Annotated in this window: 55 protein-coding genes (1 of these 55 only partly in view); 47 read left to right on the top strand and 8 right to left on the bottom strand. The window is 73.2% G+C overall.

Annotated elements, in window-relative coordinates; all coding sequences use genetic code 11:
* The 21 genes from rsmH to J4G33_RS15690 form a co-directional block, all read left to right on the top strand.
* On the top strand, positions 1–1,011 hold the 3' portion of the coding sequence (gene rsmH, locus J4G33_RS15790) for a 16S rRNA (cytosine(1402)-N(4))-methyltransferase RsmH (protein ID WP_208056951.1). 15 nt of this gene lie to the left of the window's left edge; the window shows 1,011 of its 1,026 coding nt (coding positions 16–1,026); its start codon lies beyond the left edge, outside the window; the stop codon is at positions 1,009–1,011.
* A complete protein-coding gene (ftsL, locus tag J4G33_RS15785; protein ID WP_208056950.1) occupies positions 1,008–1,487 on the top strand; it encodes a cell division protein FtsL in 480 nt (159 codons plus the stop codon). Before rsmH ends, ftsL begins: the two co-directional genes overlap by 4 nt.
* A gap of 98 nt (positions 1,488–1,585) precedes the next feature.
* Complete coding sequence (locus J4G33_RS15780) at positions 1,586–3,358, top strand: peptidoglycan D,D-transpeptidase FtsI family protein (RefSeq protein ID WP_307793959.1); 1,773 nt, start codon at positions 1,586–1,588, stop codon at positions 3,356–3,358.
* A gap of 38 nt (positions 3,359–3,396) precedes the next feature.
* Positions 3,397–4,995, top strand: a complete 1,599-nt coding sequence (locus J4G33_RS15775; RefSeq protein ID WP_208056949.1) for a UDP-N-acetylmuramoyl-L-alanyl-D-glutamate--2,6-diaminopimelate ligase — start codon at positions 3,397–3,399, stop codon at positions 4,993–4,995.
* On the top strand, positions 4,992–6,407 hold the full coding sequence (locus J4G33_RS15770; RefSeq protein WP_208056948.1) for a UDP-N-acetylmuramoyl-tripeptide--D-alanyl-D-alanine ligase: 1,416 nt from the start codon (positions 4,992–4,994) through the stop codon (positions 6,405–6,407). The genes J4G33_RS15775 and J4G33_RS15770 overlap by 4 nt, the downstream gene beginning before the upstream one ends.
* Entirely contained in the window at positions 6,404–7,486 is a 1,083-nt protein-coding gene (gene mraY / locus J4G33_RS15765) for a phospho-N-acetylmuramoyl-pentapeptide-transferase (RefSeq protein WP_208056947.1), read from the top strand. The genes J4G33_RS15770 and mraY overlap by 4 nt, the downstream gene beginning before the upstream one ends.
* Positions 7,486–8,931, top strand: a complete 1,446-nt coding sequence (murD, locus tag J4G33_RS15760; RefSeq protein WP_208056946.1) for a UDP-N-acetylmuramoyl-L-alanine--D-glutamate ligase — start codon at positions 7,486–7,488, stop codon at positions 8,929–8,931. Before mraY ends, murD begins: the two co-directional genes overlap by 1 nt.
* Before the next feature lie 8 nt (positions 8,932–8,939).
* Positions 8,940–10,178: a putative lipid II flippase FtsW gene (ftsW, locus tag J4G33_RS15755; protein WP_208056945.1), complete on the top strand. Its 1,239-nt coding sequence runs from the start codon at positions 8,940–8,942 to the stop codon at positions 10,176–10,178.
* On the top strand, positions 10,171–11,322 hold the full coding sequence (gene murG, locus J4G33_RS15750; protein WP_307793958.1) for an undecaprenyldiphospho-muramoylpentapeptide beta-N-acetylglucosaminyltransferase: 1,152 nt from the start codon (positions 10,171–10,173) through the stop codon (positions 11,320–11,322). The genes ftsW and murG overlap by 8 nt, the downstream gene beginning before the upstream one ends.
* Entirely contained in the window at positions 11,319–12,779 is a 1,461-nt protein-coding gene (murC, locus tag J4G33_RS15745; RefSeq protein ID WP_307793957.1) for a UDP-N-acetylmuramate--L-alanine ligase, read from the top strand. Before murG ends, murC begins: the two co-directional genes overlap by 4 nt.
* A gap of 191 nt (positions 12,780–12,970) precedes the next feature.
* On the top strand, positions 12,971–13,774 hold the full coding sequence (locus tag J4G33_RS17345; protein WP_307793956.1) for a cell division protein FtsQ/DivIB: 804 nt from the start codon (positions 12,971–12,973) through the stop codon (positions 13,772–13,774).
* A gap of 138 nt (positions 13,775–13,912) precedes the next feature.
* Positions 13,913–15,226 carry a cell division protein FtsZ gene (ftsZ, locus tag J4G33_RS15735; RefSeq protein WP_208056943.1) on the top strand — a complete coding sequence of 438 codons (1,314 nt, stop codon included), beginning with the start codon at positions 13,913–13,915 and terminating at the stop codon, positions 15,224–15,226.
* A 14-nt stretch (positions 15,227–15,240) separates the two neighbouring features.
* Positions 15,241–16,011, top strand: a complete 771-nt coding sequence (locus J4G33_RS15730; protein ID WP_307793955.1) for a purine nucleoside phosphorylase YfiH/LACC1 family protein — start codon at positions 15,241–15,243, stop codon at positions 16,009–16,011.
* Between the two features lie 112 nt (positions 16,012–16,123).
* A complete protein-coding gene (locus J4G33_RS15725) occupies positions 16,124–16,591 on the top strand; it encodes a cell division protein SepF (protein ID WP_208056942.1) in 468 nt (155 codons plus the stop codon).
* 1 nt (position 16,592) lies between these two features.
* Positions 16,593–16,880, top strand: coding sequence for a YggT family protein (locus J4G33_RS15720; RefSeq protein WP_307793954.1), 288 nt, complete (start codon positions 16,593–16,595; stop codon positions 16,878–16,880).
* A 147-nt stretch (positions 16,881–17,027) separates the two neighbouring features.
* The gene (locus J4G33_RS15715) at positions 17,028–17,714 is read left to right on the top strand and encodes a DivIVA domain-containing protein (protein WP_208056941.1); all 687 of its coding nucleotides are present in this window, start codon (positions 17,028–17,030) and stop codon (positions 17,712–17,714) included.
* A 177-nt stretch (positions 17,715–17,891) separates the two neighbouring features.
* On the top strand, positions 17,892–18,308 hold the full coding sequence (locus J4G33_RS15710) for a TraR/DksA family transcriptional regulator (RefSeq protein WP_208057011.1): 417 nt from the start codon (positions 17,892–17,894) through the stop codon (positions 18,306–18,308).
* Positions 18,309–18,310: 2 nt separating this feature from the next.
* Positions 18,311–18,889, top strand: coding sequence for a signal peptidase II (lspA, locus tag J4G33_RS15705; protein WP_307793953.1), 579 nt, complete (start codon positions 18,311–18,313; stop codon positions 18,887–18,889).
* Complete coding sequence (locus tag J4G33_RS15700) at positions 18,886–19,818, top strand: RluA family pseudouridine synthase (protein ID WP_208056939.1); 933 nt, start codon at positions 18,886–18,888, stop codon at positions 19,816–19,818. The genes lspA and J4G33_RS15700 overlap by 4 nt, the downstream gene beginning before the upstream one ends.
* A gap of 51 nt (positions 19,819–19,869) precedes the next feature.
* A complete protein-coding gene (dnaE, locus tag J4G33_RS15695; RefSeq protein ID WP_208056938.1) occupies positions 19,870–23,421 on the top strand; it encodes a DNA polymerase III subunit alpha in 3,552 nt (1,183 codons plus the stop codon).
* A gap of 26 nt (positions 23,422–23,447) precedes the next feature.
* On the top strand, positions 23,448–23,855 hold the full coding sequence (locus J4G33_RS15690) for a pyridoxamine 5'-phosphate oxidase family protein (protein WP_208056937.1): 408 nt from the start codon (positions 23,448–23,450) through the stop codon (positions 23,853–23,855).
* Here the strand turns inward: J4G33_RS15690 and J4G33_RS15685 are convergent.
* On the bottom strand, positions 23,840–24,097 hold the full coding sequence (locus J4G33_RS15685; protein ID WP_208056936.1) for an RNA-binding S4 domain-containing protein: 258 nt from the start codon (positions 24,095–24,097) through the stop codon (positions 23,840–23,842). The genes J4G33_RS15690 and J4G33_RS15685 overlap by 16 nt on opposite strands.
* Positions 24,098–24,144: 47 nt before the next feature.
* Here J4G33_RS15685 and hisD point away from each other — a divergent pair, with 47 nt between their 5' ends.
* Entirely contained in the window at positions 24,145–25,473 is a 1,329-nt protein-coding gene (gene hisD, locus J4G33_RS15680) for a histidinol dehydrogenase (protein WP_208056935.1), read from the top strand.
* A 41-nt stretch (positions 25,474–25,514) separates the two neighbouring features.
* On the opposite strand, the gene J4G33_RS15675 is transcribed toward hisD, so the two are convergent.
* Positions 25,515–27,731 carry a RecQ family ATP-dependent DNA helicase gene (locus J4G33_RS15675; RefSeq protein WP_208056934.1) on the bottom strand — a complete coding sequence of 739 codons (2,217 nt, stop codon included), beginning with the start codon at positions 27,729–27,731 and terminating at the stop codon, positions 25,515–25,517.
* A gap of 115 nt (positions 27,732–27,846) precedes the next feature.
* Here J4G33_RS15675 and J4G33_RS15670 point away from each other — a divergent pair, with 115 nt between their 5' ends.
* From J4G33_RS15670 to J4G33_RS15640, 7 genes are read left to right on the top strand one after another with little or no spacing between them, the layout of a single operon-like run.
* A complete protein-coding gene (locus J4G33_RS15670) occupies positions 27,847–28,479 on the top strand; it encodes a hypothetical protein (protein WP_208056933.1) in 633 nt (210 codons plus the stop codon).
* Positions 28,480–28,489: 10 nt separating this feature from the next.
* On the top strand, positions 28,490–29,590 hold the full coding sequence (locus J4G33_RS15665; protein WP_208056932.1) for a histidinol-phosphate transaminase: 1,101 nt from the start codon (positions 28,490–28,492) through the stop codon (positions 29,588–29,590).
* Positions 29,587–30,195 (top strand): imidazoleglycerol-phosphate dehydratase HisB, encoded by a 609-nt coding sequence (gene hisB / locus J4G33_RS15660; RefSeq protein WP_208056931.1) that lies wholly within the window; start codon positions 29,587–29,589, stop codon positions 30,193–30,195. Before J4G33_RS15665 ends, hisB begins: the two co-directional genes overlap by 4 nt.
* On the top strand, positions 30,192–30,635 hold the full coding sequence (locus J4G33_RS15655; RefSeq protein ID WP_208056930.1) for a hypothetical protein: 444 nt from the start codon (positions 30,192–30,194) through the stop codon (positions 30,633–30,635). Before hisB ends, J4G33_RS15655 begins: the two co-directional genes overlap by 4 nt.
* Before the next feature lie 24 nt (positions 30,636–30,659).
* On the top strand, positions 30,660–31,301 hold the full coding sequence (hisH, locus tag J4G33_RS15650; RefSeq protein ID WP_208056929.1) for an imidazole glycerol phosphate synthase subunit HisH: 642 nt from the start codon (positions 30,660–30,662) through the stop codon (positions 31,299–31,301).
* Between the two features lie 8 nt (positions 31,302–31,309).
* A complete protein-coding gene (priA, locus tag J4G33_RS15645; RefSeq protein ID WP_208056928.1) occupies positions 31,310–32,038 on the top strand; it encodes a bifunctional 1-(5-phosphoribosyl)-5-((5-phosphoribosylamino)methylideneamino)imidazole-4-carboxamide isomerase/phosphoribosylanthranilate isomerase PriA in 729 nt (242 codons plus the stop codon).
* The gene (locus tag J4G33_RS15640) at positions 32,035–32,757 is read left to right on the top strand and encodes an SseB family protein (protein ID WP_208056927.1); all 723 of its coding nucleotides are present in this window, start codon (positions 32,035–32,037) and stop codon (positions 32,755–32,757) included. Before priA ends, J4G33_RS15640 begins: the two co-directional genes overlap by 4 nt.
* A 44-nt stretch (positions 32,758–32,801) precedes the next feature.
* On the opposite strand, the gene J4G33_RS15635 is transcribed toward J4G33_RS15640, so the two are convergent.
* From J4G33_RS15635 to J4G33_RS15615, 5 genes are all read right to left on the bottom strand, one after another.
* On the bottom strand, positions 32,802–33,239 hold the full coding sequence (locus J4G33_RS15635) for a spore germination protein GerW family protein (protein ID WP_208056926.1): 438 nt from the start codon (positions 33,237–33,239) through the stop codon (positions 32,802–32,804).
* 55 nt (positions 33,240–33,294) lie between these two features.
* A complete protein-coding gene (locus J4G33_RS15630) occupies positions 33,295–34,065 on the bottom strand; it encodes a S1C family serine protease (protein ID WP_208056925.1) in 771 nt (256 codons plus the stop codon).
* Complete coding sequence (locus J4G33_RS17340; protein WP_243759237.1) at positions 34,062–35,039, bottom strand: hypothetical protein; 978 nt, start codon at positions 35,037–35,039, stop codon at positions 34,062–34,064. Before J4G33_RS17340 ends, J4G33_RS15630 begins: the two co-directional genes overlap by 4 nt.
* Positions 35,040–35,091: 52 nt before the next feature.
* Positions 35,092–35,472 carry a DUF1844 domain-containing protein gene (locus J4G33_RS15620; protein WP_208056924.1) on the bottom strand — a complete coding sequence of 127 codons (381 nt, stop codon included), beginning with the start codon at positions 35,470–35,472 and terminating at the stop codon, positions 35,092–35,094.
* 63 nt (positions 35,473–35,535) lie between these two features.
* On the bottom strand, positions 35,536–37,038 hold the full coding sequence (locus J4G33_RS15615) for a catalase (RefSeq protein WP_208056923.1): 1,503 nt from the start codon (positions 37,036–37,038) through the stop codon (positions 35,536–35,538).
* Between the two features lie 379 nt (positions 37,039–37,417).
* Here J4G33_RS15615 and infC point away from each other — a divergent pair, with 379 nt between their 5' ends.
* From infC to pheT, 7 genes are all read left to right on the top strand, one after another.
* Complete coding sequence (infC, locus tag J4G33_RS15610; RefSeq protein ID WP_208057009.1) at positions 37,418–38,026, top strand: translation initiation factor IF-3; 609 nt, start codon at positions 37,418–37,420, stop codon at positions 38,024–38,026.
* Between the two features lie 75 nt (positions 38,027–38,101).
* Positions 38,102–38,296 carry a 50S ribosomal protein L35 gene (rpmI, locus tag J4G33_RS15605; RefSeq protein ID WP_208056922.1) on the top strand — a complete coding sequence of 65 codons (195 nt, stop codon included), beginning with the start codon at positions 38,102–38,104 and terminating at the stop codon, positions 38,294–38,296.
* 64 nt (positions 38,297–38,360) lie between these two features.
* On the top strand, positions 38,361–38,747 hold the full coding sequence (gene rplT, locus J4G33_RS15600; protein WP_208056921.1) for a 50S ribosomal protein L20: 387 nt from the start codon (positions 38,361–38,363) through the stop codon (positions 38,745–38,747).
* Positions 38,748–38,778: 31 nt separating this feature from the next.
* Complete coding sequence (locus tag J4G33_RS15595; RefSeq protein WP_307793952.1) at positions 38,779–39,678, top strand: TrmH family RNA methyltransferase; 900 nt, start codon at positions 38,779–38,781, stop codon at positions 39,676–39,678.
* Between the two features lie 23 nt (positions 39,679–39,701).
* Complete coding sequence (gene thpR / locus J4G33_RS15590; protein WP_208056920.1) at positions 39,702–40,349, top strand: RNA 2',3'-cyclic phosphodiesterase; 648 nt, start codon at positions 39,702–39,704, stop codon at positions 40,347–40,349.
* A gap of 245 nt (positions 40,350–40,594) precedes the next feature.
* On the top strand, positions 40,595–41,659 hold the full coding sequence (gene pheS / locus J4G33_RS15585) for a phenylalanine--tRNA ligase subunit alpha (RefSeq protein ID WP_208056919.1): 1,065 nt from the start codon (positions 40,595–40,597) through the stop codon (positions 41,657–41,659).
* The gene (gene pheT / locus J4G33_RS15580) at positions 41,659–44,244 is read left to right on the top strand and encodes a phenylalanine--tRNA ligase subunit beta (protein ID WP_208056918.1); all 2,586 of its coding nucleotides are present in this window, start codon (positions 41,659–41,661) and stop codon (positions 44,242–44,244) included. Before pheS ends, pheT begins: the two co-directional genes overlap by 1 nt.
* 117 nt (positions 44,245–44,361) lie before the next feature.
* On the opposite strand, the gene J4G33_RS15575 is transcribed toward pheT, so the two are convergent.
* Positions 44,362–45,342: a quinone oxidoreductase family protein gene (locus tag J4G33_RS15575; RefSeq protein ID WP_208056917.1), complete on the bottom strand. Its 981-nt coding sequence runs from the start codon at positions 45,340–45,342 to the stop codon at positions 44,362–44,364.
* Positions 45,343–45,426: 84 nt separating this feature from the next.
* Between J4G33_RS15575 and argC the strand changes: the two genes are divergently transcribed.
* The 11 genes from argC (at position 45,427) to tyrS (ending at position 56,549) form a co-directional block, all read left to right on the top strand.
* Positions 45,427–46,479, top strand: a complete 1,053-nt coding sequence (argC, locus tag J4G33_RS15570) for an N-acetyl-gamma-glutamyl-phosphate reductase (protein ID WP_208056916.1) — start codon at positions 45,427–45,429, stop codon at positions 46,477–46,479.
* Positions 46,476–47,639, top strand: a complete 1,164-nt coding sequence (argJ, locus tag J4G33_RS15565) for a bifunctional glutamate N-acetyltransferase/amino-acid acetyltransferase ArgJ (RefSeq protein WP_208056915.1) — start codon at positions 46,476–46,478, stop codon at positions 47,637–47,639. Before argC ends, argJ begins: the two co-directional genes overlap by 4 nt.
* Complete coding sequence (gene argB, locus J4G33_RS15560) at positions 47,636–48,604, top strand: acetylglutamate kinase (RefSeq protein WP_208056914.1); 969 nt, start codon at positions 47,636–47,638, stop codon at positions 48,602–48,604. The genes argJ and argB overlap by 4 nt, the downstream gene beginning before the upstream one ends.
* Complete coding sequence (locus tag J4G33_RS15555; RefSeq protein WP_307793951.1) at positions 48,601–49,851, top strand: acetylornithine transaminase; 1,251 nt, start codon at positions 48,601–48,603, stop codon at positions 49,849–49,851. The genes argB and J4G33_RS15555 overlap by 4 nt, the downstream gene beginning before the upstream one ends.
* The gene (argF, locus tag J4G33_RS15550; RefSeq protein ID WP_208056913.1) at positions 49,851–50,783 is read left to right on the top strand and encodes an ornithine carbamoyltransferase; all 933 of its coding nucleotides are present in this window, start codon (positions 49,851–49,853) and stop codon (positions 50,781–50,783) included. Before J4G33_RS15555 ends, argF begins: the two co-directional genes overlap by 1 nt.
* Positions 50,784–50,788: 5 nt before the next feature.
* Positions 50,789–51,304 (top strand): arginine repressor, encoded by a 516-nt coding sequence (locus tag J4G33_RS15545; protein WP_208056912.1) that lies wholly within the window; start codon positions 50,789–50,791, stop codon positions 51,302–51,304.
* Positions 51,305–51,368: 64 nt separating this feature from the next.
* Entirely contained in the window at positions 51,369–52,625 is a 1,257-nt protein-coding gene (locus J4G33_RS15540; protein ID WP_208056911.1) for an argininosuccinate synthase, read from the top strand.
* Positions 52,618–54,036: an argininosuccinate lyase gene (gene argH / locus J4G33_RS15535; RefSeq protein ID WP_208056910.1), complete on the top strand. Its 1,419-nt coding sequence runs from the start codon at positions 52,618–52,620 to the stop codon at positions 54,034–54,036. Before J4G33_RS15540 ends, argH begins: the two co-directional genes overlap by 8 nt.
* Complete coding sequence (locus J4G33_RS15530) at positions 54,033–54,590, top strand: AAA family ATPase (RefSeq protein ID WP_307793950.1); 558 nt, start codon at positions 54,033–54,035, stop codon at positions 54,588–54,590. The genes argH and J4G33_RS15530 overlap by 4 nt, the downstream gene beginning before the upstream one ends.
* Complete coding sequence (locus tag J4G33_RS15525) at positions 54,587–55,243, top strand: DNA-3-methyladenine glycosylase (RefSeq protein WP_372435072.1); 657 nt, start codon at positions 54,587–54,589, stop codon at positions 55,241–55,243. The genes J4G33_RS15530 and J4G33_RS15525 overlap by 4 nt, the downstream gene beginning before the upstream one ends.
* A 31-nt stretch (positions 55,244–55,274) precedes the next feature.
* Complete coding sequence (gene tyrS, locus J4G33_RS15520; RefSeq protein WP_208056908.1) at positions 55,275–56,549, top strand: tyrosine--tRNA ligase; 1,275 nt, start codon at positions 55,275–55,277, stop codon at positions 56,547–56,549.
* Positions 56,550–57,045: the final 496 nt, after the last annotated feature.

Raw genomic sequence — 57,045 nt, 5'->3', positions numbered from 1 at the left:
GCCCCCCAGGACGCGCAGCGCCCGACCGCCGACCGGCACGTGCCGGTCCTGCTCGAGCGTTGCCTCGAGCTCCTCGCCCCTGCGGTCGCGGAGCCGGGAGCGGTGGTCGTGGACGCGACCCTCGGCATGGGGGGCCACACCGAGGCGATGCTGCGTCGGTTCCCCGAGCTCCGGGTGATCGGGATCGACCGCGACCAGCAGGCCCTGACCCTCGCCGGCGAGCGGCTGCGCCCCTTCGCCGACCGGTTCACGGGGGTGCACGCCGTCTACGACGCCGTGCTCGACGTCGTGGCCGACGAGGTCGACGGCCCGGTGCAGGGCGTCCTCATGGACCTGGGCGTCTCCTCCCTGCAGCTCGACGAGACCGAGCGGGGCTTCGCCTACTCGCACGACGCCCCGCTCGACATGCGGATGGACCCCAGCACCGGTCCCACGGCGGCGCAGGTGCTCAACACCTACGCCGAGGCCGACCTCGTCCGGATCCTGCGCGAGTACGGCGAGGAGCGGTTCGCGGCGCGCATCGCCCGCACGATCGTCACCCAGCGCGCGGGCCGTCCCCTCGAGCGGACGGGCGAGCTGGTCCAGATCGTCCGCACGGCCATCCCCGCCGCGGCCCGCACCACCGGGGGCAACCCCGCCAAGCGGACCTTCCAGGCCCTGCGGATCGAGGTGAACGGCGAGCTCGAGGCCCTCGAGCGCGCCCTCCCCGCGGCCGTGGCCGGTCTCGCTGTCGGAGGGCGCCTCGTCGTCATGGCGTACCAGAGCCTCGAGGACCGCCTGGTCAAGCGCGCCCTGGCCCGCGGCGCCGAGTCGAGCGCCCCGCTGGGACTGCCGGTCGAGCCCGAGACCCACCGCCCGTACCTCCGCCTCCTCACCCGTGGCGCCGAGCTCGCTCCGCCCGCCGAGCAGGAGACGAACCCTCGCTCGGCATCCGTCCGGCTGCGCGCCGCAGAGCGCGCGCGACCGACTCCTGCGCACCTGCGCGACGTCACCCCGCGGTGGGCAGCGTGAGCGCCGCGCACGCGACCTCCGTCCGGGCCCCGCGCGGTGCGGCGTCGAACCCCGAGCAGCGCGCGGCGCGGTCCCACCAGTCGCCCCAGCGGGCACCCGCGCGGCCAGCCGCTCGTCCGGCACCGGCGGGCGCGCCCCGGCTGCGCGTGGTCCGCGCCCCGGCCACGCGCCGTTCTCGGACGCCCTTCGTGCTGCTGTGCATGGGCGTGCTCGCCTCGGCACTCCTGGCGACCCTCGTGCTGAACACCTCGATGGCCCAGGGCGAGTACGAGCGCTTCGACCTGCAGACCCGGCTGGCCCAGTCCGCGCAGGCGCAGCAGGAGCTCGACGAGCAGCTCGCGCGGGCGACCTCGCCCGAGGACCTCGCGGCGGCGGCCAGCGAGCTCGGGATGGTGCAGAGCCAGGACGCCGGCTACCTGCGGCTCGCCGACGGCACGGTCCTCGGTGACCCGCGGCCTGCGGAGGTGGGGGAGTGAGCGACGAGCGGCGGCGGACCTCGACCCCGCGGCCTCGCCCGAGCACGGACGCGGCGGTCCGGCGTGCGCCTGCCCCCCGACGTCCCACCGCACGCCCCGTGGCGCGGGCAGCGGCCGTCGCCGCACCCCCGCCGGTCGACGCCTCCCGCCGTCAGGCGGTGCTGCTCGCCATCGTGGTCGTCGCGCTGCTGGCCCTGGTCGTCCGGCTCGTCCAGGTCCAGGTGATCGAGGCCAGCACGGTGGCCGCCGAGGCCTTCGACCAGCGCCTGACGACGGTGGCCATCCCCGCCGAGCGCGGCGACATCGTCGACAGCCGGGGCGAGGTCCTGGCGACGTCGGTGGTGCGCTACGACATCTTCGTCGACCAGGTGCACCTCAGCGAGAACCTGGACCCGGCCGACCTCAGCGAGGCGGCCGGGGCTCTCGCCCGCCTGCTCGACCTCGACGCGGCCGAGCTGGCCCCGGTGCTGTGGGGCCCTGAGGACCCCGACGACAAGCGGCGGTACGTCTACCTCACCAAGGGGGTCGCCCCCGACGTCTACGAGAAGGTCCTCGAGCAGGAGGTCCCGGGGGTGGCCGGGGACCAGGCCAGCGAGCGGTACTACCCGGCTGGGACGACCGCGGGCAACGTGCTCGGCTTCGTGGGGGCCGAGGGGTACGGCCAGGCGGGCCTCGAGCAGATCTACGACGAGCTGCTGACGGGGGAGCCCGGGTCGCAGACCTACGAGCGCGGGGCGCGCGGGCAGCGGATCCCCACCGGCGAGCAGGGCGTCGAGCCCGCCGTCCCGGGCGAGGACCTGCAGCTCACCCTCATGCGCGACCTGCAGTACGTCGCCCAGGACGCGATCGACGAGCAGGTCGCTGCCAGCGGGGCCGAGTGGGGCGTCGTCCAGATCATCGACGTGAGCTCCGGTGAGATCCTCGTGCTGGCCGACTCCAACGCGGTCGACCCCAACGACCCCGGGGCGACGCCGACCGCAGACCGGGGCAGCAGGTCCTCCTGGACCGTGTACGAGCCCGGCTCGACGGCCAAGGTGGTGACGATGGCTGCCGCCCTGGACGCCGGTCTCGCGACGCCCACCTCGCAGTACGTCATCCCGGACCAGTACACGGCGCCCAACGGTCAGCAGTTCAAGGACTCGCACGAGCACGAGGACCTCAAGCTCACCCTCACCGGGGTGCTCGCCGAGTCCTCCAACACCGGGACGGTCATGGTCGGTCAGAACCTGCCGACCCAGGTGCGCCACGACTACCTGAGCAAGTTCGGCTTCGGTCGGCTCACCGGCGTGGGGCTGCCCGGGGAGTCGGCGGGCATCCTCCACGACGCCGACAGCTGGGACGGGCGCACGCAGTACGCCGTGCTCTTCGGCCAGGGGCTCGGCGCGACCACCCTCCAGTCGACCCAGGTCTTCGCGACCCTCGCGAACGGCGGGGTCCGGAAGCAGCCCCACCTGGTCAAGGGCACCGTGGACGAGGACGGCACCGAGCACCCCGCCGAGCTGGCCGAGCCCGAGCGGGTCGTCAGCGAGGAGACGGCCGGCACGATCGTGCGGATGCTCGAGAGCGCTGTGGCGGACGGCACCGGGGCGAACGCCGCGATCCCCGGCTACCGCGTCGCCGGCAAGACGGGCACCGCCCAGGCCTTCGAGGGCAACGGTGTGATCAAGCACGTGGCCTCCTTCATCGGCATCGCCCCGGCGGACGACCCGGTGCTGGCCGTCAACGTCGCCCTGTACGACCCGAAGACCTCGATCTACGGCGGTGCCGTGGCCGCTCCGGTCTTCTCCGAGGTCACCGGCTACGCGCTCCGCTACCTCGGCGTGCCACCCAGCACGGGCGCCGCCGACCTGTACCCGACCACCTACGAGTGACGGCGCGCTCCGCCGCGGCCGGACGGTAGATTCGCCCCGTGACGTCCCCCCAAGGTCGGATGCGCCCAGAGCATCGTCCCGCACGTCACCTCAGCGACCTCGCCCGGGCCTTCGCCCCGGAGCTCGAGCGCGCCGAGGTGACCACCAGTCCCGTCGAGCTCCCCGACCCCCTGGTCACGGGTGTGGCCGTGGGGTCTGGCGAGGTCCAGCCCGGTGACCTGTTCGCCGGGCTGCCCGGCCAGCACGCCCACGGCGCGGCCTACGCGGCTGCCGCCGTCGAGGCCGGGGCCGTCGCCGTGCTGACCGATCCCGCCGGTCTGGACCTGCTCCGGGAGGCCGGGCTCGCCGTGCCCGTCCTCGTCACCCCGGACCCTCGTGCCCGGCTCGGTGACGTCTCGGCCTGGCTCTACGACCACCCCGCGGCGGCCCTCACCGTCGTCGGCCTGACCGGCACCAACGGCAAGACGACCACGTCCTACTTCGTCGACGCCGCGCTGGCGGCGGTGCACGAGAGCACCGCGGTCATCGGCACCGTCGAGCTCCGGGTGGGCGACCAGTCCATCGAGAGCCCTCGGACGACCGTCGAGTCCCCGGTGCTGCACGGCCTCTTCGCCCTCATGCGGGAGCGGGGCACGACGGCCTGCTCGATGGAGGTCTCCTCGCACGCCCTCGCCCTGCACCGTACGGCGGGCCTCGTGTTCGACGTCGTCGGGTTCACCAACCTCCAGCGTGACCACCTCGACTTCCACGGCGACATGGAGGGCTACTTCCGGGACAAGGCACGGCTCTTCGCCCTCGAGCAGGCCCGACGCGGGGTCGTGTGCGTCGACGACGTCTGGGGCGTGCGGCTCGCGAGCGAGGCGCGGATCCCTGTCGAGACCGTCGCCACCCGCGCCGAGGGTGCGGGGTACGCCGAGGCCGACTGGCGGGTGGAGGACGCGACGGTCGGCCTCGACGGCGTGGGCTCGACCTTCACGCTGACCGGCCCCGGGGGGGTCGCCGTGGCGGCTGCCAGCCCGCTGCCGGGTCTGGTCAACGTGTCGAACGCCGCGCTGGCCGTGGTCCTCGCGCACCGCGGGGGGGTTCCCCTCGAGGCCGCGGCCGCCGCGGTGGGGTCGGCGAGCGCGATCCCGGGCCGCATGGAGCGGGTCGTCGAGCGGGGTGGTGGACGACCGCTGTGCCTGGTCGACTACGCGCACACCCCCGACGCACTCACCCTCGCGCTCGAGGCGGTGCGTCCCATCACGCCGGGGCGCCTCGTGATCGTCTTCGGCTCGGACGGCGACCGGGACCGGGGCAAGCGACCCATGATGGGGGAGATCGCCGCGCGGCTCGCCGACGTGCTGGTCGTGACCGACGAGAACCCACGCTCGGAGCGCCCGGAGACCATCCGTGGGGCGATCCTCGACGGCGTCCGCACGGTGCGCCCCGACGGGGAGGACGTGCACGAGGTCGCGCCCCGGGTCGAGGCGGTCCGGGCCGCGGTCGCCCTCGCCGAGGAGGCCGATACGGTGATCGTCACCGGCAAGGGCCACGAGCCCACGCAGGAGATCGGCGGCGTGTTCCACCGGTACAACGACCGCGACGCCTTCCTCGCCGCCACCAGCAACCCCTCGACCCCGGAGACGCCCGCGTGATCGACCTGACCGCCGCCGAGGTGGCCACCATGACGGGAGGCCGCGTGGTCGGCGACCCCGACCGCACCGTGACCGGGCCGGTCGTCACCGACTCTCGCAAGGTCACGCCGGGCTGCCTCTTCGTCGCCCTGGGGGGCGACCACGTCGACGGGCACGACTTCGCTGCGCGCGCCGTGGCCGACGGCGCGGCGGTGGTCCTGGCGGCTCGCGAGGTCCCTGCGGCGGACGGGTCGGGGCCCGTGCCCTCGGTCGTCGTCCCCGACGTGACCCAGGCCCTGGGCGACCTCGCCCGTGAGGTGCTCTCCCGGCTGCGCGGCGACGGGTCCCTCCAGGTGGTCGCCGTGACCGGGTCGGTCGGCAAGACCACCACCAAGGACCTGCTCGCCCAGCTCCTCGGGGAGCACGGGGAGACCGTCTGGCCCGAGGCCTCCTTCAACAACGAGATCGGCCTGCCCCTGACCGTGCTGCGGGCCGAGGCGACGACCCGCTACCTCGTGCTCGAGATGGGCGCGAGCGGCCCCGGGCACATCGACTACCTCACGGCGATCGCCGCCCCTGACGTCGCTGCCGTGCTCGTGGTGGGCTCGGCCCACCTCGGCGAGTTCGGGGGGATCGAGGCCGTCGCACGGGCCAAGGCCGAGATCGTCGCCGGTCTCGTCCCGGGGGGCACCGCGGTGCTCAACGCCGACGACGGCCGGGTGGCCGCCATGGCGACGCAGGCACCCGGCCCCGTCCTCACCTTCGGTGCGGGCGCGGACGCGCGCGTCCGGGCCGAGGAGATCCGGGTGGACGCGTCCTCCTGCGCGAGCTTCGACCTCGTGGTCGGTGAGGAGCGGCACCCGGTCGCCCTGCAGCTCGTGGGCGAGCACCACGTGCACAACGCCCTCGCCGCGGCCGCGGCCTGCCTGGCCCTCGGCCTGCCCCTGGACGCGATCGCGACACGGCTCGGCCGCGCCACGGCCCTGAGCCCGCACCGGATGCAGGTGACCGAACGGCCCGACGGCGTGACCGTGATCGACGACTCGTACAACGCCAACCCGGACTCGATGCGGGCGGCCCTCAAGGCCCTGGCCGTCCGGTCCCGGGGCCGTCGCTCGATCGCGGTGCTCGGTGCCATGCTCGAGCTCGGCGAGGACTCCTTGCGCGCCCACGACGAGATCGGCCGCCTGGCGGTGCGCCTCGACGTCTCGCGGCTCGTCGTCGTCGGCGAGGAGGCCCGCGCCCTGCACCTCGGCGCCCTCCAGGAGGGCTCGTGGGGCGAGGAGTCCCGGCTGGTCCCGGACGTCGAGGCCGCCGCCGCGTGGCTCGAGGCCGAGCTGGAGCCCGGGGACGTCGTGCTGGTGAAGTCCTCGCACGGTGCCGGCCTCTGGCAGCTGGGTGAGCGGCTCACCGCAGAGGTGAGGCCTCGATGATCGCCGTCCTGCTCGCCGGCGGGCTCTCCCTCGTCGTCGCCCTCCTCTGCACCCCGCTGCTCATCCGGCTGCTCGTCCGCAAGCAGTACGGGCAGTTCATCCGTCAGGACGGACCGACCGCGCACTTCACCAAGCGCGGCACGCCCACGATGGGCGGGGTCGTCATCATCGGCGCGACCCTCTTCGGCTGGGCGGGGGCGAGCCTGGTGACGGGGAACGTGCCGAGCGCCTCGGCGGTCCTCGTGCTGTTCCTCATGACCGGCCTGGGTCTGGTCGGCTTCCTCGACGACTACATCAAGATCTCCCGGCAGCGCAGCCTGGGCCTCAAGGCGCGGTGGAAGATCATCGGCCAGGGCGTGGTGGGCGTGACCTTCGCCGTGGCCGCGCTCAACTTCCCGAGCGAGAACTTCCGGACCCCGGCCTCGACGAAGATCTCCTTCATCCGCGACACGAACATCGACCTGGCGTTCGCCGGGGTGACCCTCGGGCTGATCCTGTTCGTGCTCTGGGCCAACTTCCTCATCACGGCGTGGTCCAACGCGGTCAACCTGACCGACGGGCTCGACGGTCTCGCGACGGGTGCGTCGCTCATCGTCTTCGGCGCCTACGTGCTCGTCGGCGTCTGGCAGTTCAACCAGCGGTGCGAGTCCCTGCTGAGCGCCGGACCGCGGTGCTACGAGGTCCGCGACCCCCTCGAGCTCGCCGTCGTGGCTGCTGCCATCACCGGGGCATGCTTCGGCTTCCTCTGGTGGAACGCCTCACCGGCGAAGATCTTCATGGGCGACACCGGGTCGCTGGCGCTGGGCGGGGCCCTGGCCGGCCTGTCGATCCTGTCGCGCACCGAGATCCTGGCCGCGATCATCGGCGGGCTCTTCGTCCTGATCGTGCTGAGCGACGTGATCCAGATCGGCTTCTTCAAGATGACCGGCAAGCGGGTCTTCAAGATGGCTCCGCTGCACCACCACTTCGAGCTCTCGGGGTGGGGGGAGGTCACCATCGTCATCCGGTTCTGGATCATCGCGGGTCTCTTCGTCGCGGTCGGGGTCGGGGTGTTCTACGCCGAGTGGGTGGCGGGCTGATGCCCGCCGTCGCGCTCGACGGCCGCCGGGTCCTCGTCGCCGGGCTGGGGGTCTCGGGACGCGCTGCGGCGCAGGTGCTGCGCGACCGGGGTGCGCTGGTGACCACCCTCGACCACCGGGCCGAGGACGCGGACCTCAGCACCGATGCCGCGGTCGACCTGGCCGCGGTCGACCTCGTGGTGGCCTCACCCGGGTGGAGCCCCGAGGCCCCTGTCCTGGTCCAGGCGGGCCTGCGCGGCACCCCGGTGTGGAGCGAGGTCGAGCTCGCCTGGCGGACGAGGGTCGACCGCGCCGCCGGGGGAGGCCCCGCACCCTGGCTGGCACTCACCGGGACCAACGGCAAGACCACGACGGTGGGCATGCTCGCCGCGATCCTCACCGCTGCGGGGCTGCGGGCCCCCGCGGTCGGCAACGTGGGAACCCCCGTCCTCGAGGCCGCGACCGACCCGCAGCACGACGTGCTCGCGGTCGAGCTCTCGAGCTTTCAGCTCCACTTCACGCACTCGATGACGGCCCAGGCCGCCGCGGTGCTCAACGTCGCGGACGACCACCTCGACTGGCACGGCTCGCGCGCGGCCTACGCGGCTGCCAAGGCGAGGGTGTACCGCGGGGTCGAGGTCGGCTGCGTCTACCCCGCCCAGGACCCCACCGTCGAGGAGATGGTCCGTGCGGCCGACGTCGCCGAGGGCGCTCGGGCGGTCGGTACGACGCTCGGCCCCCCGGGCCCGGGACAGCTCGGCCTGATCGACGGGATCCTGGTCGACCGCAGCTTCCACGCCCCCCTGGCCGACCCGTCCCGCACCCGGTCGGCGGCCGAGCTCGCGACCCTCGACGACCTCGCCCACCTCGCCGGGCCGGGCGGTGTGCTGGCTCCGCACGTCGTCCTCGACGCGCTCACCGCGGCGGCCCTGGCCCGGGCCCACGGCGTCGCCCCCGTCGCCGTCCGTGACGGCCTCCGGGCCTACCGCCCCGGGGCGCACCGCAGCGAGCTCGTCGCGGTCCTCGACGAGGTCGCCTACGTCGACGACTCCAAGGCCACCAACGCGCACGCGGCCTCGGCTGCCCTCGCGGCCTTCGAGCCCGGGTCGGTCGTGTGGATCGCGGGGGGGCTGGCCAAGGGCGCACGGTTCGAGGAGCTCGTCGCCGACCGGGCCGACCGGCTCGCCGCGATCGTGCTGATCGGCGTCGACGCCGAGCCCTGGGAGCAGGCGGTCTCCCGACACGCCCCCGACCTCCCCGTCGTCCGGGTCGATCCGGCCGACACTGGGACCGTGATGCGCCGCGCCGTGACCGAGGCCCGCCGGGTAGCCCGGCCGGGCTCCACCGTCCTGCTCGCCCCCGCGAGCGCGTCCATGGACCAGTTCGACTCCTACGCCCAGCGCGGCGAGGCCTTCGTCGCCGCGGTGCGGGAGATCGCCGCGACGACGACGCCCGCGGGCGACTGAGCCCCGCGATGGCGACCCCCCGGGTGGAGGAGGTCGAGACCGCGCCGCGTGACCGCAGCGCAGTGCTCGGCCAGTGGAACGGTGCGGTCAGCAGCTACTACCTGCTGCTGGGCGCGACGGTTCTGCTCGTGGTCATCGGTCTCGTGATGGTGCTGTCGAGCTCGAGCGTGACGTCGCTGAGCGGCGGGAACTCGCCCTACGCGGTGTTCCTCAACCAGGCCCAGTTCGCGATCATCGGCCTCCCGCTGGCGTGGCTCGCGAGCCGGCTGCCCGTCCGGTTCTACCAGCGCGTGGCGTGGCCGGCCCTCGGGGTCGCGCTGGTCCTGCAGGCCCTCGTCTTCACAGGGCTGGGGCGAGAGCAGGGCGGCAACCGGAACTGGCTGTACCTGCCCGGAGGCCAGACCATGCAGCCCTCCGAGCTCGCCAAGCTGGCCGTCGCGGTCTGGCTCGCGCTCGTGCTCGCCCGCAAGCGCGCGCTGCTGCACCGCTGGCTGCACGTGCTGATCCCCGGGGTGCTCGGGGCGGCGGCCGTCCTGGGGCTGGTGCTCCTCGGCAAGGACCTGGGCACCGCGATGATCATGATGATGCTCGTCGCGGGGGCGCTCTTCGTGGCGGGAGTGCCGTTGCGGATGTTCGCCGTGGCAGGGGGCCTCGTCGTGCTCCTGGTGATCCAGATGGCCCAGGACGGCAGCAGCCGGACCCGGCGCATCGAGGCCTTCTTCAGCGCCGACTGCGACGCGCAGAACGAGTGCTACCAGACGACCCGTGGTCTGTACGGCCTCGCCTCGGGCGGCCTGACCGGGGTGGGCCTGGGGGAGAGCACCGAGAAGTGGTCCTACCTGCCCGAGGCGCACAACGACTTCATCTTCGCGATCGTCGGCGAGGAGCTCGGACTGCTCGGCACGGTGCTCGTCGTGGCCCTCTTCGGTGTGCTCGCGGTCGGCATGACGCGGGTGATCCGGCGGCACACCGACCCCTTCGTCCAGATCGCCACCGGGGCCATCGCGACGTGGGTGCTCGGCCAGGCGATCGTCAACATCGCCGTGGTCATCGGCCTGCTGCCCGTCATCGGCGTCCCCCTGCCCCTGGTCTCCGCAGGGGGGTCAGCCCTGGTCACGACGATGCTCGCGATCGGGGTGGTGCTCTCCTTCGCGCGGGCCGAGCCCGGGGCGGCCGAGGCCCTGGCCGCCCGTCCCGGGGTCGTCCGTCGTTCGCTCGCCGTCCTCTCGAGAGGTTCCCGTGGTTGACTCCGTCCTGCTGGCCGGTGGTGGGACCGCCGGCCACGTGAACCCGCTGCTCGCGGTCGCCGACGAGCTGAGCGCGCGGCACCCCGGCGCCCTCCTGACCGTGCTCGGTACGGCCGAGGGCCTCGAGGCCGAGCTGGTGCCCGAGCGCGGCTACCCTCTGGTCGTGGTGCCGAAGGTGCCGCTCCCGAGGCGACCGACCCCGGACTGGCTGCGTCTGCCGGGCCGTCTGCGTGAGGCGGTCGACGCCGCCGAGCACGCCCTGGAAGAGACCGAGGCCCAGGTGGTGGTCGGCTTCGGCGGCTACGTCTCGACCCCGGCCTACCTCGCGGCCCGACGTCGCGGGACCCCGGTGGTGATCCACGAGCAGAACGCGCGTCCCGGGTTGGCCAACCGGCTGGGTGCGCGGTGGGCGAGCTCGGTGGCCGTCACCTTCCCCGGCACCCAGCTCGCCGGAGCGCAGGTCACCGGGCTGCCGCTGCGTCCCGAGATCGCCGACCTCATCGACGAGCGTGCGGTCGACGCCGCAGGTACGCGCGTGCGTGCCGCGGCCGAGCTCGGCCTGGACCCCGAGCTGCCGACCGTCCTGGTGACCGGCGGCTCCCTGGGGGCGGTGAGCGTGAGCTCGGCCGTGGTCGGCGCCGCCGCCGAGCTTCTCGCGGCAGGGGTCCAGGTGCTGCACCTGACGGGCAAGGGCAAGGCTCAGGCGGTGCGCGACCAGGTCCGCGAGCTGAGCGAGTCGGGACTGGCCGCCGGGCTCGCCGGGCGGTACCAGGTGCGGGAGTACCTCAGCCGGATGCAGCTGGCGCTCGCCGTCGCGGACCTCGTGGTCGCACGGGCCGGGGCCGGGACCGTGAGCGAGCTCGCCGCCCTCGGCCTGCCCGCGGTGTACGTGCCGCTGCCGATCGGCAACGGTGAGCAGCGCCTCAACGCCCGACCCGTGGTCGAGGCCGGGGGCGGGGTGCTCGTGCCCGACGCCGAGCTGGACCCGCGCTGGGTCGTGGAGCAGCTGCTGCCCCTGGTCGCCGACCCGTCGCGCCTGGCGGAGATGGGCCTGGCGGCCGCGGGGGTCGGGGTGCGTGACGCCGCGGCTCGGGTCGCCGACCTCGTGGAGGCGGCCGTGCCGACGCAGGAGGCGACGCCGTGAGCGGCGGGAGCCCGGCGAGCCCCGTCCCCGATGGGGTCCCCACGGTCGCCGAGCTGGGGCGCGTCCACCTCGTCGGTGCGGGGGGCGCCGGGATGTCCGTCGTGGCAGCGCTGCTCGCTGCCCGTGGCCTGGTCGTCTCAGGATCGGACGCACGTCCTGGCCCGGTCCTGGACGCCCTCGCCGCCCGCGGCGTGACGGTCCACGTGGGTCACGCGAGCTCGAACCTCGGCACGGCGACGACCCTCGTGGTCTCGACGGCGATCCGCCCCGACAACCCCGAGCTCCTCGCCGCTCGCGACCGAGGGCTGCGGGTGCTGCACCGGTCGCAGGCGCTGGCCGCTCTCATGCAGGACCGCACCGCGGTCGCCGTGGCAGGGGCCCACGGCAAGACCACGACCTCGGCCATGATCGCGGTGACCCTCGCCGGGGCCGGGCTCGACCCCTCGTACGCGGTCGGTGGCACGGTGCAGGCCGTTGCCTCGCCCGAGGACCCGGCCCCGGCGGTCGGGGTCCTCGCCGGTGCGCGGGACGGCCACGGGCCGGTCTTCGTCGCCGAGGCGGACGAGTCCGACGGGTCCTTCCTCGCCTACCGCCCCACGATCGCCGTCGTCACCAACGTCGAGCCCGACCACCTCGACCACTACGGGACCCGGGAGGCCTTCGAGGAGGCCTTCGTCCGGTTCGTGGACCAGGTCGTCCCCGACGGGCACCTCGTCGCCTGCGCCGACGACCCCGGGTCACGGGAGCTCGCAGCGCGCACCCGTGCCCGGGGCCGCTCGGTCGTGACCTATGGCACGGGCAGCGAGGCGGACCTCAGGCTCGAGGGGTGGCAGGCGCACGGCTCGGGCAGCACGGCGACCCTGGTCGAGGCCGGTCTGCCGCCGGTCGCGCTCGACCTCACGGTGCCGGGGCTGCACAACGCCCGCAACGCGGCGGCCGCCTACGCCGCCGCGCGGCTGCTCGGGGTCGACGGCCCGACGGCGGCGCGAGCGCTGTCCACCTTCACGGGCACCGGACGCCGGTTCGAGGACCGCGGTGCGGTCCGCGGGGTCCGCGTGGTCGACGACTACGCTCATCACCCGACCGAGGTCGAGGCGCTGCTGCGCGCGGCCCGTCCGGTCGCGGGCGGGGGCCGCGTGCTGGTGCTCTTCCAGCCGCACCTGTACTCCCGCACACGGACCTTCGCCGCGGAGTTCGCCCAGGCGCTGGGTCTCGCCGACGTCGTGGTCGTGACCGACGTCTACGGCGCCCGCGAGGACCCTGACCCCCAGGTCACGGGCGCGCTCATCACCGAGCCCCTGCGTGCGACCGGCCACGACGCGACCTTCGTCCCGGACCGGCTCGAGGCCGCGCGGCGGATCGGCGCCGCGGCACGGGAGGGGGACCTGGTGCTGACGGTCGGGGCGGGGGATGTCACGACCCTGGCCCCCGAGGTCCTCGCCGCGGTGCCTGGATGAGGCCGCCCGCCCGGCCGCGCCGTGTCGCGCCGGTCCCGACGCCGACCTCCCGTCAGCCGGTCGCGCCCGCCGCAGGGCGCTCGCGCGGGACCGGGACCGCCCCGCGCCCCGGGACGCGGGCGCCCGAGAGGGTCCTTCCCGCAGCAGGGGCACGCACGCACCGGACCTCGTCGCCCTCCGCGGGCGGGAGTGTGCCGCAGGCTCCGTCCCGCGAGGTCGCCCGGCCGGGCTGGCGCCCGGTGCGGCCCCCGGTGGTCTCGACCGGGTCCGCCGCGCGGTTCGCCGAGCGGGTCGCGCTGCGACGTCGCCTGACCAGGCGCCGGGTGCTGTGGTCCTCGGCCGTGCTGGTCCTGGTCGCCGGCGTGCTCGGTGCGCTCTTCCTCTCCCCGTTGATGGCCCTCGACACGGACGAGGTCGAGGTCCGCGGCCAGGGCACGGTGGTCGACGCGGACGAGGTCCGGGCGGTGGTCGCGGCCTACGCCGGGACGCCGCTGCCGCGTCTGGACACCGTGGGGCTGCGTCGCGCGGTGCTCGACGTCCCCGGGGTCCGCGCCGCCGAGGTGGCGCGGGTGTGGCCCGTCGGGCTGCAGGTCACCGTCGTCTCCCGGGAACCCGTGGCCGCGGTACCGGCCGAGGAGGGCCTGGCCCTGCTCGACGTCGACGGCGTCCAGGTCGGTCGGGTGGCGGAGGCCCCTGAAGGCATCCCGGTGGTGAGCGTCCCCCTCGAGGACCCCGACGCCCGGGCCCTGCGCGCGGTGCTCGCCGTGCTGCAGCTCCTGCCCGAGGAGCTCGCCGCGGAGGTGGTCGAGCTCTCGGCCGAGAGCCAGGACACGGTCCGCCTGGTGCTCGCCGACGGGGCACGGGTCGAGTGGGGGAGCGCGGAGCAGACGACCCTCAAGGCGACCGTCCTGGCGACGCTGCGTGAGGCCGAGGTCACCGAGGGCGTGACGGTCTTCGACGTCTCGGCCCCGGAGCTGCCGATCACCAGCTCGTGAGCCCGTCGTGCGACACGCGCCCGTGGTCGTTGCTGCGAGCGGTCGGGGCACCTAGCGTCGCACCTGGCAGCATCTGACATAACTCTAACCTTCTAGTGGAACCTGAAGGTTGAGACTCGCGTAACGAGAGGCACGGACGTGGCAGCTCCGCAGAACTACCTGGCAGTCATCAAGGTGGTCGGCATCGGCGGCGGTGGCGTCAACGCCGTCAACCGGATGATCGAGGTCGGCCTCAAGGGGGTCGAGTTCATCGCGATCAACACCGACGCCCAGGCGCTGCTCATGTCCGACGCCGACGTCAAGCTCGACGTCGGGCGCGAGCTCACCCGCGGGCTCGGCGCCGGGGCCGACCCCGAGGTCGGCAAGAAGGCCGCCGAGGACCACGCCGAGGAGATCGAGGACGTCCTGCGGGGTGCCGACATGGTCTTCGTCACGGCAGGCGAGGGCGGTGGCACCGGCACGGGTGGTGCCCCCGTGGTCGCGCGCATCGCGCGCTCCCTGGGAGCCCTGACCATCGGTGTCGTCACCCGACCGTTCACCTTCGAGGGGCGCCGACGCTCGGTGCAGGCCGAGTCAGGCATCGACGCGCTGCGCTCCGAGGTGGACACCCTCATCGTCATCCCGAACGACCGGCTGCTGTCGATCTCGGACCGGAACGTCTCGGTGCTCGACGCCTTCCACTCGGCCGACCAGGTGCTCCTCTCCGGTGTCCAGGGGATCACCGACCTCATCACCACGCCCGGGCTGATCAACCTGGACTTCGCCGACGTCAAGAGCGTCATGCAGGGGGCCGGGAGCGCCCTCATGGGGATCGGCTCGGCCCGGGGTGACGACAGGGCCGTCCAGGCCGCCGAGCTCGCGATCTCCTCCCCGCTGCTCGAGGCGAGCATCGACGGTGCCCACGGCGTGCTGCTGTCGATCCAGGGCGGCTCGGACCTGGGCCTGTTCGAGATCAACGAGGCCGCGCGGCTGGTCCAGGAGGCCGCCCACCCCGAGGCGAACATCATCTTCGGTGCGGTCATCGACGACGCCCTCGGCGACGAGGTGCGTGTCACCGTCATCGCGGCCGGGTTCGACAGCGGCTCGCCGAGCATCCGCAAGGACAGCCGTGCCCTGGGCCAGGTCAGCGGCAGCGCCCCGCACCTGCCCGGGGCCGGGTCCGAGCAGCCTGTGCGGCCGGCTGCGGCCGAGCTGCCGCCGTCAGTCCCCGTCGCGGTCCCGGCCCAGCAGGTCGACGAGACGCCCGCCTGGAGCGACGCTCCCTACCAGGGGGCGCACGAGGAGCCGCGCACCCCGGGACGGGTCGAGGAGGAGCCCGTGCCGTCCTTCCTGGGCGAGGAGCGTGAGTCGTCGACGGGCGCAGTCGAGGTGCCCCGGGTGTTCGAGGACCGGTCGCCGCGCCGCAGCAGCAACGACGACCTCGACCTGCCCGACTTCCTCAAGCACTCCTGAGCCGTCGGGCGACCGTGCGACCGCCCCTCCTCGAGGTCGACCTGGGTCCAGGGGTGCAGGCCGCGTTCACGATGGCGGTCGCGCCCGAGGGGAGTGGCGGTCGCCCTGCCGCGGCCTCGCCGCACGGGGACTTCAACCTCGGGCTCGGCCTGGGGGAGGAGGACGCGGTGGTCCTCGCCCGTCGAGAGGGTCTCGCCGACTGGCTCGGTGTGCCCGTGGTCACGGCCAGGCAGGTGCACGGCACCCACGTGCACCCCGTGCCCGCAGCGCCTCAGGACCCGACCGAGGTGCCGACGGCGGACGGCCTCGTCACGACCTCGACCGAGGTGGGGCTGGTCGTGCTCGCCGCCGACTGCGTGCCGGTCCTGCTGTGCGACCCGCACCACGGGGTGGCCGCGGCGGTGCACGCAGGCCGCGCCGGGGTGGTCGGTGACGTCGTCGGACGGGCCGTGGCGGCGATGGTCGGGCGCGGCGCGCAGGTCACCGACCTGCGGGCCGTGGTGGGTCCGGCGGTGTGCGGGTCCTGCTACGAGGTCCCCGCCGAGCTCGCCGCCCAGGTGGTGGCCGCCGTGCCGGAGACCCGGTCCCGCACCCGCCGGGGAACCGCGGCCCTCGACCTCCCGGCGGGGGTCGGGGCTCAGCTCTTCGCGGCGGGGGTCCGGCAGGTCTGTCACCTCGGCTCGTGCACCCTCGAGGACCCGCGGTGGTACTCGCACCGCGGCGTGCCCCAGGGGCGGCCCGCGGGGCGTCACGGCGGCGTCGTGCGGCTGCTGCGCGCCTCGTGACCTTGGGCGTGTCGCGGGGGTGACCTCGGGGTACGGGGGGTTAGCGTGAGCACTGATCGGATCGACGCCCTGGGCGACGGTCCACCTGGACCGTTCTCGGGAGGAGGCCGCGATGGCCGGAGCGCTGCGCAAGACGATGCTGTACCTGGGGCTGGCCGAGGAGGACCGACACGGTCAGGCCGACGAGTACGTCGACGAGTACGACGAGGAGTACGCCGTGCCGCAGGAGTACGAGGCCGAGGTCACCCCGATCCGGCGTGACGTCGCCCGCCCCGTCCCGACCACGGCCGTCGAGCTGCGTCGGATCACCACGATCCACCCGCGGTCGTACAACGACGCCCGGGTGATCGGCGAGGCCTTCCGGTCGGGAACGCCCGTGATCATGAACCTCTCGGAAATGACCGATGCCGACGCCAAGCGCCTCGTCGACTTCTCGGCCGGCCTGATCTTCGGGCTGCACGGGGCCATCGAGCGCGTGACGAGCAAGGTCTTCCTGCTCTCCCCGGAGCACGTCGAGGTGACCGGCGAGGAGCAGGTCGCCGGGGGCGAGACCCGCGCCGGCTTCTTCAACCAGAGCTGACGTGCCCGGCGTCGTCGTCCTGGTCCTCTACTACCTGGTCCTGGCCTTCCTGCTCCTGATGTTCGTCAGGCTCGTGTTCGAGTGGGTCCAGGTCTTCGCGCGGGACTGGCGCCCGCGCGGCGTGGTGCTGGTCGTCGCCGAGGCCGCCTACACCGTGACCGACCCGCCCCTGCGCGCCGTGCGACGGGTCGTTCCTCCGCTCAACCTGGGCGGCATCCGTCTGGACCTCGCCTTCATCATCGTGATGTTCGCGGGGTGGCTCCTGCTCAGCGTGCTCAGGTTCCTCTGACTCACAGGGCGCGCCGGCTCCTCACGGACCGACACGCCCGTCACTGCAGCTCCCAGCCCGTGCACTCCGCCTGATCTCCGCTACCGTGAGCCGTGGCGGTCGGCGGACTGCCGGGGCCCGACCAGCACGAACAACCGAGGTGACACCATGGCTCTGCTGACCGCAGACGACGTCCTGAACAAGAAGTTTCAGGCGACCAAGTTCCGCGAGGGCTACGACCAGGACGAGGTCGACGACTTCCTCGACGAGGTCGTCAACACGCTGCGGTCCGTCACCGCGGAGAACGACGACCTCAAGGGCAAGCTCGCGGCGGCCGAGCGCCGGATCGCCGAGCTGAGCCGCGCGGGAGGTGGCCAGGCGCAGGCGCCGGCCCCGGTCGCGCAGCCCGAGCCCGCCCCGCAGCCCGAGCCGGCTCCTGAGCCGACCCCGGCTCCGGCCCCGACGCCCGCCCCGGCGCCGGCTGCAGCCCCCTCGGGCCAGCGGGTCAGCGAGCCCGAGTCGGCGACCGGCATGCTCCAGCTCGCCCAGAAGCTGCACGACGACTACGTGCGGTCGGGCCAGGAGGAGGGTGACCGGATCATCACCGAGGCCAAGACGCAGGCGACCCGGATCGTCCGCGAGGCCGAGGAGACGTCCAACCGGACCCTCGCCCAGCTCGAGCAGGAGCGCAGCCTCCTCGAGCGCAAGATCGACGAGCTCCGCGTCTTCGAGCGGGACTACCGCACGCGGCTCAAGAGCTACCTCGAGAACCTCCTCGGGGACCTCGACTCGCGCGGCAGCACGGTGGCCCCGCGGGCCGGTGGCAGCGAGGGCGGTCTGCAGTTCAACGGCTGACCGCCGCACAGCACGGATGACGCACGACGCACCACACCGCAGCGGTGTGGTGCGTTGTGCGTCCTGCGCGAGAGGTCTACTCTCGCGTGACCTTCGTCCCCAGGGAGCGCCATGGCCACCGAGGAGCCCGGTCGATCGACCACGGCCTACGGTCTGCGTCTTGAGACCGACCACGAGATGCCCGACCTGGCAGCAGCCGTCGGTGGCTTCCCTGTGCGGGACGGTGAGGATCCGTGGACCGCGGCCGAGGTCGAGGAGATCGCCGCTGGGCTGATCACCGAGATCGGCCGCCTGCGGGCCGAGCTGGCCGCGGCCGACGCCGAGCTCTCGGACCTCCTGCGCAACTCGGGGGACGGCGCGGGGGACGACCAGGCCGACTCCGGGTCGAGCGCCCTCGAGCGCGAGCAGGAGCTCACCCTCGTCAACAACACCCGGGACCTGCTCGAGCAGAACCTGCACGCCCTGCGCCGGGTGGGTGCTGAGGGGTTCGGCCGCTGCGAGTCCTGCGCCGAGGCCATCGGCAAGGCACGGCTGCAGGCCTTCCCCCGCGCGACGCTGTGCGTCACGTGCAAGGCCCGCCAGGAGCGTCGCTGAGCGTGAGACCTGCCCGCCCGCTGCTCGTCCTCCTGCTCACCCTGGCCGTTCTGGTCGTCGTGGTCGACCAGGCCACCAAGATCTGGGCCGTCGCCGCGCTCACCGAGGGTGAGCGCATCCCGGTCCTCGGGGACCTGCTCGGCCTGACGCTGCTCTACAACCCGGGCGCGGCGCTGAGCATCGCCACCGGCATGACCTGGGTCTTCACGATCGCCGCCGTGGCCGTGTCGGTGATCATCCTGCGGATCTCGGCCAAGCTGGGCTCGCGCGCCTGGGCCATCACGCTCGGCCTCCTGCTGGGGGGCGCCGTGGGCAACCTCATCGACCGCCTGGTCCGGGATCCTGGTTTCGCCCAGGGGCACGTGGTGGACTTCATCGCCTACGGCTCGTGGTTCGTCGGCAACGTCGCGGACATCGCCATCGTCGTGGCCGCGGGCCTGGTGATCCTGCTCAGCCTGCGCGGGACCGGGATCGACGGCACCCGTGAGTCCGACCAGCCCGCGGGGGCCGAGGACGACGTCCCCGACGACGTCCCGCCGCCCCCCGTACCGCCTTCGGGCGCCCGCGGGGAGACCGCGTGAGCGCGCGCTCCCTCCCGGTCCCGGACGGTCTCGCCGGCGAGCGGGTCGACGCCGGGCTGTCTCGGCTGCTCGGCATCTCCCGGACCAGGGCGGCCGACCTCGCCGCAGCCGGCGCCGTCCTGCTCGACGGCGCCACGGTGGGCAAGTCCGACCGCCTCCCCGCGGGGTCCTGGCTCGAGGTCGACGTCGAGGCCCTCGACCCGGTCGCTCCGGCCGCCCCGCCCGAGCCCGTCCCGGGGCTGCGGATCGTGCTCGAGGACGAGGACGTCCTCGTCGTCGACAAGCCGGTGGGGGTCGCAGCCCACCCCTCACCGGGCTGGACAGGGCCCACGGTGGTCGGAGCCCTCGTTGCGGCAGGCCATCGGGTCGCGACCTCTGGGGCTGCCGAGCGTCAGGGGATCGTGCACCGGCTCGACGTCGGGACCTCGGGGCTCATGGTCGTGGCCAAGAGCGAGCTGGCGTACTCGGTGCTCAAGCGGGCCTTCAAGGAACGGACCGTCGAGAAGGTCTACCACGCGGTGGTCCAGGGCCACCCGGAGCCCACCACGGGCACGATCGACGCCCCCATCGGGCGGCACCCCAGCGCCGACTACCGGTTCGCGGTGACCGCCTCGGGCAAGCCCTCGGTCACCCACTACGCCGTCCTGGAGATGGTCCCCTCGGCCTCGTTGCTCGAGGTGCACCTCGAGACGGGCCGGACCCACCAGATCCGGGTGCACATGGCGGCCGTGCGCCATCCCTGCGTCGGTGACACGACCTACGGCGCGGACCCGGCCATGGCCCAACGGCTCGGGCTCGGACGCCAGTGGTTGCACGCGATGCGGCTGGGCTTCGAGCACCCCGCGACGGGTCGCCCCGTCATGGTCGAGAGCACCTACCCGCAGGACCTGGCCCAGGCGTGGGACCGGCTGAGCGACGGGCACCACTGACGTCCGTGCCGGTGGTCCCCGCTGTCGGTGAGCCGACCTAGAATCGTCGGCATGGCAGCTGCAGGTGGGTCCGACTTCGTCCACCTCCACGCTCATACCGAGTACTCGATGCTCGACGGGGCGGCCCGGCTCGACGACCTGTTCGCCGAGGTCGCGGCGCAGGGGCAGCCGGCCATCGCCATGACGGACCACGGCTACCTCTTCGGCGCCTTCGAGTTCTGGAGCAAGGCCCGCGCGGCCGGGGTCAAGCCCATCATCGGTCTCGAGGCGTACCTCACGCCGGGGACCAGCCGGCACGACCGGACCCGCATCAAGTGGGGCGAGGCGCACCAGAAGTCCGACGACGTGTCGGCCAACGGGTCCTACACGCACATGACGCTGCTGGCGAAGTCGACCGCCGGGATGCACAACCTCTTCCGGATGGGTTCCCTCGGCTCGCTCGAGGGGCAGATGGGCAAGGCCCCGCGCCTGGACCGTGAGCTCCTCGTGCAGTACGGGACCGACCTGATCGGGACCACCGGCTGCCCCTCGGGCGAGGTGCAGACCCGGCTGCGCCTGGGGCAGTACGACGAGGCGGTGCGCGCCGCCGGCGACTTCCAGGACATCCTCGGCCGGGAGAACTACTACGTCGAGCTCATGGACCACGGCCTCGACATCGAGACCCGGGTGCAGAAGGACCTGCTGCGCATCGCGCAGGACATCGGCGCCCCGCTGGTCGCCACCAACGACCTGCACTACGTCAAGCGCGAGGACTCGATCTCGCAGGACGCCCTGCTGTGCATCAACTCGGGCTCGACCCTCGCCGACCCGGACCGCTTCAAGTTCGGCGGGGACGGCTACTACGTCAAGTCCGCCGCCGAGATGCGGCACCTGTGGTCCGAGCTCCCCGAGGCCTGCGACAACACCCTGCTCATCGCCGAGCAGTGCGAGATGGAGTTCAACACCTCGGCGAACTACATGCCGAACTTCCCGTGCCCGCCCGGGGAGAACGAGACCTCGTGGTTCATCAAGGAGGTCGAGACGGGGCTCAACTACCGCTACCCGTCCGGGATCCCCGACGAGGTCCGCCGGCAGGCCGAGTACGAGACCCAGGTCATCACCCAGATGGGCTTCCCCGGGTACTTCCTCGTGGTCGCCGACTTCATCAACTGGGCCAAGGAGAACGGGATCCGGGTCGGCCCCGGTCGCGGCTCGGGGGCCGGTTCCATGGCCGCCTACGCGATGCGGATCACGGACCTGGACCCGCTCAAGCACGGCCTGATCTTCGAGCGCTTCCTCAACCCCGACCGCGTCTCGATGCCCGACTTCGACGTCGACTTCGACGAGCGCCGTCGCGGCGAGGTCATCCGCTACGTCTCGGACAAGTACGGCGAGGACCGCGTCGCCCAGATCGTCACCTACGGGACGATCAAGGCCAAGCAGGCCCTCAAGGACTCCTCCCGGCTCCTCGGGTTCCCGTTCGCGATGGGGGAGAAGCTCACCAAGGCGATGCCACCGGCCATCATGGGCAAGGACATCAGCCTCACCGGGATCTTCGACCCCCAGGACAAGCGCTACCAGGAGGCCGACGAGTTCCGGCAGATCCACTCGACCGACCCGGACGCGCAGCGGGTGGTCGAGCTGGCCCAGGGCATCGAGGGCCTGAAGCGGCAGTGGGGCGTCCACGCCGCGGGGGTCATCATGTCGAGCGACCCGCTGATCGACATCATCCCGATCATGCGCCGCCCGCAGGACGGCGCGGTCATCACCCAGTTCGACTACCCCACCTGTGAGGGCCTCGGCCTGATCAAGATGGACTTCCTGGGCCTGCGGAACCTGACGATCCTCGATGACGCCCTGGCGAACATCGTGATGAACGGCAAGGACGCGATCGAGCTCGAGACCCTGACCCTGGACGACCCCGCGACCTACGAGCTGCTGGGGCGCGGCGACACCCTGGGGGTCTTCCAGCTCGACGGCGGCGGCATGAGGACCCTGCTGCGCCTCATGCGCCCCGACAACTTCGAGGACATCTCCGCGGTCGGTGCGCTGTACCGGCCGGGCCCGATGGGCGCCAACTCCCACACCAACTACGCCCTGCGCAAGAACGGCATGCAGCCGGTGGTACCGATCCACCCCGAGCTCGCCGAGCCCCTCGCGGAGATCCTCGGCACGACGTACGGCCTGATCGTGTACCAGGAGCAGGTCATGGCCATCGCGCAGAAGGTCGCGGGCTACAGCCTCGGCCAGGCAGACATCCTGCGCCGCGTGATGGGCAAGAAGAAGAAGGCCGAGCTCGACAAGCAGTTCGAGGGCTTCTCGACGGGCATGACCGACCGCGGGTACTCGATGGACGCGGTCAAGATGCTCTGGGACATCCTGCTGCCCTTCTCGGACTACGCCTTCAACAAGGCGCACTCGGCCGCCTACGGCGTGGTGTCGTACTGGACGGCCTACCTCAAGGCCAACTACCCGACCGAGTACATGGCCGCCCTGCTGACCTCGGTGCGGGACGACAAGGACAAGTCGGCGATGTACCTGGGCGAGTGCCGCCACATGGGCATCACGGTCCTGCCGCCGGACGTGAACTCCTCCTCGGCGAACTTCACCGCTGTGGGCACCGACATCCGGTTCGGGCTGACCGCGGTGCGCAACGTCGGGGCCAACGTCGTCGACGCGATCGTCAAGACCCGCGAGGCGAAGGGGGACTACACCTCCTTCACCGACTTCCTCGACAAGGTCCCGGCCGTCGTCTGCAACAAGCGGACCATCGAGTCGCTCATCAAGGCGGGGGCCTTCGACTCACTCGCCCCCAGCCGCCGAGCCCTCCACCTGGTCCACGAGCAGGCGGTCGACTCGGTCGTGGGGGTCAAGCGCAAGGAGGCCGAAGGGCAGTTCGACCTCTTCGCGGGTCTGGGCGGCGGCGAGGAGGAGGGCGAGGACGGCGCTCTGGGGTTCCGCGTCGACGTCCCCGACGTCCCCGAGTGGGACAAGAAGCAGCTGCTCGCCTTCGAGCGCGAGATGCTCGGGCTCTACGTCTCGGACCACCCGTTGTCTGGTCTCGAGCACGTGCTGGCCTCGGCGGCCGACTGCTCGGTCGCGGCCCTCATGGCCGACGAGACCCGGCCGGACGGCTCGATGGTCACCGTCTGCGGACTCATCACCTCCCTGCAGCGGAAGATGTCCAAGAACGGCAACCCGTGGGCGGCGGTGACCCTCGAGGACATCGACGGCTCGGTCGAGATCATGTTCTTCGGCGAGACCTACCTCGCGTACTCGACAGCCCTCGCCGAGGACGCGGTCGTCACGGTGCGCGGTCGCGTCCGGCGCCGGGACGAGACGATGCAGCTGCAGGCGGTCGAGGTCTCCCTGCCGGACATCTCCGCGGCCGAGACCAGGCCCGTGACCATCACGATGCCGGTCTCGCGGTGCACGCAGCCGGTGGTCGAGAGGTTGCGGGACATCCTGGCCAGCCACCCGGGGGTGACCGAGGTCCACCTCACCCTGACTCAGCCCGGGCGATCGACGGTGATGCGCCTCGAGGAGGGCCTGCGGATCGAGAGGTCCCCAGCCCTGTTCGGCGACCTCAAGGCGCTGCTCGGTCCGGGCAGCCTGACGGGGTGACCCGCGAGCCCACCTAGACTCAGGTGGTGATCCACCTGACGCCTGAGCAGCACGTCTTCGTGACCGAGCGACACCTGGCGACCCTGACGACGCTGAGGACCGACGGAGCGCCGCACGTGGTCCCCGTCGCCTTCACCTGGGACGGCGACGAGGGGGTGCTCCGCATCACGGCTCGCCGCACCTCGGTCAAGGTCCGCAACATCGAGCGTGCCGCGGCGGCCGGGGCTCCTGCCCGGGTCGCCGTCTGCCAGGTCGAGGGCGGGCGGTGGTTGACCTTCGAGGGCACCGCCGAGGTGTCGCACGACGCCGCGGAGGTCTCCGAGGCGATGCGGCGCTATGCCCAGCGCTACCGCACCCTCGAGCCGGACCCGGTCCGGGTCGTGATCCGGGTGCGCGCGGCACGGGTGCTCGGGTCGAGCTACATGACCCGCTGAGTCTCCGCGTCCTCCTGAGGGTCCACGACGGTGAACTCCAGGGCCCCTGTCGGCTGGTCGACCGTGACGAGGTCCCCAGGGCCGAGCTGGCGTCCTCGTCGCGTCTCGACGACGCCGTTGACCGTCACCTCCTCCTCGAGCAGGAGGGTCCGGGCCTCGGCCCCCGACTCGACGGCGCCCGCGAGCTTGAGGAGCTGGCCGAGCCGGATCGTGCCGCCGGCCACGGGTACTGGGGTGCTCATGAGCTCAGTCTCCCAGGTGCTGCTGGCTCCGCGCCTAGACTGGCCAGGTGATCTCCCGCATCGACCTCCGCGGTCGTGACCTCGACCGCCGCGCACTCACCGCCGTCCTTCCTCGCCCCGAGCTCGACGTCGCGGGCGCGGCCGAGCAGGTGGCCCCGCTCCTCGCGGATGTGCGCCACCGCGGCGCCGCGGCGCTGCGCGAGCTGGGCGAGCGCTTCGACGGGGTGCGGCCCGAGCACCTGCGGGTGCCCGCCGAGCGGATCGCCCAGGCCCTGGAGTCCTTGGACCCGCTGGTCCGCGCGGCCCTCGAGGAGTCCATCCGCCGGGCCCGGCTCGTCCACGCCGCCCAGGTGCCCGCCGAGCTCAGCACCGACCTGGGGGCCGGGGCTCAGGTACGTCAGCGCTGGCTCCCGGTGCGTCGCGTCGGTCTGTACGTCCCGGGCGGGCTCGCGGTCTACCCGTCCTCGGTGGTGATGAACGTGGTCCCGGCCCAGGAGGCGGGGGTCAGGTCGCTCGTGGTCACGAGCCCGCCCCAGGCTGAGCACGGCGGCAGCCCCCACCCCACGATCCTCGCCGCCTGCGCCCTGCTGGGGGTCGACGAGGTCTACGCGGTCGGCGGGGCCCAGGCGATCGCCATGCTCGCCTACGGCGCCCAGGGCGAGACGGAGGCCGACGGCGAGACGCTCTGCGAGCCGGTCGACGTGGTGACAGGACCAGGCAACCAGTACGTCACCGCGGCCAAGCGGCTGGTCCGCGGGGTCGTCGGGATCGACTCCGAGGCCGGGCCGACCGAGATCGCCGTCCTGGCCGACGGCACGGCCGACCCCGCACACGTCGCGGCCGACCTCGTGTCCCAGGCCGAGCACGGCCCGACCTCCGCCTCGGTGCTGGTGACCTCGTCGCTCGAGCTCGCGGAGGCCGTCGAGGCCCTGCTTCCCACGGTCGTCGCGGGGACCAGGCACAGCGAGCGCGTCGCGACGGCACTGGCCGGGCCGCAGTCGGCCGTGGTGCTGGTCGACGACGTCGACCAGGGGCTCGCCGTGGTCAACGCCTACGGTGCCGAGCACCTCGAGGTGCAGACCGCTGATGCGCGCGCCGTCGCCGACAGGGTCACCAGCGCGGGTGCGATCTTCGTCGGGCCGTTCGCCCCGGTCTCCCTCGGTGACTACATGGCCGGGTCGAACCACGTGCTGCCGACGGGTGGCTGCGCCCACTTCTCGAGCGGGCTCGGGGTGCACAGCTTCCTGCGGCCCGTCCAGATCATCGACTACGACGACGTCGCCCTGGCCGAGGTCGCCGATCGCGTGGTCGCTCTGGCCGAGGACGAGGACCTCCCGGCCCACGGCGAGGCCGTCAGGGTTCGCTTCCCCGGCTGAGCCCGGCCTCTGCGCGCGAGGGGCGCAGGGTGGGGCCTCGCTCAGCCCGTCGCCAGGACGAACGGGAGCACGCGTGAGGCCCCGGCCCGACGGAGCAGCCGCGCGGCCAGGGTGATGGTCCAGCCGCTGTCCTGGCGGTCGTCGACGAGGAGCACGGCCCGCCCCGCGAGTCCCGAGACCGCCGCGGGGGACAGGTCGAGCGAGATCCGTCGCGCGACCCCGGCCAGCCGCTGCGCCGAGTTCACGTCGTGGCGGGCAGGAGGGCCCGCGACCGCGACGGTGCCGACGAGGGGAACCCCGAGGTGCCTGGCCACCCCGCTCGCCAGGTGCTCGACCAGGTGGGGTCGGCTCGCCGAGCCGACCATCACCACACCGTCGACCTCCGGCCGCCAGGCGTCGAGCACCTCGAGGACGGGGGTGCGCAGGGTGGCCGGGAGCGGACCGTCGGCGGGGCCCTCCGAGGTGGTCCGGAACAGGTCACGCAGGGCGCCGCCCAGCCCCAGGCCGTCGAGCCGCGCGACCGCCCGTCCTGCCCCGGCGCGCTCGGTCTCGGCGATGCGCCCGCCGAGGTCGACGTCGAGCGAGGCCATGCCGCTCGGCCACTGGCGGCGCGGGGTGAGGTCGACCCCGGGTGAGGCCAGGCGCAGGCGGGCTGCCTCGACGGCGGCGGCGTCGACGACGGCGCTCCCGGCGCCCGCCTCGCCGGTGGTCGTCGTGGTCCCCTGGTCGAGGACCTCGGGCCCCGTCCGGCAGCGGTCGCACCGCCCGCACCGCCAGTCCGGGTCCTCGGCGAGCTCGGGGTCGTCCAGGGCGCTGCGCAGGAAGGCCATGCGGCACGCGGTGGTGCGGACGTAGTCGACCATCAGCTGCTGCTCGGCCCGGCGGGTCTGCTCGACCTGCGCGTAGCGCGCCGAGTCGTAGGACCAGGGCTGGCCGGTGTGCTGCCAGCCGCCCCGGACCCGGCGCACCGCGCCGTCGACGTCCAGGACCTTGAGCATGAGCTCGAGCCGGTTGCGTCGCAGGTCGACCCGCGGCTCGAGGGCCGCGGTCGAGAGCGGTGCTCCTGCTGCCTCGAGGGCGGCCAGGGTCGCGCGGACCTCGTGCTCGGGAGGGAAGGCCATGCTCGCGAACCAGTCCCAGATGGCGCGGTCGTCCCGGCCCGGGAGCAGGACCACCTCGGCCCGGTCGGTCGCGCGCCCTGCCCGTCCGACCTGCTGGTAGTAGGAGATGGGTGAGCTCGGCGCGCCCAGGTGCACGACGAACCCGAGGTCGGGCTTGTCGAAGCCCATCCCGAGGGCTGAGGTCGCCACGAGGGCCTTGACGTCGTTGGCGAGAAGCTCCCGCTCGGCCTCGAGACGCTCGGCCGGGTCGGTCTGGCCGGTGTACGAGCGCACCGTGAGGCCCTCGGCGCGCAGGTGGGCGGCGACCTGCTCCGCCGCGGCGACCGTCAGGCAGTAGACGATCCCCGACCCCGTCATCTCGGGGAGCCGCGCCGTGAGCCAGGCGAGCTGGGTGGCGTGGTCGGGGAGCTCGTGGACCGCGAGGCGCAGGCTCTCCCGCTCGAGCGGTCCCCGGAGCACCAGCACCTCGGCCCCCTGGCCCGCCGGGGCACGGCCCCCGACGGCGGCGAGCTGCTCGGCGACGTCGCTCGTGACCCGGGCGTTGGCCGTGGCGGTGGTCGCGAGGACCGGGGTCCCGGCGGGCAGCTCACCGAGCAGGGTGCGCAACCGGCGGTAGTCGGGGCGGAAGTCGTGCCCCCAGTCCGAGATGCAGTGCGCCTCGTCGACCACGAGCAGGCCCGTGTCCTGGGCGAGCCGCGGCAGCACCTCGTCGCGGAAGGCCGGGTTGTTGAGACGTTCGGGGGAGACCAGGAGCACGTCGATCTCTCCCGCGGCGACGCGGGCGTGCACCTCGTCCCAGGTGTCGGTGTTGGCCGAGTGGATGGTCTCGGCCCGGATGCCGGCCCGCCGCGCGGCGTCGACCTGGTTGCGCATCAGCGCGAGCAGGGGCGAGACGATCACCGTGGGCCCGCGGCCCTGGGCGCGCAGCAAGGCCGTGGCCACGAAGTAGACGGCCGACTTGCCCCAGCCGGTGCGCTGCACCACGAGGGCGCGTCGTCCGTCGAGCAGGGCAGCGATGGCTGTCCACTGGTCCTCGCGCAGGGCGGCGTCGGGCCTGCCGACGAGGCCGCGCAGCACCTCCTCGGCATGCAGGCGGGGGGAGGTGGCCGGACCAGGGGGGAGCACGTCGGACGACATGCCTGCAGTGTCGCAGCCGGCACCGACGCCCCGGTCGGCCGGGCGCGGTCCCGCCTCACCGTAGGATCGGCGCCGACGGGACGCGCCGGCGCCCCGCAGAGCCCTGGAGGACGTCGTGCCCGTGGTCGAGGCGATCGGCTGGTTCGGATCAGCCTTCCTGGTCTTCTCGATCATGCAGACCCGGGTGATGCGCTTCCGGGTGCTCAACACGACGGCCTGCGTGATCCTCATCGGGTACAACGCGGCGATCGGCGTGTGGCCCATGGTCGCGATGAACGTCGCGCTGACGGTGATCAACCTCTGGATCATCGTGCGGCTGCTGCGCGAGCGCCATGACTCGCGGGCCTACGACGTCGTGCCCATGGCGGCCGACGAGCCCTTCCTCGCCCACCTCCTGGACCGGCACGCGGCCGACGTCGCGGCCTTCAACCCGGGGCTGACCCCCGAGGCGGTCCGCAGCGCCGAGCACGCGTTCGTGGTGAGCACCGGGGACCAGGTGGTCGGGGTGGTGCTCTCGCGCGCGGGTGACCACCCGGGGGAGCAGCAGGTGGTGCTCGACTACGTCCTGCCTGCCTACCGGGACTTCACCCCGGGCGAGTTCGTGTTCCGACCTGGTGGTCCGTTCGCCGCCCTCGGGACGCGCCGCGTCGTGGCCTCCCCCGGGATGCAGGCCTCCGAGCGGTACCTGCGAGCGGTCGGGTTCGTCCAGCAGGGGGACAGGAGCGTCCTGGACCTCACGCCCGCCTAGACTCGCTGGCGTGACCGCGACCCTTCCGCTGCGTGCCGAGCTGCGCGGCCTCGAGCCCTACGGTGCCCCGCAGCTGGACGTCCCGGTGCTGCTCAACGTCAACGAGAACCCCTACCCGCCGTCCGAGGCGGTGGTGGCTGATGTCGCCGCGGCGGTCGCGCAGGCAGCCCGCGGGCTGAACCGGTACCCCGACCGCGAGGCCCTCGGCCTGCGCTCCGAGCTCGCCGACTACCTCGCGCGCGAGTCGGGGGTGCGGGTCGCCCCCGAGCAGGTCTGGGCGGCGAACGGGTCGAACGAGGTGATGCTGCACCTCCTGCAGGCCTTCGGCGGACCGGGCCGTACCGCCCTGTCCTTCGCGCCGACCTACTCGATGTACCCCGAGTACGCCCGGGACACCGCGACCCGCTGGGTCGCGGGGCGTCGCGCAGAGGACTTCTCCCTCGACCTCGACCAGGTCGACGAGCTGGTGGCCCGCGAGCAGCCCTCGGTGGTCCTGCTGGCCAGCCCCAACAACCCGACCGGGACGGCCCTGCCGCAGGCGGCGGTGGAGGCGGTGCTCGAGGCGACCGCGCAGGTCCCCGAGGGCTGCGTCGTGGTGGTCGACGAGGCGTACGCGGAGTTCCGCCGGACGGGCACCCCCTCGGCCCTCGCGCTCCTCGCCGAGAACCCCCGGCTCGCGGTCTCGCGCACCATGTCCAAGGCCTTCGGGCTGGCCGGTGCGCGGGTCGGGTACCTCGCGGCCTCGCGCGAGCTCGTCGACGCGCTGCGCGTGGTCCGACTGCCGTACCACCTGTCGGCCGTGACGCAGGCCGTCGCCCGCGCGGCCCTGGCTCACGCGGACGCCCTCATGGCCCAGGTCGGGTCCCTGCGCAGCACCCGGGACGAGACCGTCGCCTGGCTGCGCGGCAAGGGGCTCACCACGGCCGAGTCGGACGCGAACTTCGTGCTCTTCGGGGCGTTCGACGACCGGCACGCGATCTGGCAAGGTCTGCTCGACCGCGGGGTGCTCATCCGCGAGACGGGCCCCGAGGGCTGGCTGCGGGTGTCGATCGGCACCCCGACGGAGATGACGGCGTTCCAGGACGCCCTGGTGGAGGTGGCAGGACTGTGACCACAGGCAGCCGGACGGCGCGGATCGAGCGCGCGACCTCGGAGTCGACCGTGCTCGTCGAGCTCGACCTCGACGGGACCGGGCGCACCGAGATCTCGACCACGGTGCCCTTCTACGACCACATGCTCACCGCGCTGGGCAAGCACTCCCTGATGGACCTGACGGTCCGGGCGACCGGCGACACCCACATCGACGCGCACCACACCGTCGAGGACGTCGCGATCACCCTGGGGGAGGCGCTGCGCGAGGCCCTCGGGGACAAGGCGGGTATCGGCCGTTTCGGGGACGCGCTCGTCCCCCTCGACGAGGCCCTGGCCCAGGCCGTGGTCGACGTCTCGGGGCGGCCCTACCTGGTCCACTCGGGGGAGCCGGCCGGGCAGGAGTACCACCTCATCGGCGGCCACTTCACCGGCTCGCTGACGCGTCACGTCCTGGAGTCGATCGCCCACCACGCCGGCATCTGCATCCACATGCGCGTGCTCGCCGGGCGCGACCCGCACCACATCGTCGAGGCGCAGTTCAAGGCCCTGGCGCGGGCCCTGCGGGCTGCGGTCGCACCGGACCCTCGGGTCGACGGCGTGCCGTCCACCAAGGGAGCCCTGTGAGCGAGGAGCTCGTCGCTGCGGCCGTCGTGCTGACCAAGGTGGCCGTCGCCGAGGGGCTGGCTGCTGCCTGCGCCACGAGCAAGGTCGCTGTCGACGCCGTCCCGACGGCGATCGGTGCGCTCGCGGTGTGCCGCGAGACGGAGCCGGGTGAGCCCGAGCGGGCGGCGCAGGTCATCTCCAAGCTGCTGCAGCACACGCCGGTCGTGCTGCTGACCCAGCGCGACGGCCAGATGACCGCGACCCGCTGGGCCGCGGGGGTGCAGGAGGAGGAGATCGCGCCGGGTCTCATGCTCGACGGCGCCCCGGCCGAGGTGGAGGCCCTGCTCCTCGGTCAGGTCAGGGCCGAGGACCTGCCCGGCGTGGTCTCCTCGGTGGGGATGTCCCGATGGCGCGCGGTGCGCATCCTTGCCGGGGCGGCGCGGGCCGCCCGACGCGCATGACCGAGCACCGGTAAAGTCGGCCCGATGACATCCCCCAGCGTCGTCGTCCTCGACTACGGCTTCGGCAACGTGCGATCGGCCGTGCGCGCCCTCGAGCGCGTCGGAGCCGAGGTCGAGCTGACGGCCGACCCCCACGCGGCAGCCGAGGCCGACGGCCTCGTCGTCCCCGGCGTCGGTGCTTTCGCCTCGGTCATGACGGGGCTGCGGGCCGTGCGCGGTGACCAGATCATCGACCGTCGGCTCGCGGGCGGCCGTCCGGTCCTGGGAATCTGCGTCGGGATGCAGGTCATGTTCGGCGCGGGGGAGGAGCACGGCGTCCACACCGAGGGTCTCGGGGAGTGGCCCGGGGTCGTGGACCGTCTCGACGCGCCCGTCGTGCCCCACATGGGGTGGGCGACCGTGAGCCCGGCCGAGGGCTCGGTGCTCTTCGACGGCGTCGAGGACGAGTACTTCTACTTCGTCCACTCCTACGCCGCCCGCAGCTTTCCCCCGCTGGGAGGCGGCCGGCTGACGCCCCCGTCGGTGACCTGGGCCACGCACGGCGGCCCGTTCGTCGCGGCGGTCGAGAACGGGCCGCTCGCCGCCACCCAGTTCCACCCCGAGAAGTCCGGCGACGCCGGAGCCCACCTGCTGACCAACTGGGTCCGCAGCCTGAAGGAACGGTGACACCCACGATGACCCGACTCGAGCTCCTCCCTGCCGTCGACGTGGCCGACGGCCAGGCCGTCCGCCTGGTGCAGGGGGAGGCCGGCTCCGAGACCTCCTACGGCAGCCCGCTCCAGGCAGCGCTCGACTGGCAGTCGGGCGGAGCCGAGTGGATCCATCTGGTGGACCTCGACGCGGCGTTCGGGCGTGGCTCGAACGCCGAGCTCCTCGCCGAGGTGGTCGGCGCCCTGGACGTCAAGGTCGAGCTCTCGGGGGGCATCCGTGACGACGAGTCCCTCGCCCGCGCCCTGGCCACCGGCTGCCGCAGGGTCAACCTCGGCACGGCCGCCCTCGAGAACCCCCGGTGGACCGCCGAGGTCATCGCGCGTCACGGTGACGCCGTCGCGGTCGGCCTCGACGTCCGTGGCACGACCCTCGCCGCCCGCGGCTGGACCCGCGACGGCGGGGACCTCTGGGAGGTGCTCGAGCGCCTCGACGCTGCGGGCTGCCCGCGCTACGTCGTGACCGACGTGACGAAGGACGGCACCCTGCGCGGGCCGAACGTCGAGCTGCTGCGCGAGGTCTGCGCGAGGACCTCGGCCCCGGTCGTGGCCTCGGGAGGCATCTCGAGCCTCGAGGACCTCGCGGTCCTGCGCGGCCTCACCGAGGAGGGCGTCGAGGGGGCGATCGTCGGCAAGGCCCTGTACGCCGGCTCCTTCACGCTGCCGGAGGCCCTGGACGTCGCCGGGCGGGCGTGAGCGCCGGCCGTGCGCTGCCGCCGAGCTCGGCCTTCGCGGGGGACGACGGCGCACCTGACCCGGCCCTCGCTCGGGCGCTGAGCGAGCCGGACGGTGCGCCCAGGCTCCAGGCGGTGGTTCGGGCGCTCGCGTCGGCACGGGTGCTGGTGCCGGTCATGGCCGAGCTCGGTGCCTCCGAGGTCAGCGCGGCGGGCCTGGAGGTCGACAAGGAGGCGTCGACGGGGATCGTCGCCCTCCAGGCTCCGGACGGACGCACGGCCCTGCCGGTCTTCTCGGGCTCCGCGGCGATGACGGCGTGGCACCCGGGGGCCCGCCCGGTCCCGGCCGAGGGACCGCGGGCGGCTGCGGCGGCGATCCAGGAGGGCTGGGAGATCCTGGTCGTCGACCCTGGCGGTTCGTCCCCGGTCGTGGTGCCTCGGCCGGCGGTCCGCGCCCTGGCCCTGGGCCTGGGGTGGGAGCCCGCCGTGGTCGACGGGCAGGTGCGTGGTGACGTCGCGGAAGCCCTCGCTCGAGCGGCGACCACCGTGCCGGCGGTCCTGACGGCCCGTGCCGAGCCCGGCCGGCGCGCCGAGCTCGCGCTGGTCCTCGGGCTCGCGCCGGGTCTGGACCGTCCGGGTCTGGATGCCGTCCTGGCGCGGGTCAACGAGGTGCTGGCAGCCGAGGAGGCCCTCGGTGCCCAGGTGGACTCCCTCGAGATGCGGGTCGTCTCGGCAGGGTGAGTGCGCGGTGCGCAGTTCCCGAGGCGCTCCGTGCGCCGAGGTGCTCAACGCCCCGAGCGTCGGCCCCAGGCCCAGGCCATGGCGGCCACGGCGATCGCCCCGACGACCTGACCGCCGAGGACCACCCGGCCCAGGTCCAGGGCGGGCTGCCAGCTCACGCTCGCCCCTCGGACGACGTACGCGCCCACGGGCTGGATCCGGACGCCGAGGCCTCCGCCCCCGCCCGAGCCCGTGAGCTCGCCCGTCGCGCGCCCCCCGGCCTCCGCACCGGACTCTCCGTCGCCCCATCCTGATCCCGTCCCCCCGGTGACCCGGGCCACCGGGACGAGCACGACCTCGCCGTGGCGGACAGGTTCACCGAAGGCTCGCCGGACGCTCAGAGCCTCTCCCGCGACCCGGGTGATCGCCCCCGCCCGGCGCCGGGCGCGGGTCGAGGCCCGCTGACCCCCGTCCCTCTGAACTGAACGCTCGTCCCCGCTCATGAGCCCATCCTGCACCCGCCCGCCCGCCCGCCCTCGCGCGAGGCCGGTCGGAGGATCAGGGTGCGCAGGTCTCGGTCGGCACGAACGCCGCGTCGTCGGCCAGCAGGCTCTCGAGCGTGCTGACCGGCACGATGAAGCTCTGGCCCGCCGCGCTCTTGGCGTAGACGACCCCGACCACGCGGCCGCCCTCGTCGAGCACCGCCGAGCCCGAGCTGCCGGGCTCGACGGCGGCATCGGTGACCAGGACCACGCCCAGGTTCTCGTTGAGCGGGTCGGTCGTCTCGCCGATCACCTGGCCCTGGGTCACCGTGAGCCGCCCCCCCTGGGGGTAGCCGACCACGGTCACGGCGTCTCCGCGCACCGGGTCGGCCTCGGCGAGCTCGGGGTAGCTGCTCAGCTCCTCGTCGGTGCGGACGACCGCGAGGTCGGCGAGGTCGGCGGTGGTCGAGGCCGTGACGTCGACGTCCCGGCCGTCGTAGGTCTGCACCTGGAGCTCGGCCGAGCCGGCCACGACGTGCTTGTTGGTGATCAGCGTGGTCGCGTCGATGGCGAAGCCCGACCCGGTCGACAGCGACCCGCAGCCGACGTTGCGGATGCGGACGGCCATCTGCCGCACCGCATCGAACCCGTCGCTCGACAGGGTGTCGGAGCCCGCGACCTCGGCCGGTGCCGGCTCGGAAGGGACCAGCTCGGTCACCTCGGGCCCGGGCATGCGGGGGAAGTCCTCGGCGGCCTGCTCGACGGCGGCGCAACCAGCAGCCAGGGGAAGGGCCAGGGCGACCGCCGCGAGCCGGCGCCCGACGTGACGGCGGCGAGGGGGGCTCATCGACCGAGCTCGCGCTGCAGGGCGATGTTGGCCTCGGTCGCCGCCTGGCAGAGCACCTCGACATCGGACTCGAACGCCGCGAGGGCGTCGGGGTCGTACTCGTCGGCATCGGCGAGGTAGCCGATGAGCTCTTGCTGACCCTGCACGCACTGGTCGAGGGCCAGCGCGACCTGCCCGGCCGCCTCGCTCACCCGTTCCTGGTAGTCGACGAGCTGTCGCTGGGCCTCACGGTCGTCGCCGAGCTGGGCCTTCTCGTCGGCGAGCTCGACGATCCGCTCCTGGGCCGTGCCGAGCTGGGAGCGGACGGCCTCGAGCTCTGCCCGGGTGCCGGTGAGCTCGGCCCGGCTCGCGGCGAGGTCCTCGCCGATGACCTGGGCAGCTCCCAGGTACTCCGCCGACCGGTCCTCCCAGGCCTGGGAGGTGCGGTAGAGGTACACCGCCAGGGCCACGAGAGCGATCGTGACCAGCACGAGCAGGGCGAGGGCGATACGTCGTCCGACCCGTCGCTCCGACCTGGTGCTGTGCGCCGGTTCGGCGCGGCCGTCGGTGCGCCGTCGAGACGGCGGGGCGCCCGGGGACGAGGGCTCGCCTGGCGCGGGACGGTCTGCCGCCGCGGGGTCGAGGGCGGCGGGCGGCGGCATCGCGGTGTGCTGCGGGAGCCCCTGGTCGGTGCTGGGGTCGGTCTCGGGCGCCTCCTGGACCGTGGCTGACGCCGCCGGCTCGGACGCCGTCCCGGACGTCTCTGCCGCGGGGGGCTCTTCCCCGGCCTCCTCGTCCGGCTCCCCCCGGGCGCTGCCGGTGACCGGGGTCCACGAGGGCGCGGCGTCTGCCCGTGCCGCGTCTGTCGTCGCGTCGTGGGTCGGCTCGTCGTCCAGGGTGGTCGCGGCCGGTGCGTCGACAGGCGGCAGCGGGGCGGTGACCGGCACGTCGAGGTCTGCCGCGGCACCGCGCTGCGGTGTGGACGGGTCGGTCATCTCACCAGGATAGGGAGTCAGGGCCCGGGACGACTGCAGATGTCGGCCCGGCTCAGCTGACGGCTCCGGTCCACGCCTCCCCGGGGCCCTCGCCGGGGGCGTCGGGGAAGGGGGACGCCTCGCGGAAGGCGAGCTGGAGGGAGCGCAGGCCGTCCCGCAGCGCGCGGGCGTGCTGGTTGCCGATCTCGGGGGCAGCCGCCGTGATGAGCGCCGCGAGGGCGGTGATCAGCTTGCGGGCCTCGTCCAGGTCCGCGAGGTCTGCCCCCGGCCCGCTCTCGGTGTCGGGACCCAGGCCGCACTTGACGGCGGCGGCGCTCATCAGGTGCACCGCTGCCGTCGTGATCACCTCCACCGCGGGGACCTCGGCGATGTCTCGCAGCGCGGCGGGGTCGCTGCCTGCGGCGCGGACGGGGACCTCGGACTCGTGGCTCATGAGGACGATCCTCTCACCGGGGGGCGGACCGTGACGCCTGCGGTCCACCCCCCGGTGCAGGAGTCACTCGACCGGCAGGGCCGAGGTCGCCGGCTGTCCTGTCTCGACGGGGGCCGTGACCGACAGGGCGGCGCGCAGGGCGGCACCCAGACCGGCGTCGACCTGGGTCCAGTACTGGACGGCGCGCTCACGGATGTCAGCGCTGCGGACCCCGCCCACGTGCCCCGTGATCGTCTCGAGGAACCGGGCGCGTGCGGCGTCGTCGAAGACCTCGCGGTAGAGGGTTCCCGCCTGGCCGAAGTCGTCGTCCTCGGCGTGCAGGGTCGCGGCGGACCGCACCAGCTCGCCGTCGGACTCCCAGCCTCCCGACTCGCCGGCTCGGCCGGGCTCGGCGTGGGCACCACCGCGCGAGCTGGGCGCGTAGACCGGGACGTCGGGGGCGGCGAAGGAGTAGCGGGCCGCTCCGTCTTTGGAGTAGCTGTGCACGGGGGCCGCGTGGGGCGAGTTCACCGGCAGCTGCGCGTGGTTCGTGCCCACCCGGTACCGGTGCGCGTCCGCGTAGGAGAAGATCCGCGCGAGGAGCATGCGGTCCGGGCTCGCCGCGATCCCGGGGACGAAGTTCGAGGGCGCGAAGGTGGCCTGCTCGATCTGGGCGAAGTAGTTCTCGGGGTTGCGGTTGAGCTCGAGGGTGCCGACCTTGATGAGCGGGAAGTCGGCGTGCGGCCAGACCTTGGTGAGGTCGAACGGGTTGAACCGGTAGGTGGCCGCCGCGGCGTAGGGCATGACCTGGACGTGGAGGGTCCAGGAGGGGTGGTCGCCGCGCTCGATCGCCTCGTAGAGGTCACGGATGTGGATGTCGGCGTCAGAGCCGGCGAGCTGGGAGGCCGCCTCGGCGGTGAGGTTGTCGATGCCCTGGTCGGTCGTGAAGTGGTACTTGACCCAGAAGCGCTCACCCTCGGCGTTGATCCACTGGTAGGTGTGCGAGCCGAAGCCGTCCATGTGCCGCCACGACGAGGGCAGGCCGCGGTCGCCCATGAGCCACGTGACCTGGTGGGCCGACTCGGGGGACAGCGTCCAGAAGTCCCACTGCATGTCGTTGTCCCGCAGGTGTGAGCCGGGCAGCCGCTTCTGGGACCGGATGAAGTCAGGGAACTTGATCCCGTCCCGGATGAAGAACACCGGGGTGTTGTTGCCGACGAGGTCGTAGTTGCCCTCGGTCGTGTAGAACTTCAGCGCGAAGCCGCGGGGGTCGCGCCACGTGTCGGGGGAACCGAGCTCTCCGGCCACGCTCGAGAACCGTGCGAGGGTCTCGGTGACGGCGCCGGGCTGGAAGAGGGCGGCGCGCGTGTACCGGCTCACGTCCTCGGTGGTGGTGAACGTCCCGAAGGCGCCACCGCCCTTGGCGTGCACGACCCGCTCGGGCACCCGCTCGCGGTTGAACTGCGCGAGCTTCTCGACCAGGTAGTGGTCGTGCAGCACGATGGGGCCGTCGGCCCCGACGGTCTGCGCGTGCGCGTCGGAGGCGACGGGCGCCCCCGCATCGGTGGTCGTGAACGGTGAGGTCACGGTGTTCCTTCCTCGTCCTGCTGCCCTGCCGGTCGGCCGGGTCGGCCGTGATCATCGCAGGTTGTTCTGGAATGATTCAAGTATCGCCGCGCACGCCGTGGGTCGCGGAGCGGGCCTGCTACTCTTGTCCCCGACCGACTGATGTCGCGCGCCCTCGGGTCGCGGCATCGGTGCACAAGTGGAGCTGATCCCACCCAGGCGCCGACCGTCCGCTCACGCGGCACCAGGTTCCGGGTCCGGTCCGATGCAGGGCATCTCGGTGCCCTGGTGCGGGTGACGTCCGACGTCGCTCTCGGACCTGTCAGGCCTCCGCGCGTGCTCAGCAGCGGAGGCCTTCTTCGTTGTCGGTGGTCGCCCCGACGAGCACGAGGAGCAGCACATCAGCGAGCCCCGCATCAACGATCGGATCCGCGTCGCCGAGGTCCGCCTGGTCGGCCCCAACGGCGAGCAGGTCGGCATCGTCCGCGTGGAGGACGCCCTGCGACTGGCGCAGGAGGCCGACCTCGACCTGGTCGAGGTCGCCCCGGACGCCCGTCCGCCCGTCTGCAAGCTCATGGACTTCGGCAAGTTCAAGTACGAGGCCGACATGAAGGCCCGTGAGGCTCGCCGCAACCAGGCGAACACGGTCCTCAAGGAGATCCGTTTCCGCCTCAAGATCGACCCGCACGACTACGGCACCAAGAAGGGCCACGTCGAGCGGTTCCTCAAGGCGGGGGACAAGGTCAAGGTCATGATCATGTTCCGCGGTCGCGAGCAGTCCCGCCCCGAGATGGGCGTCCGGCTCCTCCAGCGTCTCGCGGACGACGTCGCCGAGCTCGGCTTCGTCGAGAGCATGCCCAAGCAGGACGGGCGCAACATGACCATGGTGCTCGGACCGACCAAGAAGAAGGCGGACGCCAAGAACGAGCAGCGTCGTCGCGCGCAGGAGACTGCCGCGGCCAAGGACGACGCCGCTGCCGCGGACACGGCCGCCGAGACCCAGTCCTGACCACCGCGCGGGCCCACCGGCCGGCGCGACACCTCACCCCTGCCCCGGGGTGACAAGAAGGAAGAGAGCACACCAGTGCCGAAGAACAAGACGCACAGTGGTGCGAAGAAGCGTTTCCGGATCACCGGGAGCGGCAAGCTCATGCGCGAGCAGGCCGGGGCGCGCCACCTGTTCGAGCACAAGTCGAGCCGCCGCACGCGTCGCCTCGCCTCCGACCAGGTCGTCTCGCCGGCCGACGCCCCCAAGATCAAGAAGCTGCTCGGCAAGTGAGTCCTGCGGCGCGCGACGCGCGCCCCGGATTCACCTGTGAGCCCCGAAACCCAAGGAGCACCACGTGGCACGCGTGAAGCGGGCAGTCAATGCCCAGAAGAAGCGCCGGACGACACTCGAGCGCGCGAGCGGTTACCGCGGTCAGCGGTCGCGGCTCTACCGCAAGGCCAAGGAGCAGGTCACCCACTCGCTCGTCTACTCCTACCGCGACCGCAAGGCGCGCAAGGGTGACTTCCGCCGGCTGTGGATCCAGCGGATCAACGCGGCCTCGCGCGAGCAGGGCCTGACCTACAACCGCCTCATCCAGGGCCTCAAGCTCGCGGGCATCGAGGTCGACCGTCGTGTGCTGGCCGACATGGCTGTCAACGACGCCCCGGCCTTCGCGGCCCTGGTCCAGCTGGCGAAGGACGCGCTGCCGGCTGACGTCAACGCGCCCTCCGCGGCGGCCTGACCCGACGTACCCCACGACGAGCGCCCGGTCCGTGCCCGAGCTGTCCAACCCCCGCGCCGAGCGGGTCAGGGCGGTGAAGGCCCTGGCCGGGCGTTCGTCGCGTCGTCGGACGGGTCACTTCCTCGTCGAGGGCCCGCAGGCCGTGCGCGAGGCCCTGCGCTGCCGTCCCGGGGCGGTCCGTGAGCTGTACCTGAGCCGTGCCGCTGCCGACCGCCACCCGGACCTGGTGCGTGCCGCGGACGAGGGTGGGGTCCAGGTGCGGACCGGCACCGCCGAGGTCCTCGAGGCGATGAGCCCCGACGGTCAGGGCGCGGTTGCGGTGGTCCAGCAGCTCGCACGCACCCTCGACGGTGTGCTCGCGGCAGGTCCCGCCCTCGTGGCGGTCCTCGCCACGGTGCGCGACCCGGGCAACGCAGGCACCGTGATCCGTGCTGCCGACGCCGCCGGGGCCGACGCGGTGGTGCTCGCTGGGGAGAGCGTCGACCTGCACAACCCCAAGGTGGTCCGCTCGAGCGCCGGCTCGATCTTCCACCTCCCGGTCGTGACCGGCCTGACCGTCCCGGAGGCGGTGGCCGCTCTGCGGGACGCAGGTCTGGTCGTTCTCGCCGCGACCGGTCAGGGCACGCACGACGTCGACGACCTCCTCGACCACGTGACGCCACCCGGGACGGACGAGGGCGACGGTGCCGGACGCCCACGGCACCGCGGCGAGGCTCGCGGTCCGGAGGGTCCCGGCGACCCGGCGCCTCCCGACCTCACGGCACCCACGGCCTGGCTCTTCGGGAACGAGGCCCGCGGCCTGAGCCCGCAGGAGCTCGCCCTGGCGGACTCCTCGGTGCGCGTGCCGATCCACGGTCTCGCCGAGTCCCTCAACCTCGCGACCGCGGCCACGCTCTGCCTGTACGCCAGCGCGCGGGCACGCCGGGCCTGACCGGCCCGTGGGACGCTCGGAGGGTGCGCCTCTTCCTCGCGGTGCGACCGCCCCAGCACGTGCTCGACCACCTGAGCCTCGCGCTCGAGGGGGTCGCTGCGTCCCTTCCGACCGCGGGCGGGCCGCGCCCTGTCCGGTGGTCTGCCCCGGAGAACAGGCACGTCACGGTGGCCTTCTACGGTGAGCTCTCCGACGGGGCCGCCGACGAGCTCACCGTCGCGCTCGAGGGTGCGGTCGACGAGGTCGTTCCTGTCGAGCTCGACCTCCGCGGAGCCGGGGTCTTCTCCCACCGTACGCTCTGGGTCGGGGTCGGTGGCGACCTGGACGGGATGCAGGCCCTCGTCGCCGCGGCACGGCGGTCCGGGGAGGCCGCAGGTGCGGCTCCCGAGGTCCGTGTCCGGTCGCGCCCGCACCTCACGGTGGGTCGGGTCTCGCGGAGCGCGGGGGACAGGGCCCGCTCCGGGCGTCGTGGGCACCCGTCCCGCGGTGTACCGGACCACGGACCCGGGGCCGTCGAGTCGCTGGTCGCGGCGATGTCGCTCTACCGCGGGCCCTCGTGGACGGTCGAGCAGGTCGAGCTGATGAGCTCGCAGCCGGGTGCGGGGCGGCACGGTGGCCCGCTCTACACCTCCCTGCGCACCCTCACCTGCGGTGGAGGCACCGTCCCCTGACCGTCACCCGGCGCCGCGACGGACCCCTGCTGTGGCACGATGTGAGCGTGATCGCGACTCGTCTCGTCCCCGGCGGACGATTTCCGCGGCCCGTGCGCGGGCCGCGCGACTGAACGTCGCGCTCGTCACCCTGCCGAGAGTGCTCGGGGGTCCGACGACGCCAGGGGCCGCGCACGGGCGCCACTAGACTCCCCAGCTGGTCGAGTGCCGTGCGCTCGCCGCCCGCCCCGCGTCGGAAGGTCCGGATGTCCTCCTCCTCGCCCCTGTCCCCGCTCGACGCCGACGGCATCGAGGTCGCCGTCGCTCAGGCCGGAGCCGCCTTCGCCGCGGCCCGTGACCTCGACGAGCTCAAGGCCGCCCGGCTCGCCCATGTCGGTGACCGCAGCCCGCTCGCCCTGGCCAACCGTGCCATCGGTGGCCTGGAGGGTTCTGACAAGGGTGCTGCGGGCCGCCTCCTGGGCCCTGCCCGCGGGCGGGTCGGTGCTGCCCTCGCCGCGCGCCAGGCGGAGCTCGAGGCCGAGCGGGACGCCCGCGTCCTGGTCGAGGAGACGGTCGACGTCACCCTTCCCGCGGAGCGGTCGGCGCGGGGCGGTCGGCACCCGCTCGAGCTGCTCTCCGAGCGGATCGCCGACCACTTCGTCGGGATGGGCTGGGAGATCGCCGAGGGGCCCGAGGTCGAGGCCGAGTGGTTCAACTTCGACGCGCTCAACTTCGGCGTCGACCACCCGGCGCGGCAGATGCAGGACACCTTCTTCGTCGAGCACCCCCGCGACCCTGCGGCGGACTCGGGCCTGGTGCTCAGGACCCACACCTCCCCGGTGCAGGCGCGTGCTCTGCTCGACCGGGACCTGCCGGTCTACATCGCCTGCCCGGGGCGGACCTTCCGCACCGACGAGCTCGACGCCACCCACACGCCCGTCTTCCACCAGGTCGAGGGCCTGGCGGTCGACAAGGGCCTGACGATGGCCCACCTCAAGGGCACCCTGGACCACTTCGCCCGGGCGGTCTTCGGCCCGGAGTCCCGGACGCGGCTGCGACCCGCGTACTTCCCGTTCACCGAGCCCAGCGCCGAGATGGACTTCTGGTTCCCGCAGAAGAAGGGGGGACCGGGCTGGGTCGAGTGGGGAGGCTGCGGCATGGTCAACCCGAACGTGCTGCGTGCCTGCGGCGTCGACCCGGAGGTCTACTCCGGGTTCGCCTTCGGCATGGGCATCGAGCGCACCCTGATGTTCCGGCACGGGATCGCTGACATGCACGACATGGTGGAGGGCGACGCGCGCTTCACCCTTCAGTTCGAGGGGACCATCTGATGCCGCGCATCCCGCTGACCTGGCTCGCCGAGCACGTCGAGGTTCCCGCCGGGACCACGGCCGAGCAGCTCGCGTCCGACCTCGTCCGGGTGGGCCTCGAGGAGGAGGCCATCCATCCGGCCGCCGTGACGGGGCCGCTCGTGGTGGGGCGGGTGGTCGAGCTGACCCCTGAGCCGCAGAAGAACGGCAAGACGATCAACTGGTGCAGGGTCGACGTCGGCGCGCACAACGGGACCGCCGAGGACGGCACACCCGAGCCACGCGGGATCGTGTGCGGGGCGCACAACTTCGGCGTCGGTGACGACGTCGTCGTCGCGCTGCCGGGCACCGTGCTGCCGGGCCCCTTCGCGATCGCCTCCCGCAAGACCTACGGGCACGTCTCGGACGGCATGATCTGCTCCTCGCGCGAGCTCGGCCTGGGCGAGGACCACGAGGGCATCATCGTTCTCGCCCGCCTGGGCCTCGAGGCCGCACCCGGGACCGACGCCCGTGGGCTCCTGGGACTGGGTGAGGAGGTCCTGGAGATCAACGTGACCCCCGACCGGGGCTACTGCTTCTCGATGCGCGGAGTGGCCCGCGAGTACGGCCACGCAACAGGCGCACCCTTCACCGACCGGGCCGCCCTCGCCCCGCAGGATGAGAGCCCGGCGGTCGACGGCTTCTCCGTCGAGGTGGACGACGCGGCACCGATCCATGACGTGCCTGGTTGCGACAGGTTCGTGGCCCAGGTCGTCCGGGGCGTCGACGCCGCACGGCCGTCCCCCGCGTGGATGCAGCGCCGGCTCACCCAGGCCGGGATGCGACCGATCTCCCTCGCGGTCGACGTGACGAACTACGTGATGCTCGACCTGGGGCAGCCCCTGCACGCCTACGACCTCGCGCAGGTCGCCGCGCCCGTGGTCGTGCGCCGGGCCCGCGCGGGGGACCGGTTGACGACCCTGGACGGCACCGAGCGCAGCCTGCACACCGAGGACCTCCTCATCACCGACAGCCCCGAGGGCGAGCGCGGTGCCCGGGTGCTCGGCATCGCCGGGGTGATGGGCGGGGCGGACAGCGAGGTGACCGCGAGCACGAGAGACCTGCTCGTCGAGGGGGCGCACTTCGACCCCGTCAGCGTCGCGCGGTCGGCTCGACGGCACCGCATCCCGAGCGAGGCCGCCAAGCGCTTCGAGCGCGGGGTCGACCCGGCGCTGCCCCGGGTCGCGGTGCGTCGCGTGGTCGAGCTCCTCGTCGAGCACGGCGGTGGCGTGGCCGACGTCGAGCTGACCGACGTGGACCGCACGGCCCCGGCGCCCGCGATCATGCTCAACCTGGGCCTGCCCGCCCAGCTCGTCGGCGTGCCCTACGGCCCTGAGCAGGTCGTCGGTGCCCTCGAGGCCGTCGGCTGCACGGTGAGCTCACCGCACGACGTCGCCGGCGGGACGGGGACCGTCAGCGTCCAGCCGCCCACCTGGCGCCCTGACCTCACCATGCCGGTCGACCTGGTCGAGGAGGTGGCGCGGCTCGAGGGCTACGACGCCGTTCCCTCGGTCCTCCCGGTGGCTCCGGCAGGCCGTGGTCTCTCGGACGGGCAGCGTGCCCGCCGCGCCGTCGCGCGGGCTCTCGCGGAGGCGGGCTACGTCGAGACGCTCAGCTATCCCTTCGTCGGGTCGCACCAGCACGACGAGCTCGGCCTCCCGGCCCAGGACCCGCGGCGCCGGTCGCTGCGGCTGGCGAACCCGATCTCGGAGCAGCAGCCCGAGATGCGGACCAACCTCCTGGTGACCCTCCTCGAGACGGTGCGCCGCAACGTGGGGAGAGGTCTGACGGACCTGGCGATCTCGGAGACCGGCGTGGTCACCCTGCCGAGCCCGGAGGCGGACGGCGCGCCCCAGCTCCCCGGCGCGGTCCGACCGACGGACCGGGACCTCGACCGCCTCGAGCTGGCCGTGCCGGCGCAGCCCCGGCACGTCGCGGCGGTCCTCACGGGGCTGCGCGACCCTGCCGGATGGTGGGGGGCCGGACGCAGGGCCGACCACACCGATGCGATCGCGGGCGCGCGCCTCGTGGCCCGCGCGGTCGGCGTCGAGCTCGAGGTGCGTCAGGCCGAGGAGATCGCCCCCTGGCACCCCGGACGCACCGCACGCCTGGAGCTGGCCGACGGCACCCTGGTCGGGTACGCCGGGGAGCTGCACCCGACGGTGGTGACGGCTCTCGGCCTGCCCGACCGTGCCGTGGCCTTCGAGGTGGACCTCGACGTCGTCCTCGCGGCCGTTCCCGGCCCGGTCCAGGCCACCCCGGTCTCGACCTACCCGGCGGCCAAGGAGGACATCGCCCTCGTCGTCCCGGCCGAGGTCCCGGCAGGTGAGGTGCTCGACGCCGTGCGGACGGGGGCTGCCGCGTCCTCGGCGGGGGAGATCGTCGAGGACCTGCGCCTGTTCGACGTCTACACCGGTGACCCGGTCCCGCCGGGGCACCGCTCGTTGGCCTTCGCCCTGCGGCTGCGCGCTCAGGACCGCACGCTCACCGCTGCGGAGGCCGCAGCGGTCCGGGAGGCAGCCGTCGCCGAGGCGGCGCGGCGGCACGGCGCGGTCCTGCGCGGCTGACCGTGCCGTGCGCGTCGCCCTCCGGCTGACCGCTGGTGCCCTGCCCGTCCGGGCTCAGTGCGCCACGTCGTCCCGGGCCACGTCGTCTCGGTGCACGTCGTCCCAGGTCAGGTGCTCTCAGGGCAGGAGGAGGATCTTGCCCGTGCTGCCCCGGCCCTCGAGCAGGCGGTGGGCCTCGGCGGCCTCGGCGAGCGGGAAGGTCGCACCGACCCTGACCTCGAGGGAGCCGCGCAGCATGGCGTCGAAGACGGCCGCTGTCCGGTGCAGGAGCTCGGCGCGCGTGGCGACGTGGTGCGCCAGGGTCGGTCGGGTCAGGAACACCGAGCCGGCCCGGGCCAGCCGCTGGGGGTCGACCGGGTCCACCTGACCCGAGGCGCCTCCGAAGAGCGCGAGACCGCCCCGGGGCACCAGGCTCGCGAGAGAGGCGTCGAAGGTGGCGGCACCGACCCCGTCGAAGACCGTCTCGACCCCTCCGACGTGCTCGCGCACCAGGGCGGGCAGCTCCTCGGCAAGATCCGCGAGCTGGTCGTAACGGATGACGTGGGTGGCGCCCGCCCCCCGGGAGAGGGCTGCTTTCTCCTCGGTCGAGACGGTGCTCACGACGACGGCCCCTCGCGCGACGGCGAGCTGGGTCAGGAGCAGGCCCACGCCACCGGCCCCGGCGTGGACCAGGACCCGTTGGCCGGCGGTCACCGGGAAGGTCGAGTCGACCAGGTAGTGCGCGGTCAGGCCCTGGAGCATCACGGCGGCAGCCTGCTGAAGGGTCACGCCGTGAGGTACGGGGACGGCGTGCCGCGCGGCGAGCTCGACCTGCTCGGCGTAGGAGCCAGCCGTGCCGTCGACCCAGGCCACCCTGTCGCCCACCGCGAAGCCCTCGACCCCGGCCCCGACGGCGACGACCGTCCCGGCGCCCTCGCTGCCCACGACGTGGGGGTAGGGCATCGGGTAGGTGCCGGATCGGCGGTACGTGTCGATGAAGTTGACCCCGGCCGCCGCGACCGCGACCAGGACGGTGCCGGGGCCGGGAGGCGCCTCCGGGACGTCGGCCACCTCGAGGACCTCGGGACCGCCCGCTCTCATGGCTTGGATAGCACGCATGCCGGGAGAACGCCCCGGCGGGTGGGAGCATTCCAGCCGACTCGCCGCGCCCCGGCGCCTCGTCATGCAGTGGCGTGTATATTCATGCACATGTCAGTCTCAGTGGCCGTGTCCGGAGCGAGCGGGTACGCCGGGGGAGAGGTCCTCCGCCTGCTCTCCTCCCACCCGGGCGTCGAGGTGGGGGCCGTGACGGCCTTCTCCTCCGCGGGCGACCGCCTCGGGTCCCATCAGCCTCACCTCCGGTCCCTGGCCGACCGCGAGATCCTGCCGACGAGCGCTGCCACTCTTGCCGGGCACGACGTCGTCGTCCTCGCCCTGCCGCACGGCGCCTCGGCCGCGGTCGCCGCGGAGCTGGGCGAGGGGGTCCTCGTCCTGGACTGCGCTGCGGACCACCGGTTGGCCGACCCGGCAGCCTGGGAGGCCTTCTACGGCACGCCGCACGCCGGGACCTGGCCCTACGGTCTGCCCGAGCTGATCCGGGCCGACGGGAGCCGCCAGCGCGACGAGCTCGTCGGAGCCCACCGCGTCGCGGTGCCCGGCTGCAACGTCACGGCCGTCACCCTCGGGATCCAGCCGGGCGTCGCGCGCGGCGTCGTCGAGGCCGCCGACCTGGTGGCGGTCCTCGCCGTCGGCTACTCGGGGGCCGGTCGGGCGACACGACCGAACCTCCTCGCGGCCGAGGGGATGGGGTCCGCGGTGCCCTACGCGGTCGCGGGTGCCCACCGGCACATCCCCGAGATCGAGCAGAACCTCCGGGCCGTCGGCGCCGAGGCGGTCGGGCTGTCCTTCACGCCGACGCTCGTCCCGATGTCTCGCGGGATCCTCGCCACGACCACCGCACGCCTGGTGCCAGGGACCGATCCGGCGGCCGTCCGCGCCGCGTGGGCCGAGGCCTACGCGGACGAGCCGTTCGTCGAGCTGCTGCCCGAGGGCCAGTGGCCCTCGACAGCTGCGACGGTCGGCGCCAACACCGCGCTCGTGCAGGTGGCGGTCGACGAGCGCGCCGGCCGGGTCGTCACCGTCTGCGCCCTGGACAACCTCGTCAAGGGCACCGCAGGGGCCGCTGTCCAGTCGATGAACCTCGCCCTGGGTCTCCCCGAGACCCTGGGCCTGACGATCGAAGGAGTCGCACCGTGAGCGTGACCGGTCCTGCCGGGTTCCGGGCGGCCGGGGTCGCCGCCGGCCTCAAGAGCTCCGGTGCCCCGGACGTCGCCCTCGTCGTCAACGACGGCCCCGTCCAGGCCGCGGCGGCCGTCTTCACGACCAACCGGGTCCAGGCTGCCCCCGTCCAGTGGTCACGGGTCGCCGTCGGGGACGGCGTGGCCCGCGCCGTGGTCCTGAACTCGGGCGGGGCCAACGCGTGCACCGGGCCCGAGGGCTTCCTCGACACGCACCGGACCGCCGAGCACGTCGCCGAGGGCCTCGGCTGCTCGGCCGGTGACGTGCTCGTCTGCTCGACGGGGCTCATCGGCGTGCGGCTACCCATGGACCGACTCCTGGCCGGGGCCGACGCGGCGACCGCGGCTCTCGCAGGGGACGGCGGGCCCGCCGCGGCCGAGGCCATCCGCACCACCGACAGCGTGGCCAAGACGGTCCACCTCGAGCGCGCGGGCTGGTCCGTCGGCGGCATGGCCAAGGGCGCCGGGATGCTGGCGCCAGGGCTGGCCACCATGCTCAGCGTCCTGACCACCGACGCGGTGGTCGAGCCGGCCACCCTGGATGCCGCGCTCCGCCACGCGACGCGGCTCACCTTCGACCGGGTCGACTCCGACGGCTGCATGTCGACCAACGACACCGTCCTGCTGCTGGCCTCGGGGGCCAGCGGGGTCGAGGTCTCGGCCGCCGAGCTGACCGAGGCCGTGACCGCGGCCGCCGCCGACCTCGCTCGCCAGCTCGTGGCCGACGCCGAGGGGGCCAGCCACGACGTCGCGGTCACCGTGCGCGGTGCCGAGACCGAGCAGGCCGCCGTCCAGGTGGCCCGTGCCGTGACCCGTTCGAACCTGGTCAAGGCCGCGGTCTTCGGCAACGACCCGAACTGGGGCCGGATCCTCTCCGCTGTCGGCACGGTCCCCGTGGAGCAGGCGGCCTTCGAGGCCGACGAGGTCGACGTGAGCATCAACGGCGTCTTGGTCTGCCGGGCCGGAGGCCTGGGCGAGCCCCGTGAGCTGGTCGACATGGCCGCAGCACGGGAGGTGCTCGTCGAGATCGACCTGCACGCCGGGCAGGCCGAGGCCACCGTCTGGACCAACGACCTGACCCACGACTACGTCCACGAGAACAGCGCGTACTCCACATGAGCGAGAACACCGCCCACCACTCTTCGACCCCGGACCTCGCGGGGCTGAGGCCCGAGCAGAAGGCCGAGGTCCTCATCGAGGCCTTGCCCTGGCTCGAGCGCTTCGCCGGCGCCCTCTTCGTCGTCAAGTACGGCGGCAACGCCATGGTCGACGACCGCCTCAAGCGTGCCTTCGCCCAGGACATGGTCTTCTTGCGGATGGTAGGACTGCACCCCGTCGTGGTGCACGGGGGCGGGCCGCAGATCTCGAGCATGCTCGCGCGCCTGGGGATCGAGAGCGAGTTCCGCGGCGGTTTGCGGGTGACGACGCCCGAGAGCATGGACGTCGTGCGGATGGTGCTGACCGGGCAGGTCTCGCGAGAGCTCGTCGGGCTGCTCAACGCCCACGGCCCGCACGCGGTGGGTCTGTCGGGGGAGGACGGCGGGCTGCTCCAGGCCCGTCGCCGGACCGCGACCGTCGACGGCCAGCAGGTCGACGTGGGACACGTCGGCGACGTGGTCGAGGTCGACCCCCGCGCGGTGCGCGACCTGCTCGACGCCGGGCGCATCCCCGTGGTCTCGACGGTCGCCCCGGACGTCGACGACCCGACCCAGGTGCTGAACGTCAACGCCGACACCGCCGCGGCAGCGCTCGCGGTGGCCCTGGGTGCGACCAAGCTCATCATCCTCACCGACGTCGAGGGCCTCTACACGGACTGGCCGGACCGCTCCTCCCTCGCGAGCACCATCCGGGTGACCGAGCTCGCCCGTCTCCTGCCGAGCCTCGAGTCGGGCATGGTCCCCAAGATGGAGGCCTGCCTGCGGGCCGTCCGGGGCGGGGTCCCCCAGGCGCACGTGGTCGACGGGCGGCAGGCCCACTCGGTGCTCACCGAGGTCTTCACCTCGCGCGGGACGGGCACGATGGTCCTGCCCGACGACGTCCGCACCGGTGCCCTGACCGTCGTCACCCCCGGAGGTGCGTCGTGACCTCGATCGAGCACCACGGGGCCGACGGGGGCGCCTCGGTCTCGGGGTGGACCGAGCGCTACGGCCAGGCGCTCATGAACACCTTCGGCACGCCCCGGCGGGTCCTCGTGCGCGGGGAGGGCGTCTACGTCTGGGACGCGGACGGCCGCCGCTACCTGGACCTCCTCGGTGGCATCGCGGTCAACGTGCTCGGCCACGCCCACCCGACGCTGACCGCTGCGATCAGCGCACAGCTGGGCACGCTGGGCCACGTCTCGAACTTCTTCGCCACGCCGACCCAGGTCGCCCTCGCCGAGCGGCTCGTCGAGCTCACCGGGGGCGACCGGACCAGCCGGGTCTTCTTCGCCAACTCCGGCACCGAGGCCAACGAGGCCGCGTTCAAGATGGCTCGACGCACCGGCAGGCCCCGGGTGCTGGCCCTCGAAGGGGCCTTCCACGGCCGGACGATGGGGGCTCTGGCCCTGACGCACAAGGTCGCCTACCGCGAGCCCTTCGAGCCGCTGCCCGCCGGGGTCGAGTTCCTCCCCTTCGGGGACAGCCACGCCCTCGAGCGGGCCATGGGCCAGGACGTCGCGGCCCTCGTGCTCGAGCCCGTCCAGGGCGAGGCCGGCGTGCGGCGGCTGCCGCCGGGCTACCTCGCGCACGCCCGGGCCCTCACCGAGCGGTACGGGGCTCTGCTCGTGCTCGACGAGGTCCAGACCGGGATGGGTCGCACCGGGCACTGGCTCGCTCATCACGACGCCGACCTGGGCGGGGGAGCCCGGCCCGACGTCGTGACGCTGGCGAAGGGCCTGGGCGGGGGTTTCCCGATCGGTGCGGTCGTCGCCCACGGAGAACGTGCGGCGAGCCTCCTGGGTGCCGGTCAGCACGGCACGACCTTCGGGGGCAACCCGGTCGCGGCGGCTGCGGCCCTGGCGACGATCGGCGTGCTCGAGCGGGACGGGGTGCTCGAGCAGGTCTGCGCCGTCGGCGAGCAGCTGGTGGCCGACCTGCAGCAGGTCCCCGCGGTCGCCGAGGTCCGCGCCGCGGGCCTGCTCGTGGCGGTCGAGCTCCACCGACCCGTCGCGGCCCGGGTGGCCGACCTCGCCCTCGAGGCGGGGTTCGTCGTCAACCCGGTGACGCCCACCGCGCTGCGGCTCGCACCTCCGCTGATCATCACGACCGAGCAGCTGCGGACCTTCGTCGCCTTCCTCGAGCAGCTGCCTGCCGAGCTCGCGGCCCTCGACCACGACCAGGAGGAGCAGTGATGGTGCGTCACTTCCTGCGCGACGACGACCTCTCCCCGGCCGAGCAGGCCGAGGTCCTCGCGCTGGCCCTGAGGCTCAAGACGGACCGGTTCGCCGCGCGTCCTCTGGAGGGGCCGCGCACCGTCGCGATCCTCTTCGACAAGCCGACCCTGCGCACCCAGGTCTCCTTCACGACCGGGATCGTCGAGCTCGGCGGCCACCCCATGGTCGTGGACGGCAAGCTCGCGCAGATCGGCGTCCGCGAGTCTGTCGCGGACACCGCTCGGGTGCTCGGACGGCAGGTCGCGGCGATCGTGTGGCGCACCTTCGAGCAGGCTCGGCTGGTCGAGATGGCCGACCACGTCGAGGTGCCGGTGGTCAACGCGCTGACCGATCAGTTCCACCCCTGCCAGGTGCTCGCGGACCTGCTGACCGTCGCCGAGCACACCCCCGGGGGTCTCGAGGCCCTTCCCGGCCGTCGGCTCGCCTACCTCGGCGACGGGGCCAACAACATGGCCCACTCCTACCTCCTGGGCGGGACCACCGCGGGCCTGCACGTCACGATCGCGACCCCCGCCGACCGGCTCCCGGACCGCCAGGTGCTTGCCGACGCCGAGGAGATCGCGCGCTCGACGGGCGGCTCGGTGACCGTGACCCAGGACGCGAGCGCCGCAGTCCTCGACGCACAGGTGGTCGCGACCGACACCTGGGTGTCGATGGGCGATGACGTGTCGGCCGTCGAGGCCGAGGCCCGGTACCTGCCCTTCCAGGTGGACGCCGCTCTGATGGCCCGGGCGGACCCGTCCGCCGTCGTCCTGCACTGCCTGCCCGCCTACCGCGGCAAGGAGATCACCGCCGACGTGCTCGAGGGGTCGCAGTCGGTCGTCTTCGACGAGGCCGAGAACAGGCTCCACGCCCAGAAGGCCCTGCTGGCCTGGGTGCTCGGGAGGTGACGGCCGTGGACCACGCCGTGACCTCGGGGCTGCCCGCCACGAAGACCGCCCGGCACGCCCTCATCGCCCGGGTCCTGGCCCGCACCGCGGTGCGCTCGCAGTCCGAGCTCGCGGCGGCCCTCGCTGTGGAGGGGTTGTCCGTGACCCAGGCGACCCTGTCCCGGGACCTCGTCGAGCTCCGCGCCGAGCGGATCCGCTCGGCCGACGGGAGTCTCGCCTACGCGTTGCCGGCCGAGGGAGCGGACCGTCGCCCCCAGCAGGCGCTGGACACCGAGCTGTTGGCTGCCAGACTGGCCAGGTTGTGCGCCGAGCTCCTGGTGACCGCTGAGCCCTCGGGGAACCTGGTGGTCCTGCGCACCCCTCCGGGGGCCGCGCAGTTCCTCGCCTCGGCGATCGACCACTCGGTGCTCCCCGGAGTGCTCGGGACGATCGCCGGGGACGACACCGTCCTGGTGATCGCGCGCGACGACCACGGGGGCGATGCCGTCGCCCGCCGCTTCCTCGACCTCGCGGGGGGCTGAGCAGTGCCTGCTCGTCGCCCGCGCCCCGACCTGACCCGTACCCCCTGCCAGAGAGAGAACTGTGATGACTGAACGTGTTGTGCTCGCCTACTCCGGAGGTCTCGACACCTCGGTCGGCATCGGCTGGATCGCCGAGGCCACCGGGGCCGAGGTGATCGCCGTGGCCGTGGACGTCGGCCAGGGCGGCGAGGACCTCGAGGTCATCCGGCGTCGCGCCCTGGACTGCGGAGCCGTCGAGGCCTACGTGGCCGACGCGCGCGACGAGTTCGCCGAGGAGTACTGCATGCCGGCCCTCAAGGCCAACGCGCTGTACCTCGACCGCTACCCGCTGGTCTCGGCCATCTCGCGGCCCGTCATCGTCAAGCACCTGGTCCGCGCCGCGCGTCAGTTCGGTGCCTCGACCGTGGCGCACGGCTGCACGGGCAAGGGCAACGACCAGGTGCGCTTCGAGGTGGGCATCACCTCCCTGGCGCCCGACCTGCGCTGCCTGGCCCCGGTCCGCGACCTCGCCCTGACGCGCGACAAGGCGATCGAGTACGCCAACAAGCACGCCCTGCCCATCGAGACGACCAAGCACAACCCGTTCTCGATCGACCAGAACGTGTGGGGCCGGGCGATCGAGACCGGGTTCCTCGAGGACATCTGGAACGCCCCGACCAAGGACGTCTACACCTACACCGACGACCCCACCTTCCCGCCGGTCGCCGACGAGGTCACCATCACCTTCGAGGCCGGCGTCCCGGTCGCGATCGACGGCGTGCCGGTCACGCCGCTGCAGGCGATCCAGGAGATGAACCGTCGGGCGGGCGCCCAGGGCGTCGGCCGGATCGACATCGTCGAGGACCGTCTCGTCGGCATCAAGTCCCGCGAGGTCTACGAGGCCCCGGGGGCGATGGCCCTCATCGCGGCGCACCAGGAGCTCGAGAACGTCACGGTCGAGCGCGAGCAGGCCCGCTTCAAGCGCGGCGTCGAGCAGCGCTGGACCGAGCTGGTCTACGACGGCATGTGGTTCTCCCCGCTCAAGCGGTCCCTGGACACGTTCGTCGACGACACCCAGCGGTACGTCTCGGGCGAGGTGCGCATGCTCCTGCACGGCGGCCGGGCGACGGTCACCGGGCGACGCAGCGAGGCCAGCCTGTACGACTTCAACCTCGCGACGTACGACACGGGGGACACCTTCGACCAGTCCCACGCCAAGGGCTTCATCGAGATCTACGGCCTCACCGCCAAGCTCTCGGCGGCCCGCGACGTCAAGTTCGGCAACCACGTGGACCTCGGCGAGGGCGATCTCCCGGCCACGGGGGACCGTGCCGATGGCTGAGCAGTCCGCGCGCGTGAGCCTGTGGGGCGGCCGGTTCGCCGGCGGCCCCGCCGACGCCCTGGCCGCGCTGTCGAAGAGCACGCACTTCGACTGGCGGCTCGCCGTCCTCGACGTCACTGGCTCGGTGGCCCACGCCCGGGTGCTGCACCGGGCAGGGCTCCTGGACGACGCCGAGCTCGCTGGCATGGTCGAGGCCCTCGACCGGCTGCGCGTCGACGTCGAGAGCGGCGCCTTCCTGCCTGCCCCGGACGACGAGGACGTCCACACGGCCCTCGAGCGTGGTCTGATCGAGCGGGCCGGGCCGGACCTGGGGGGCAAGCTCCGGGCCGGCCGGTCCCGCAACGACCAGATCGCGACCCTGGTGCGGATGTACCTGCGTGAGCAGGCGCGTGCTCTGGCCGTCCAGGTCCTCGACGTCGTCGACGCCCTGACCGACCAGGCCGCGGCGCACCCCGAGGCACCCATGCCGGGCCGGACCCACCTGCAGCACGCCCAGCCCGTCCTGCTCGCGCACCACCTGCTCGCCCACGCGTGGCCCCTGCTGCGCGACGTCGAGCGCTGGGTCGACTGGGACGTGCGGGCGGCCCAGTCCCCCTACGGCTCGGGGGCGCTGGCGGGCTCGTCCCTGGGTCTCGACCCTGCTGCGGTCGCCGCCGAGCTCGGCTTCGACGGTCCGGTGGAGAACTCGATCGACGGCACGGCGAGCCGGGACGCGGTGGCCGAGTTCGCCTTCGTGAGCGCCATGGTCGGCATCGACCTGTCGCGCCTCGCCGAGGAGGTCGTGCTCTGGGCGACCAAGGAGTTCGGCTTCGTCCGCCTGGACGACGCCTTCTCGACAGGGTCGAGCATCATGCCGCAGAAGAAGAACCCTGATGTCGCCGAGCTCGCCCGTGGCAAGGCGGGTCGGCTCGTCGGCGACCTCACGGGGCTGCTGACGACCCTGAAGGGGCTGCCGCTCGCGTACAACCGGGACCTGCAGGAGGACAAGGAGCCCGTCTTCGACCAGGTCGACACCCTGAGCCTGCTGCTCCCGGCCTTCGCCGGGATGGTCGCGACCCTCACCTTCGACACCCGTCGCATGGCCGAGCTCGCCCCTCAGGGGTTCTCCCTCGCGACGGACGTCGCGGAGTGGCTGGTCCGGCACGGCGTGCCGTTCCGGGTGGCCCACGAGGTCGCCGGCAGCTGCGTACGTCGCTGCGAGGCGCAGGGCATCGAGCTGTGGGACCTCACCGAGGCGGATCTCGCGGAGATCTCCGAGCACCTGACCCCGGCGGTCCGAGAGGTCCTGACCGTGGAGGGCTCGCTGGCCTCGCGCTCGGCCACGGGGGGGACAGCCCCCGTGCAGGTCGCCCAGCAGCTCACCCGGGCGCGGGCCCGTTCGGTGCAGCTCAGGGCGTGGGCCACGGCGTGACCTCGGTCTCCGCCCTGGCCGGCCGGATCCGCGCGGCGGCACCGCGTCTCGGGCCGGTGCGACTGGTCTGCGTGGACGGCCCGGCCGGCTCGGGCAAGACGACCCTGGGTGCGGCCCTGGCCCGCGAGCTGGGCTGCGCGGTCGTCCACATGGACGACCTGTACGCCGGGTGGTCCGGCCTCGACGAGGACCTGAGCCAGCGGCTCGAGGAGCAGGTCCTGGAGCCCCTTCGCGGCGGCCGGACCGCCCGCTACCAGCGGTACGACTGGGTCTCCGGGGCCTTCGCCGAGTGGCACGACCTCCCACCGACCGAGCACCTGGTGCTCGAGGGCTGCGGGAGCGCGCAGCGGGTGGTCGCCCAGCACGCCGTGCTCGTGGCGTGGGTGGACGCGCCCGCTGATCTGCGCCTCGAGCGAGGCCTGCGACGGGACGGCACCGAGATGCGTGAGCAGTGGCTGCGGTGGATGGGTCTCGAAGCCGTGCACTTCGCCCGGGAGGGGACGCAGGACCGGGCGGACGTCGTCGTGGACGGTCGTCGGGATCTCGCGCCGTGAGCGACGAGGGCGAGCTCCGCCCGATCGACCCATCCTGGCTCGAGCGCCCGGTGCCCCGGCTCGCCCCAGCCCTGCTCGGCGGCACCGTCACGGTGCGGAGCGGTGAGGGCACGGTGACTGTTCGGCTCACCGAGGTCGAGGCCTACGACGGCGCCGAGGACCCCGGGTCCCATGCCTTTCGCGGCCGCACTGCACGGAACGCGAGCATGTTCGGCGCCGCCGGGCACCTGTACGTCTACCGCCACCTGGGGCTGCACCACTGCGTCAACCTCGTCACGGGCCGGCCGGGTGAGGCGGCGGCCGTGCTGCTGCGCGCGGGGGAGGTGGTCGCCGGCCGAGCCCTCGCCCGTGAGCGGCGCCGTCGAACCGGGGTGTGCCGGACCGACGTCGACCTGGCGCGCGGACCGGCGCGGCTCGCGGTGGCACTGGGACTCGACCTCGAGGACGACGGGGCAGCGGTCCTCGACCCCGCGGGGCGTGTGAGCCTCCTGCGAGCGCAGGACCCGCCGTCCTCGGTCCAGGGGCCTCGGGTCGGGGTGAGCGGCCCGGGCGGCGACGCGCGCCTGTACCCCTGGCGGTTCTGGGTCGATGCGGAGCCCAGCGTGTCGGCGTACCGGCCTGGCGCCCCACGCCGTCCGCGCACGGCACACTAGGCCTGGCAGATCGGCGACGGAGGAGTAGACGGTGCACATCCTGGACGAGCTCGAGTGGCGTGGGTTGCTCGCGCAGACCACCGACGCACAGGCCCTGCGTGAGGCCCTCGACTCCGGTCCGATCACGGTCTACTGCGGCTTCGACCCCACCGCACCGAGCCTGCACCACGGCCACCTGGTGCAGCTGGTGCTCCTGCGCCACCTGCAGCGGTCGGGGCACCGCGTGCTGGCCCTGGTGGGTGGTGCCACCGGGATGATCGGCGACCCGCGCATGTCCGGGGAGCGGGTGCTCAACACCAAGGAGACGGTCACCGAGTGGGTCGAACGCCTGCAGGGCCAGATCTCGCAGTTCCTCGACTTCGAGGGTGACAACCCGGCCCTGATGGTCAACAACCTGGACTGGACGGCAGACCTGGGAGCGATCGAGTTCCTGCGAGAGGTCGGCAAGCACTACCGGCTCGGCACGATGCTCGCCAAGGACACGGTGGCTCGCAGGCTGGCCTCGGACGAGGGCATCTCCTTCACCGAGTTCAGCTACCAGATCCTCCAGGGGATGGACTACCTCGAGCTCTACCGCCGGCACGGGTGCACCCTGCAGACCGGGGGCAACGACCAGTGGGGGAACCTGCTCTCGGGGGTCGAGCTCATCCGCAAGAGCGAGCAGGCGGCTGTGCACGCCCTGACCACCCCGCTCATCACCAAGGCCGACGGCACGAAGTTCGGCAAGTCCGAGGGCGGGGCGGTCTGGCTGGCCCCGGACATGATGAGCCCGTACGCCTTCTTCCAGTTCTGGCTGAACACGGGGGACGAGGACGTCGTGCGCTTCCTGCGGACCTTCACGGACCGCACCCCCGAGGAGATCGCCGAGCTCGAGCACGCCGTCCAGGTACGGCCCCAGGCGCGGGAGGCCCAGCGGGCCCTGGCCCACGAGGTCACCAGCCTGGTCCACGGTGAGGGGGCCACGGAGAAGGTGGTCACCGCGAGCCAGGCGCTCTTCGGCCGGGGCGAGCTGGGCGAGCTCGACGAGGCGACTCTGGAGGCGGCCCTCGCGGAGCTGCCGCGGACCGAGCTCGCGCGGTTGGGCACCGAGGTCGTGGACCTGCTCGTGGCGACCGGACTGGTTGCCGGTCGCGGGGCGGGGCGTCGCGCGATCGCCGACGGCGGGGTCTCGGTCAACAACGAGCGGGTCTCCGCCGAGGACGCCGTGCTCGAGCCGGCACAGCTGCTGCACGGACGCTGGGCCCTGCTGCGCCGCGGCAAGCGGACACTCGCGGTCGCCGAGCTGGTCCAGGACACGGCCAGATGACCCGCGCGTCGTCGCGTCGAGCCCGCTGACCTGCAGCGACGTGCAGACCGGCTCAGCCGACGCGGTCCCACGACGGTGCCGTGACGGGGGTCACCGGCATCGGGTTTGACGCCGCGGAGGACCACGCGTAATGTTCTCGACGTCGCCCCGAGAGGGGAGGAACGGACAGCGGGTCAAGAACCCGCCGGCCGGTCCCCGGAGGGTGACCACCCCTGACAAGATGCAAGGCACCTTGGTGCCCTGATCTTCACGTCAGGACCCATGCAGGATCTCACGAAGACCGAGTGGTCACCGCGAGCTCCTGGAGGGGGTAAGGTTGAACGGTTGCCTCCGGACGGGCCTTGAGGGCCTGGATGGATGCGCGTCTGCTCCTTGAGAACTCAACAGCGTGCCAAAAGTCGATGCCAATTGTCGTCGTGGTGGGTGCAGTGCTGACCGTTGTGGTTGGTGGTGTGCTTGTTGCGGTGACGTGGTTGAGACGAATGTTTAACGTCAG

It is taken from the genome of Actinotalea soli (assembly GCF_017565425.1).
Taxonomy (GTDB): Bacteria; Actinomycetota; Actinomycetes; order Actinomycetales; family Cellulomonadaceae; genus Actinotalea; species Actinotalea soli.
Note: the sequence above shows the minus strand (reverse complement) of the source record. Positions and strands in the feature narration are given on the sequence as shown.

Excerpts from the sequence above, each read along its gene's own strand:
- argF (WP_208056913.1), top strand. The coding sequence starts at position 49,851 with ATGGTGCGTCACTTCCTGCGCGACGACGACCTCTCCCCGGCCGAGCAG.
- hisH (WP_208056929.1), top strand. The coding sequence starts at position 30,660 with ATGACATCCCCCAGCGTCGTCGTCCTCGACTACGGCTTCGGCAACGTG.
- J4G33_RS15710 (WP_208057011.1), top strand. The coding sequence starts at position 17,892 with ATGCCCGACCTGGCAGCAGCCGTCGGTGGCTTCCCTGTGCGGGACGGT.
- mraY (WP_208056947.1), top strand. The coding sequence starts at position 6,404 with ATGATCGCCGTCCTGCTCGCCGGCGGGCTCTCCCTCGTCGTCGCCCTC.
- priA (WP_208056928.1), top strand. The coding sequence starts at position 31,310 with ATGACCCGACTCGAGCTCCTCCCTGCCGTCGACGTGGCCGACGGCCAG.
- J4G33_RS17340 (WP_243759237.1), bottom strand. The coding sequence starts at position 35,039 with ATGACCGACCCGTCCACACCGCAGCGCGGTGCCGCGGCAGACCTCGAC.
- J4G33_RS15630 (WP_208056925.1), bottom strand. The coding sequence starts at position 34,065 with ATGAGCCCCCCTCGCCGCCGTCACGTCGGGCGCCGGCTCGCGGCGGTC.
- ftsW (WP_208056945.1), top strand. The coding sequence starts at position 8,940 with ATGGCGACCCCCCGGGTGGAGGAGGTCGAGACCGCGCCGCGTGACCGC.
- murD (WP_208056946.1), top strand. The coding sequence starts at position 7,486 with ATGCCCGCCGTCGCGCTCGACGGCCGCCGGGTCCTCGTCGCCGGGCTG.
- pheT (WP_208056918.1), top strand. The coding sequence starts at position 41,659 with ATGCCGCGCATCCCGCTGACCTGGCTCGCCGAGCACGTCGAGGTTCCC.
- pheS (WP_208056919.1), top strand. The coding sequence starts at position 40,595 with ATGTCCTCCTCCTCGCCCCTGTCCCCGCTCGACGCCGACGGCATCGAG.
- J4G33_RS15675 (WP_208056934.1), bottom strand. The coding sequence starts at position 27,731 with ATGTCGTCCGACGTGCTCCCCCCTGGTCCGGCCACCTCCCCCCGCCTG.
- J4G33_RS15715 (WP_208056941.1), top strand. The coding sequence starts at position 17,028 with ATGGCTCTGCTGACCGCAGACGACGTCCTGAACAAGAAGTTTCAGGCG.
- dnaE (WP_208056938.1), top strand. The coding sequence starts at position 19,870 with ATGGCAGCTGCAGGTGGGTCCGACTTCGTCCACCTCCACGCTCATACC.
- argH (WP_208056910.1), top strand. The coding sequence starts at position 52,618 with ATGGCTGAGCAGTCCGCGCGCGTGAGCCTGTGGGGCGGCCGGTTCGCC.
- J4G33_RS15540 (WP_208056911.1), top strand. The coding sequence starts at position 51,369 with ATGACTGAACGTGTTGTGCTCGCCTACTCCGGAGGTCTCGACACCTCG.
- J4G33_RS15685 (WP_208056936.1), bottom strand. The coding sequence starts at position 24,097 with ATGAGCACCCCAGTACCCGTGGCCGGCGGCACGATCCGGCTCGGCCAG.
- J4G33_RS15635 (WP_208056926.1), bottom strand. The coding sequence starts at position 33,239 with ATGAGCGGGGACGAGCGTTCAGTTCAGAGGGACGGGGGTCAGCGGGCC.
- J4G33_RS15575 (WP_208056917.1), bottom strand. The coding sequence starts at position 45,342 with ATGCGTGCTATCCAAGCCATGAGAGCGGGCGGTCCCGAGGTCCTCGAG.
- argB (WP_208056914.1), top strand. The coding sequence starts at position 47,636 with ATGAGCGAGAACACCGCCCACCACTCTTCGACCCCGGACCTCGCGGGG.
- J4G33_RS15620 (WP_208056924.1), bottom strand. The coding sequence starts at position 35,472 with ATGAGCCACGAGTCCGAGGTCCCCGTCCGCGCCGCAGGCAGCGACCCC.
- argC (WP_208056916.1), top strand. The coding sequence starts at position 45,427 with ATGCACATGTCAGTCTCAGTGGCCGTGTCCGGAGCGAGCGGGTACGCC.
- J4G33_RS15725 (WP_208056942.1), top strand. The coding sequence starts at position 16,124 with ATGGCCGGAGCGCTGCGCAAGACGATGCTGTACCTGGGGCTGGCCGAG.